54 protein-coding genes (2 of these 54 running past the window's edge) are annotated in these 55,711 nt (G+C 70.9%); 39 read left to right on the top strand and 15 right to left on the bottom strand.

Annotation, left to right across the window (positions count from 1 at the left end):
* The 12 genes from uvrC to ACZ4Z4_RS18180 form a co-directional block, all read left to right on the top strand.
* Positions 1-1,969, top strand: the 3' portion of a protein-coding gene (gene uvrC / locus ACZ4Z4_RS18235) for an excinuclease ABC subunit UvrC (RefSeq protein ID WP_468327987.1). Its footprint begins 56 nt before the window's first position; only the last 1,969 of its 2,025 coding nucleotides appear in the window; its start codon lies off the left edge, out of view; its stop codon occupies positions 1,967-1,969.
* Positions 1,966-2,901: an RNase adapter RapZ gene (gene rapZ / locus ACZ4Z4_RS18230; protein ID WP_468327985.1), complete on the top strand. Its 936-nt coding sequence runs from the start codon at positions 1,966-1,968 to the stop codon at positions 2,899-2,901. The genes uvrC and rapZ overlap by 4 nt, the downstream gene beginning before the upstream one ends.
* Positions 2,898-3,920, top strand: coding sequence for a gluconeogenesis factor YvcK family protein (locus tag ACZ4Z4_RS18225; protein WP_362995493.1), 1,023 nt, complete (start codon positions 2,898-2,900; stop codon positions 3,918-3,920). The genes rapZ and ACZ4Z4_RS18225 overlap by 4 nt, the downstream gene beginning before the upstream one ends.
* Positions 3,911-4,915 carry a DNA-binding protein WhiA gene (whiA, locus tag ACZ4Z4_RS18220; RefSeq protein WP_398307512.1) on the top strand — a complete coding sequence of 335 codons (1,005 nt, stop codon included), beginning with the start codon at positions 3,911-3,913 and terminating at the stop codon, positions 4,913-4,915. The genes ACZ4Z4_RS18225 and whiA overlap by 10 nt, the downstream gene beginning before the upstream one ends.
* Positions 4,916-5,085: 170 nt before the next feature.
* Complete coding sequence (locus ACZ4Z4_RS18215; RefSeq protein ID WP_468327983.1) at positions 5,086-8,046, top strand: M14 family metallopeptidase; 2,961 nt, start codon at positions 5,086-5,088, stop codon at positions 8,044-8,046.
* Positions 8,047-8,235: 189 nt separating this feature from the next.
* On the top strand, positions 8,236-9,246 hold the full coding sequence (gap, locus tag ACZ4Z4_RS18210; protein WP_468327981.1) for a type I glyceraldehyde-3-phosphate dehydrogenase: 1,011 nt from the start codon (positions 8,236-8,238) through the stop codon (positions 9,244-9,246).
* 100 nt (positions 9,247-9,346) lie between these two features.
* Positions 9,347-10,558 (top strand): phosphoglycerate kinase, encoded by a 1,212-nt coding sequence (locus ACZ4Z4_RS18205; protein ID WP_468327979.1) that lies wholly within the window; start codon positions 9,347-9,349, stop codon positions 10,556-10,558.
* 6 nt (positions 10,559-10,564) lie between these two features.
* Positions 10,565-11,341 (top strand): triose-phosphate isomerase, encoded by a 777-nt coding sequence (tpiA, locus tag ACZ4Z4_RS18200; RefSeq protein WP_468327977.1) that lies wholly within the window; start codon positions 10,565-10,567, stop codon positions 11,339-11,341.
* A gap of 101 nt (positions 11,342-11,442) precedes the next feature.
* Positions 11,443-11,673 (top strand): preprotein translocase subunit SecG, encoded by a 231-nt coding sequence (secG, locus tag ACZ4Z4_RS18195; protein ID WP_055702100.1) that lies wholly within the window; start codon positions 11,443-11,445, stop codon positions 11,671-11,673.
* 159 nt (positions 11,674-11,832) lie between these two features.
* Positions 11,833-12,168 (top strand): RNA polymerase-binding protein RbpA, encoded by a 336-nt coding sequence (locus ACZ4Z4_RS18190; RefSeq protein ID WP_329389108.1) that lies wholly within the window; start codon positions 11,833-11,835, stop codon positions 12,166-12,168.
* 169 nt (positions 12,169-12,337) lie between these two features.
* The gene (gene pgi / locus ACZ4Z4_RS18185) at positions 12,338-13,990 is read left to right on the top strand and encodes a glucose-6-phosphate isomerase (protein WP_468327975.1); all 1,653 of its coding nucleotides are present in this window, start codon (positions 12,338-12,340) and stop codon (positions 13,988-13,990) included.
* A gap of 88 nt (positions 13,991-14,078) precedes the next feature.
* The gene (locus ACZ4Z4_RS18180) at positions 14,079-14,567 is read left to right on the top strand and encodes a DUF2087 domain-containing protein (RefSeq protein WP_468327973.1); all 489 of its coding nucleotides are present in this window, start codon (positions 14,079-14,081) and stop codon (positions 14,565-14,567) included.
* A 52-nt stretch (positions 14,568-14,619) separates the two neighbouring features.
* Here the strand turns inward: ACZ4Z4_RS18180 and pgl are convergent, their stop codons facing one another.
* From pgl to tkt, 5 genes are read right to left on the bottom strand one after another with little or no spacing between them, the layout of a single operon-like run.
* Positions 14,620-15,354, bottom strand: a complete 735-nt coding sequence (gene pgl, locus ACZ4Z4_RS18175) for a 6-phosphogluconolactonase (protein WP_468328461.1) — start codon at positions 15,352-15,354, stop codon at positions 14,620-14,622.
* A 41-nt stretch (positions 15,355-15,395) separates the two neighbouring features.
* Positions 15,396-16,445 (bottom strand): glucose-6-phosphate dehydrogenase assembly protein OpcA, encoded by a 1,050-nt coding sequence (opcA, locus tag ACZ4Z4_RS18170; protein WP_468327971.1) that lies wholly within the window; start codon positions 16,443-16,445, stop codon positions 15,396-15,398.
* Positions 16,442-17,965: a glucose-6-phosphate dehydrogenase gene (zwf, locus tag ACZ4Z4_RS18165; protein ID WP_468327969.1), complete on the bottom strand. Its 1,524-nt coding sequence runs from the start codon at positions 17,963-17,965 to the stop codon at positions 16,442-16,444. The genes opcA and zwf overlap by 4 nt, the downstream gene beginning before the upstream one ends.
* 6 nt (positions 17,966-17,971) lie before the next feature.
* Positions 17,972-19,090, bottom strand: coding sequence for a transaldolase (gene tal, locus ACZ4Z4_RS18160; RefSeq protein ID WP_468327967.1), 1,119 nt, complete (start codon positions 19,088-19,090; stop codon positions 17,972-17,974).
* Between the two features lie 34 nt (positions 19,091-19,124).
* Positions 19,125-21,212 (bottom strand): transketolase, encoded by a 2,088-nt coding sequence (tkt, locus tag ACZ4Z4_RS18155; protein WP_468327965.1) that lies wholly within the window; start codon positions 21,210-21,212, stop codon positions 19,125-19,127.
* A 419-nt stretch (positions 21,213-21,631) separates the two neighbouring features.
* On the opposite strand from tkt, the gene ACZ4Z4_RS18150 reads away from it, so the two are divergent.
* From ACZ4Z4_RS18150 to ACZ4Z4_RS18140, 3 genes are all read left to right on the top strand, one after another.
* On the top strand, positions 21,632-22,585 hold the full coding sequence (locus ACZ4Z4_RS18150; RefSeq protein WP_468328459.1) for a heme o synthase: 954 nt from the start codon (positions 21,632-21,634) through the stop codon (positions 22,583-22,585).
* Positions 22,586-22,618: 33 nt separating this feature from the next.
* Positions 22,619-22,966 (top strand): hypothetical protein, encoded by a 348-nt coding sequence (locus ACZ4Z4_RS18145; RefSeq protein ID WP_468327963.1) that lies wholly within the window; start codon positions 22,619-22,621, stop codon positions 22,964-22,966.
* 104 nt (positions 22,967-23,070) lie between these two features.
* On the top strand, positions 23,071-24,168 hold the full coding sequence (locus tag ACZ4Z4_RS18140; RefSeq protein WP_468327961.1) for an amidohydrolase family protein: 1,098 nt from the start codon (positions 23,071-23,073) through the stop codon (positions 24,166-24,168).
* Here the strand turns inward: ACZ4Z4_RS18140 and ACZ4Z4_RS18135 are convergent.
* The 3 genes from ACZ4Z4_RS18135 to ACZ4Z4_RS18125 all read right to left on the bottom strand — a co-directional run bounded on the left by ACZ4Z4_RS18135 (position 24,148) and on the right by ACZ4Z4_RS18125 (position 26,932).
* Complete coding sequence (locus tag ACZ4Z4_RS18135) at positions 24,148-25,176, bottom strand: COX15/CtaA family protein (RefSeq protein ID WP_468327959.1); 1,029 nt, start codon at positions 25,174-25,176, stop codon at positions 24,148-24,150. The genes ACZ4Z4_RS18140 and ACZ4Z4_RS18135 overlap by 21 nt on opposite strands.
* 65 nt (positions 25,177-25,241) lie before the next feature.
* Positions 25,242-26,012 carry an ABC transporter permease gene (locus ACZ4Z4_RS18130; RefSeq protein ID WP_468327957.1) on the bottom strand — a complete coding sequence of 257 codons (771 nt, stop codon included), beginning with the start codon at positions 26,010-26,012 and terminating at the stop codon, positions 25,242-25,244.
* Positions 26,009-26,932, bottom strand: a complete 924-nt coding sequence (locus tag ACZ4Z4_RS18125) for an ABC transporter ATP-binding protein (protein ID WP_468327955.1) — start codon at positions 26,930-26,932, stop codon at positions 26,009-26,011. Before ACZ4Z4_RS18125 ends, ACZ4Z4_RS18130 begins: the two co-directional genes overlap by 4 nt.
* A 173-nt stretch (positions 26,933-27,105) precedes the next feature.
* Here ACZ4Z4_RS18125 and ACZ4Z4_RS18120 point away from each other — a divergent pair, with 173 nt between their 5' ends.
* From ACZ4Z4_RS18120 to ACZ4Z4_RS18075, 10 genes are all read left to right on the top strand, one after another.
* Positions 27,106-27,855: a helix-turn-helix transcriptional regulator gene (locus tag ACZ4Z4_RS18120; protein WP_468327953.1), complete on the top strand. Its 750-nt coding sequence runs from the start codon at positions 27,106-27,108 to the stop codon at positions 27,853-27,855.
* Entirely contained in the window at positions 27,852-29,273 is a 1,422-nt protein-coding gene (gene sufB, locus ACZ4Z4_RS18115; protein WP_468327951.1) for a Fe-S cluster assembly protein SufB, read from the top strand. Before ACZ4Z4_RS18120 ends, sufB begins: the two co-directional genes overlap by 4 nt.
* A 61-nt stretch (positions 29,274-29,334) precedes the next feature.
* Positions 29,335-30,516 carry a Fe-S cluster assembly protein SufD gene (gene sufD, locus ACZ4Z4_RS18110; RefSeq protein ID WP_468327949.1) on the top strand — a complete coding sequence of 394 codons (1,182 nt, stop codon included), beginning with the start codon at positions 29,335-29,337 and terminating at the stop codon, positions 30,514-30,516.
* The gene (locus tag ACZ4Z4_RS18105) at positions 30,513-30,830 is read left to right on the top strand and encodes a bifunctional 3-phenylpropionate/cinnamic acid dioxygenase ferredoxin subunit (RefSeq protein ID WP_362995455.1); all 318 of its coding nucleotides are present in this window, start codon (positions 30,513-30,515) and stop codon (positions 30,828-30,830) included. The genes sufD and ACZ4Z4_RS18105 overlap by 4 nt, the downstream gene beginning before the upstream one ends.
* Positions 30,831-30,837: 7 nt before the next feature.
* Positions 30,838-31,602 carry a Fe-S cluster assembly ATPase SufC gene (gene sufC, locus ACZ4Z4_RS18100; RefSeq protein WP_468327947.1) on the top strand — a complete coding sequence of 255 codons (765 nt, stop codon included), beginning with the start codon at positions 30,838-30,840 and terminating at the stop codon, positions 31,600-31,602.
* Positions 31,599-32,867 carry a cysteine desulfurase gene (locus ACZ4Z4_RS18095; RefSeq protein WP_468327945.1) on the top strand — a complete coding sequence of 423 codons (1,269 nt, stop codon included), beginning with the start codon at positions 31,599-31,601 and terminating at the stop codon, positions 32,865-32,867. The genes sufC and ACZ4Z4_RS18095 overlap by 4 nt, the downstream gene beginning before the upstream one ends.
* A 15-nt stretch (positions 32,868-32,882) precedes the next feature.
* A complete protein-coding gene (sufU, locus tag ACZ4Z4_RS18090; RefSeq protein WP_468327943.1) occupies positions 32,883-33,356 on the top strand; it encodes a Fe-S cluster assembly sulfur transfer protein SufU in 474 nt (157 codons plus the stop codon).
* Positions 33,353-33,691: a metal-sulfur cluster assembly factor gene (locus ACZ4Z4_RS18085; protein ID WP_030358830.1), complete on the top strand. Its 339-nt coding sequence runs from the start codon at positions 33,353-33,355 to the stop codon at positions 33,689-33,691. The genes sufU and ACZ4Z4_RS18085 overlap by 4 nt, the downstream gene beginning before the upstream one ends.
* 115 nt (positions 33,692-33,806) lie before the next feature.
* Complete coding sequence (locus ACZ4Z4_RS18080; protein ID WP_398307553.1) at positions 33,807-34,127, top strand: DMT family transporter; 321 nt, start codon at positions 33,807-33,809, stop codon at positions 34,125-34,127.
* The gene (locus ACZ4Z4_RS18075) at positions 34,127-34,672 is read left to right on the top strand and encodes a TetR/AcrR family transcriptional regulator (RefSeq protein ID WP_468327941.1); all 546 of its coding nucleotides are present in this window, start codon (positions 34,127-34,129) and stop codon (positions 34,670-34,672) included. The genes ACZ4Z4_RS18080 and ACZ4Z4_RS18075 overlap by 1 nt, the downstream gene beginning before the upstream one ends.
* Here ACZ4Z4_RS18075 and ACZ4Z4_RS18070 read toward each other — a convergent pair.
* The gene (locus tag ACZ4Z4_RS18070) at positions 34,644-35,534 is read right to left on the bottom strand and encodes a winged helix-turn-helix transcriptional regulator (protein WP_468327939.1); all 891 of its coding nucleotides are present in this window, start codon (positions 35,532-35,534) and stop codon (positions 34,644-34,646) included. The genes ACZ4Z4_RS18075 and ACZ4Z4_RS18070 overlap by 29 nt on opposite strands.
* Before the next feature lie 165 nt (positions 35,535-35,699).
* Between ACZ4Z4_RS18070 and ACZ4Z4_RS18065 the strand changes: the two genes are divergently transcribed.
* The 10 genes from ACZ4Z4_RS18065 to ACZ4Z4_RS18020 all read left to right on the top strand — a co-directional run bounded on the left by ACZ4Z4_RS18065 (position 35,700) and on the right by ACZ4Z4_RS18020 (position 44,028).
* Positions 35,700-36,884 carry an MFS transporter gene (locus ACZ4Z4_RS18065; RefSeq protein WP_468328457.1) on the top strand — a complete coding sequence of 395 codons (1,185 nt, stop codon included), beginning with the start codon at positions 35,700-35,702 and terminating at the stop codon, positions 36,882-36,884.
* A 9-nt stretch (positions 36,885-36,893) separates the two neighbouring features.
* Entirely contained in the window at positions 36,894-37,883 is a 990-nt protein-coding gene (gene dapD, locus ACZ4Z4_RS18060; RefSeq protein WP_468327937.1) for a 2,3,4,5-tetrahydropyridine-2,6-dicarboxylate N-succinyltransferase, read from the top strand.
* 184 nt (positions 37,884-38,067) lie between these two features.
* The gene (locus tag ACZ4Z4_RS18055; RefSeq protein ID WP_468328455.1) at positions 38,068-38,628 is read left to right on the top strand and encodes a SigE family RNA polymerase sigma factor; all 561 of its coding nucleotides are present in this window, start codon (positions 38,068-38,070) and stop codon (positions 38,626-38,628) included.
* Positions 38,625-39,851, top strand: a complete 1,227-nt coding sequence (locus ACZ4Z4_RS18050; RefSeq protein ID WP_468327935.1) for a WD40 repeat domain-containing protein — start codon at positions 38,625-38,627, stop codon at positions 39,849-39,851. The genes ACZ4Z4_RS18055 and ACZ4Z4_RS18050 overlap by 4 nt, the downstream gene beginning before the upstream one ends.
* A gap of 86 nt (positions 39,852-39,937) precedes the next feature.
* On the top strand, positions 39,938-40,363 hold the full coding sequence (locus ACZ4Z4_RS18045; RefSeq protein WP_468327933.1) for a phage holin family protein: 426 nt from the start codon (positions 39,938-39,940) through the stop codon (positions 40,361-40,363).
* Positions 40,360-40,929 (top strand): DUF3618 domain-containing protein, encoded by a 570-nt coding sequence (locus tag ACZ4Z4_RS18040; protein WP_468327931.1) that lies wholly within the window; start codon positions 40,360-40,362, stop codon positions 40,927-40,929. The genes ACZ4Z4_RS18045 and ACZ4Z4_RS18040 overlap by 4 nt, the downstream gene beginning before the upstream one ends.
* Positions 40,926-41,192: a DUF4235 domain-containing protein gene (locus ACZ4Z4_RS18035; RefSeq protein ID WP_468327929.1), complete on the top strand. Its 267-nt coding sequence runs from the start codon at positions 40,926-40,928 to the stop codon at positions 41,190-41,192. The genes ACZ4Z4_RS18040 and ACZ4Z4_RS18035 overlap by 4 nt, the downstream gene beginning before the upstream one ends.
* A 184-nt stretch (positions 41,193-41,376) precedes the next feature.
* Positions 41,377-42,177: an SGNH/GDSL hydrolase family protein gene (locus ACZ4Z4_RS18030; RefSeq protein WP_468327927.1), complete on the top strand. Its 801-nt coding sequence runs from the start codon at positions 41,377-41,379 to the stop codon at positions 42,175-42,177.
* Positions 42,178-42,287: 110 nt separating this feature from the next.
* Positions 42,288-43,031 carry an antibiotic biosynthesis monooxygenase gene (locus ACZ4Z4_RS18025; RefSeq protein ID WP_468327925.1) on the top strand — a complete coding sequence of 248 codons (744 nt, stop codon included), beginning with the start codon at positions 42,288-42,290 and terminating at the stop codon, positions 43,029-43,031.
* An 88-nt stretch (positions 43,032-43,119) separates the two neighbouring features.
* Complete coding sequence (locus ACZ4Z4_RS18020; RefSeq protein WP_468327923.1) at positions 43,120-44,028, top strand: SRPBCC family protein; 909 nt, start codon at positions 43,120-43,122, stop codon at positions 44,026-44,028.
* Positions 44,029-44,041: 13 nt separating this feature from the next.
* On the opposite strand, the gene ACZ4Z4_RS18015 is transcribed toward ACZ4Z4_RS18020, so the two are convergent.
* On the bottom strand, positions 44,042-45,886 hold the full coding sequence (locus tag ACZ4Z4_RS18015; protein WP_468327921.1) for an endonuclease/exonuclease/phosphatase family protein: 1,845 nt from the start codon (positions 45,884-45,886) through the stop codon (positions 44,042-44,044).
* Positions 45,887-46,136: 250 nt separating this feature from the next.
* Between ACZ4Z4_RS18015 and ACZ4Z4_RS18010 the strand changes: the two genes are divergently transcribed.
* The gene (locus tag ACZ4Z4_RS18010) at positions 46,137-47,594 is read left to right on the top strand and encodes a hypothetical protein (RefSeq protein WP_468327919.1); all 1,458 of its coding nucleotides are present in this window, start codon (positions 46,137-46,139) and stop codon (positions 47,592-47,594) included.
* Between the two features lie 116 nt (positions 47,595-47,710).
* On the opposite strand, the gene ACZ4Z4_RS18005 is transcribed toward ACZ4Z4_RS18010, so the two are convergent.
* The 3 genes from ACZ4Z4_RS18005 to ACZ4Z4_RS17995 all read right to left on the bottom strand — a co-directional run bounded on the left by ACZ4Z4_RS18005 (position 47,711) and on the right by ACZ4Z4_RS17995 (position 49,620).
* Positions 47,711-48,166, bottom strand: a complete 456-nt coding sequence (locus tag ACZ4Z4_RS18005) for a hypothetical protein (RefSeq protein ID WP_468327917.1) — start codon at positions 48,164-48,166, stop codon at positions 47,711-47,713.
* A gap of 26 nt (positions 48,167-48,192) precedes the next feature.
* Positions 48,193-49,356 (bottom strand): chymotrypsin family serine protease, encoded by a 1,164-nt coding sequence (locus ACZ4Z4_RS18000; protein WP_468327915.1) that lies wholly within the window; start codon positions 49,354-49,356, stop codon positions 48,193-48,195.
* Positions 49,357-49,422: 66 nt separating this feature from the next.
* Positions 49,423-49,620, bottom strand: a complete 198-nt coding sequence (locus ACZ4Z4_RS17995) for a hypothetical protein (RefSeq protein ID WP_468327913.1) — start codon at positions 49,618-49,620, stop codon at positions 49,423-49,425.
* 300 nt (positions 49,621-49,920) lie between these two features.
* Here ACZ4Z4_RS17995 and ACZ4Z4_RS17990 point away from each other — a divergent pair, with 300 nt between their 5' ends.
* Positions 49,921-51,375, top strand: coding sequence for an alkaline phosphatase PhoX (locus tag ACZ4Z4_RS17990; protein ID WP_468327911.1), 1,455 nt, complete (start codon positions 49,921-49,923; stop codon positions 51,373-51,375).
* A 29-nt stretch (positions 51,376-51,404) separates the two neighbouring features.
* Here the strand turns inward: ACZ4Z4_RS17990 and ACZ4Z4_RS17985 are convergent, their stop codons facing one another.
* Positions 51,405-52,268: a serine/threonine-protein kinase gene (locus tag ACZ4Z4_RS17985; protein ID WP_468327909.1), complete on the bottom strand. Its 864-nt coding sequence runs from the start codon at positions 52,266-52,268 to the stop codon at positions 51,405-51,407.
* A 577-nt stretch (positions 52,269-52,845) separates the two neighbouring features.
* Here ACZ4Z4_RS17985 and ACZ4Z4_RS17980 point away from each other — a divergent pair.
* Positions 52,846-54,429 (top strand): TROVE domain-containing protein, encoded by a 1,584-nt coding sequence (locus ACZ4Z4_RS17980; RefSeq protein ID WP_468327908.1) that lies wholly within the window; start codon positions 52,846-52,848, stop codon positions 54,427-54,429.
* Between the two features lie 158 nt (positions 54,430-54,587).
* Positions 54,588-54,815 carry a CarD family transcriptional regulator gene (locus ACZ4Z4_RS17975; RefSeq protein ID WP_030784272.1) on the top strand — a complete coding sequence of 76 codons (228 nt, stop codon included), beginning with the start codon at positions 54,588-54,590 and terminating at the stop codon, positions 54,813-54,815.
* Between the two features lie 85 nt (positions 54,816-54,900).
* Here ACZ4Z4_RS17975 and ACZ4Z4_RS17970 read toward each other — a convergent pair whose 3' ends face one another.
* Positions 54,901-55,711, bottom strand: partial view of a TerD family protein gene (locus ACZ4Z4_RS17970; protein ID WP_468328453.1) — the 3' portion only. 419 nt of this gene lie beyond the right edge of the window; the window shows 811 of its 1,230 coding nt (coding positions 420-1,230); its start codon lies off the right edge, out of view; it ends in the stop codon at positions 54,901-54,903.

Raw genomic sequence — 55,711 nt, 5'->3', positions numbered from 1 at the left:
GGTCTACAAATTCCGCGACGAGCACCGCCGGGTGATCTACGTCGGGAAGGCCAAGAGCCTGCGCCAGCGCCTGGCCAACTACTTCCAGGACCTGGCCGGGCTCCACCCGCGCACCCGCTCCATGGTGACGACGGCCGCCTCCGTCGAGTGGACCGTGGTGACGAACGAGGTCGAGGCGCTCCAGCTGGAGTACACCTGGATCAAGGAGTTCGACCCCCGGTTCAACGTCAAGTACCGCGACGACAAGAGCTATCCGTACCTCGCGGTGACGATGAACGAGCAGTTCCCGCGCGTGCAGGTGATGCGCGGCGCCAAGAAGAAGGGCGTGCGCTACTTCGGGCCCTACGGCCACGCGTGGGCGATCCGCGACACCGTAGACCTCCTCCTGCGCGCCTTCCCGGTCCGCACGTGCTCCGCGGGCGTGTTCAAGAACGCCGCCCGCACCGGCCGCCCCTGCCTCCTCGGCTACATCGGCAAGTGCTCGGCGCCCTGTGTGGAGCGCGTCACGGCCGACGCCCACCGTGAACTCGCCGAGGACTTCTGCGACTTCATGGCGGGCCGCACGGGCACGTATATCCGCCGCCTGGAGCGGCAGATGGCGGACGCCGCCGAGGAGATGGAGTACGAGCGGGCGGCCCGCCTGCGCGACGACATCGAAGCCCTGAGGAAGGCGATGGAGAAGAGCGCCGTCGTCCTCGCGGACGCCACGGACGCCGACCTCATCGCCCTCGCCGAGGACGAGCTGGAAGCCGCCGTGCAGATCTTCCACGTCCGCGGCGGCCGCGTGCGCGGACAGCGCGGCTGGGTCACCGACAAGGTCGAGGCGGTCACCAGCGGCGACCTCGTCGAGCACGCCCTCCAGCAGCTGTACGGCGAGGAGAGCGGCGACGCCGTGCCCAAGGAAGTGCTCGTCCCCGCGCTGCCCGACCCCATAGAACCGGTCCAGGAGTGGCTGACCGAGCGCCGCGGCGCGGGCGTCTCCCTGCGCATCCCGCAGCGCGGCGACAAGAAGGCCCTCATGGAGACCGTCGCGCGGAACGCGCAGCAGTCCCTCGTCCTGCACAAGACCAAGCGCGCCTCCGACCTCACCACGCGCTCGCGCGCCCTGGAGGAGATCGCCGCCGCCCTGGAGCTGGACAGCGTCCCCCTGCGCGTGGAGTGCTACGACATCTCGCACCTCCAGGGCGACGACGTCGTGGCGTCGATGGTCGTCTTCGAGGACGGCCTCGCCAGGAAGAGCGAGTACCGCCGCTTCCAGATCAAGGGCTTCGAGGGCCAGGACGACGTCCGCTCCATGCACGAGGTGATCACCCGCCGCTTCAAGCGGTACCTCGCCGAGAAGGAGAAGTCGGGGGAGTGGGTCGACGAGGAGACCGGCGAGATCGCCGACCTCGGACCCACCGAGGAGGACGGCCGCCCCAAGCGGTTCGCGTACCCGCCGCAGCTCGTCGTGGTCGACGGCGGCCAGCCGCAGGTCGCGGCCGCCAAGCGGGCCCTCGACGAGCTCGGCATCGACGACATCGCCGTCTGCGGCCTCGCCAAGCGCCTGGAGGAGGTCTGGGTCCCCGACGAGGACGACCCGGTGATCCTGCCGCGCACCAGCGAGGGTCTCTACCTCCTCCAGCGGGTGCGTGACGAAGCCCACCGCTTCGCCATCACCTACCAGCGCAACAAGCGGTCCAAGCGCTTCCGCGCCGGGCCGCTGGACGCCGTGCCGGGCCTGGGCGAGGCCCGCAAGCAGACGCTGATCAAGCACTTCGGTTCGGTGAAGAAGCTCCGATCCGCGACAATCGACCAGATCTGCGAGGTCCCGGGAGTGGGCCGCAAGACGGCCGAGGCCGTCCTCGCGACCCTCGCCGGGGCGGTTCCCGCCGGCCCCGCCGTGAACACGGCGACCGGAGAGATCATGGAAGAGGAGGAGCCCGTGACCGCGGGCACCTCGGAAGAACGACGGGGGCAGGACACATGAGCGAGCACGACGAAGGTGAAGAGCAAGTGAGTGCGAGCACGCCCATCGAGACGCCGGGACTCCCCGACGCCGCGATCCCCGAGCTGGTGATCATCTCCGGGATGTCCGGCGCCGGACGCAGCACGGCGGCCAAGTGCCTGGAGGACCTCGGCTGGTTCGTCGTCGACAACCTGCCGCCCGCGCTGATCCCCACCATGGTGGAGCTCGGCGCCCGCTCGCAGGGCAACGTCGCCCGCATCGCGGTCGTCGTCGACGTGCGTGGCAGGCGCTTCTTCGACAACCTCCGCGAGTCCCTCGCCGAGCTGGAGTCGAAGAACGTCACGCGGCGCATCGTCTTCCTGGAGTCCTCGGACGAGGCCCTGGTCCGCCGCTTCGAGTCGGTCCGCCGCCCGCACCCGCTTCAGGGCGACGGCCGCATCGTCGACGGCATCGCGGCCGAGCGCGACCTCCTGCGCGAGCTGCGCGGCGACGCCGACCTGGTCATCGACACCTCCAGCCTGAACGTGCACGAGCTGCGCGCCAAGATGGACGCCTCGTTCGCGGGCGAGGAGGAGCCCGAGCTGCGGGCCACCGTCATGTCCTTCGGCTTCAAGTACGGCCTGCCGGTCGACGCCGACCTCGTCGTGGACATGCGCTTTCTGCCCAACCCGCACTGGGTCCCCGAGCTGCGCCAGTTCACCGGCCAGAACGAGGAGGTCGCCGCGTACGTCTTCAACCAGCCCGGCGCCAAGGAGTTCCTCGACCGGTACGCCGAACTGCTCCAGCTCATCGCCGGGGGCTACCGCCGCGAGGGCAAGCGGTACGTGACGATCGCCGTCGGCTGCACGGGCGGCAAGCACCGCTCCGTCGCCATGTCCGAGAAGCTCGCGGCGCGCCTGGCGTCCGAGGGCGTGGAGACCGTCCTCGTCCACCGGGACATGGGGCGCGAGTGAAACCGACCCGCCGGACCGTCCGCCTGAGCCGACTGGGCCGCAAGCGGGGCACCCAGCCGAAGGTGGTCGCGCTCGGCGGGGGCATGGGCCTGTCCGCCTCGCTCGCCGCGCTGCGCCGCATCACCGGAGCCGGAGACCTCACCGCCGTCGTCACCGTCGCCGACGACGGCGGCTCCAGCGGCCGCCTGCGCGACGAGCTCGGCGTGCTGCCACCCGGTGACCTGCGCAAGGCCCTCGCCGCGCTCTGCGGCGACGACGACTGGGGCCAGACGTGGTCCCGGGTCATCCAGCACCGCTTCCAGTCCAAGGGCGACCTGCACGAGCACGCGGTCGGCAATCTGCTGATCGTCGCCCTGTGGGAGCAGCTCGGCGACCATGTGCAGGCCCTGGACCTGGTCGGCCGCCTGCTCGGCGCGCAGGGCCGCGTCCTGCCCATGTCGGCCGTGCCGCTGGAGCTCCAGGCCCTCGTCAGGGGCCACGACCCGGACCGGCCCGACGACGTGGACACGGTGCGCGGGCAGGCCACCGTCGCACTCACGCCCGGCGAGGTCCAGTCCGTGCACGTCGTCCCGCACGACCCGCCGGCCGTCCCCGAGGCGGTCGCCGCCGTCCTCGACGCGGACTGGGTGGTGCTCGGTCCTGGCTCCTGGTTCTCCTCGGTGATCCCGCACCTCCTCGTGCCGGAACTGCTCGACGCGCTGACCGCCACGAAGGCCCGTAAGGTCCTCTCGCTCAACCTCGCCCCGCAACCGGGAGAAACCGAAGGGTTCTCTCCGCAGCGTCATTTGGAGGTTTTGGCCCGACACGCCCCTAAACTCGCCCTGGACGTGGTGCTGGCCGACGAGGCCGCCGTGCCCGACCGTGAATCGCTCACCGATGCCGCCAAGCGGCTCGGCGCCACGGTCGAGCTGGCGCCGGTGGCCCGGCCCGACGGGACTCCGAGGCACGACCCGGAGCTCCTGGCAGCCGCGTACGACCGTATTTTTCGGATGCATGGAAGGATCGGCCCATGGCGATGACGGCAGCGGTGAAGGACGAGATCTCCCGGCTCCCCGTCACCCGGACCTGCTGCAGAAAAGCAGAGGTCTCGGCGATCCTGCGGTTCGCGGGCGGCCTTCACCTGGTGAGCGGCCGCATCGTGATCGAGGCGGAGCTGGACACCGCGATGGCCGCCCGGCGGCTCAAGCGGGACATTTTGGAGATCTTCGGGCACAGCTCGGAGCTGATCGTGATGGCGCCCGGCGGCCTGCGGCGCGGCTCGCGTTACGTCGTCCGGGTGGTCGCGGGCGGCGATCAGCTGGCCCGCCAGACGGGCCTCGTGGACGGCCGCGGCCGCCCCATCCGGGGCCTGCCGCCGCAGGTGGTCTCGGGGGCCACCTGCGACGCCGAGGCGGCCTGGCGCGGGGCGTTCCTCGCGCACGGCTCGCTCACCGAGCCCGGCCGCTCCTCCTCCCTGGAGGTGACCTGCCCGGGCCCGGAGGCCGCGCTCGCACTGGTCGGTGCCGCGCGCAGGCTACAGATCGCGAGCAAGGCCCGCGAGGTGCGGGGCGTGGACCGCGTGGTCGTCCGCGACGGGGACGCGATCGGCGCGCTCCTCACCCGCCTCGGGGCGCACGAGTCGGTCCTCGCCTGGGAGGAGCGGCGGATGCGGCGCGAGGTGCGCGCCACCGCCAACCGCCTGGCCAACTTCGACGACGCGAACCTGCGCCGCTCGGCCCGCGCGGCCGTCGCCGCCGGCGCCCGGGTGCAGCGCGCCCTGGAGATCCTCGCCGACGAGGTCCCGGAGCACCTCGCGGCCGCCGGGCGCCTGCGCATGGAGCACAAGCAGGCCTCCCTGGAGGAGCTGGGGGCGCTCGCCGACCCGCCGCTGACCAAGGACGCCGTCGCGGGCCGCATCCGTCGGCTGCTGGCCATGGCCGACAAGCGGGCCCAGGACCTGGGCATTCCGGGCACGGAGTCCAACCTCACCGAGGAGATCGCGGACAACATGCTCGCGGAGAACATGGCGGTCTGACGCCCGTCGCGTACGTCTCCCGCGTGTCCTGAGCCGCTGGTGCCCCACCGGGCACCAGCGGCTTTCGCATGCCCGCCCCGCGCTCCTTCACCCACCGTATTGACATGATCATGCACTGTCACGAGCCTGGCATCCCGCACATGTGTGCCGGACAACCGCAAGGGGGGCTCATGAGACGAAGAGCGAGCGCGAGATCGGTTCTCGCCGCGAGCGCACTGCTCGTCGGCGGACTTGTCACCGCCCCGCACGCCCGGGCCGAGGGGCCCGCGAAGGCCCCGGCCGCCGACGACCCGGCAGCCGTCAGTGTCTACCAGGCCGAAGTCACCAAGAAGCAGATCCCGATCCTCGTCGAGGCGGGCCAGGACGCCCACGAACTCGCGGGACAGGCGCCCGAGCGCGGCACCGGCCGCGTCGAGCTGTATCTGACGCAGCGCCAGGCGAAGGCCATCGAGCGCAAGGGCATCGAGCTCAGCGAACACAAGGTGTCGGCGGCGGCGCAGAAGCGGATCGAGGCCGCGGGCGACGGTGTCTACCGGCCGTACAGCGGAAAGGGCGGTCTCCAGGAGGAGATCGTCAGGACCGGGCAGGCCCACCCCGGCCTCACCAAGGTCGTCTCCATCGGCAAGAGCCTCCAGGGCAAGGACATCCTCGCCCTGAAGCTCTCCAAGAACGCCAAGAAATCCAAGGACGGCTCCAAGCCGTCCACGCTCTACCTGTCCAACCAGCACGCGCGCGAGTGGATCACCCCCGAGATGACCCGCCGCCTGATGCACCACTACCTGGACAACTACGGCAAGGACAAGCGCATCACCGAGCTCGTGAACTCCACCGAGCTGTGGTTCGTGCTCTCCGCCAACCCCGACGGCTACGACTACACGCACGCCGCCGACGGCAACCGCCTGTGGCGCAAGAACCTCCGCGACATCAACGGCGACGGCAAGATCGCCCCGGGCGACGGCGTCGACCTCAACCGCAACTTCGCCTACAAGTGGGGCTACGACAACGAGGGCTCGTCCCCGGAGCCGTCCTCCGAGACCTACCGCGGCACGGGCCCGATGTCCGAGCCGGAGACGAAGGCGCTCGACCGCTTCCAAAAGCGCATCGGCTTCACGTACGGCATCAACTACCACTCCGCGGCCGAACTCATCCTCTACGGAGTGGGCTGGCAGGTCGCCACGCCCACCCCGGACGACGTGCTCTACAGGTCCCTGGCCGGCACGCCCGAGAAGCCCGCGATCGCCGGCTACCACCCGCAGGTCGCCTCCGAGCTCTACACCACCAACGGCGAGGCCGACGGGCACGCGGGCAACATCAACGGCATCCCGATGTTCACCCCGGAGATGTCCACCTGCCAGACCGCGTCGAGCGTCGACCCGAACGACGCCTGGCGGCCCGAGGACTGCGCGTCCATCTTCACCTTCCCGGACGACGAGAAGCTGATCCAGCAGGAGTTCGCCAAGAACGTCCCCTTCGCGCTCGCCGTCGCCGAGACGGCGCTCCACCCCGACCAGCCGGTCTCCGTCACCGGCATCGAGGCCCCCGACTTCACCCCCGACGCCTTCACCACGTCGTACGCGCGGGGCGGGGACCAGGAAGTCGCCGTCACCGCCCGCAAGTCCGTGCGCGACAAGGAGCTCAAGTACCGCGTCAACGGCGGCCGTACGCACGAGGAGGACCTGCGCGCCTGGAAGGGCGGCGAGACCTACGGCGGCGAGGACAACCTCCACTTCGACGAGTACCGCGCCGAGATCGAGGACACACGCGCGGGCGACAAGGTCGAGGTGTGGTTCACCGGCCGCAACAAGAAGGGCCGCTCCGAGAGCAAGCACTTCACCTACACCGTCGCCGAACGCCCCAGGGCGAACACGCTCGTCGTGGCCGAGGAGGGCGCGAGCGCCACCCAGACCCAGAAGTACGTCGACGCGATCAAGGCCAACGGCCGCTCCGCCGCTGTCTGGGACGTCGCGAAACAAGGCGTCCCGCACCCGCTCGGCGTCCTGTCGCACTTCTCCGCGGTCGTGCACTACACCGGCGACCCGGTGCCCGGCGCCCCCACCCAGCTCGCCCTGCGCGACTACCTGAACGAGGGCGGCAAGCTCATCGAGTCCGGTGAGCGGGCCGGCGGCGACGTCGACCTCGGCGAAGCCCTCACCGACGACTTCGCGCAGTACTACCTCGGCGCCTACGAACGCCTCTCCGCACCCGGCGCCACCAGCTTCAGGGGCAGCGGCGCCCTCGACGGAGTGAGCACCCCGCTCGCCGCCGCCGAGGCCAACCCGCTCGACAAGGCGGGCCGCTTCACCGTCACCTCCGACAGCCTGCCGCCCGAGAAGTTCCCGCAGTTCAGAAGCGCGGCAGCGGGTTCCTACCCCGGCCTCAGCAACCCGTACGCGCCCTTCGCGGGCCAGGGCATGGCCGCGGCCACCCACGCCGACCAGGACTGGAAGCGGCTGACCCGCACCATCGACCTGACCGGCGTCACGGCCGCCGACCGGCCCGAGCTGCGGTTCGCGCTCAACTGGAACCTGGAGCCCGGCTACGACCACGGGCTGCTCGAAGCCCACACCGCGGGCGCCGACGACTGGACCACGCTGCCCGACAGGAACGGCAACACGTCCACCACCGTCCCCGCCGAGTGCGCGGCAGGCTTCTTCGTCAACGGGCACCCGTTCCTGCGCCACTACCTGACCGTGGGCGCCGACGCCTGCACGGCCTCCGGCACCACCGGCTCCTGGAACAGCTTCACCGGCTCCTCCGGCGGCTGGAAACCCGTCGCCTTCGACCTCGGCGCCTACGCGGGCAAGAAGGTCGAGGTGGCGCTCAGCTCGGTCACCGACCCCTCCACCGGAGGCCGCGGCCTCTTCGCCGACAACGCCCAGATCGTCGTCAACGGCAACGCCACGGAGACCGAGGGCTTCGAATCCTCGCTCGGCTCCTGGAGCGCCGCGCCACCCCCGGCCGGCAGCCCCAATATCACAGGTGACTGGGCGCGGACCGGCGAGCTCTACCGGTCCTTCGCGGCGGTCACAGCGCGTGACAGCGTGCTGCTCGGCTTCGGGTTCGAGCACGTGCCCGGAAAGGCCGAGAGGGCCGCTCTTATGGGCGCCTCCCTGGCACATCTGCGCAGCTGACAGTGCGTAATCGGGACCAAGGTCCCGGTGGCCCGTACCCCTACTGCGGGGTACGGGCCTTTGTGTCGCCAACGGCCCCTCTCGATGTCACCTCAGAGGCTTCAGAGAGGTAGGGTCGGAGGCGGTCGGGGACATCCCATACAACTCGCCGGCGTCTAAAACCGGCGTACCAACGAGGAGATCGGTTTCGTGACGATCCGCGTAGGCATCAACGGCTTTGGCCGCATCGGTCGCAACTACTTCCGCGCACTGCTCGAGCAGGGTGCGGACATCGAAGTCGTGGCTGTCAACGACCTGGGTGACACCGCGACCACGGCCCACCTGCTGAAGTACGACACCATCCTGGGCCGCCTCAAGGCCGAGGTGTCGCACACCGAGGACACCATCACGGTCGACGGCCACACCATCAAGGTGCTGTCCGAGCGCAACCCCGCCGACATCCCGTGGGGCGAGCTGAACGTCGACATCGTGATCGAGTCGACCGGCATCTTCACCAAGAAGGCCGACGCCGAGAAGCACATCGCCGGTGGCGCGAAGAAGGTCCTCATCTCGGCTCCGGCCAAGGACGAGGACATCACCATCGTGATGGGCGTCAACCAGGACAAGTACGACGCGGCCAACCACCACGTCATCTCCAACGCCTCCTGCACCACCAACTGCGTGGCGCCGATGGCCAAGGTTCTCGACGAGAACTTCGGCATCGTCAAGGGCCTGATGACGACCGTGCACGCGTACACCAACGACCAGCGCATCCTGGACTTCCCGCACAAGGACCTGCGCCGCGCCCGCGCCGCCGCCGAGAACATCATCCCGACCACCACCGGTGCCGCCAAGGCCACCGCGCTGGTCCTGCCGCAGCTCAAGGGCAAGCTCGACGGCATCGCGATGCGCGTCCCGGTCCCGACCGGCTCGGCCACCGACCTGGTCGTCGAGGTCTCCCGCGAGGTCACGAAGGACGAGGTCAACGCCGCGTTCAAGAAGGCTGCCGACGACGGCGACCTGAAGGGCTACCTCTTCTACACCGAGGACCCGATCGTGTCGTCCGACATCGTCAGCGACCCGGCCTCCTGCACCTTCGACTCGTCGATGACGATGGTGCAGGACGGCAAGTCGGTGAAGATCCTCGGCTGGTACGACAACGAGTGGGGTTACTCCAACCGTCTGGTCGACCTCACGGTCTTCGTCGGCGGTCAGCTCTGACCATCAGAGCAGGCAACCAGATGTGAGCACAGGGTCCGGACCGCGCAACGCCGCGCGCTCCGGGCCCTGTTGCGCGTCCGCCCTTCCAAGGAGTCCAGTAGTGAAGACGATCGACGAACTTCTCGCCGACGGGGTCGAAGGCAAGCGGGTCTTCGTCCGCGCCGACCTCAATGTGCCGCTCGCCGACGGCACCATCACCGACGACGGCCGCATCCGCGCCGTCCTGCCGACCGTCAAGGCCCTCGCCGACGCGGGCGCCAAGGTCGTCGTGGCCTCGCACCTGGGCCGCCCCAAGGGCGCCCCGGACCCGGCCTTCTCGCTGCTGTCGGCCGCCGAGCGGCTCGGTGAACTCCTGGGCGCGCCCGTCGCGTTCGCGCAGGACACCGTCGGCCCCGCCGCGCACGACGCGGTCAACGGGCTCCAGCCCGGCCAGGTCGCCGTCGTCGAGAACCTCCGCTTCAACGCCGGCGAGACGTCCAAGGACGACGCCGAGCGCGGCGAGTTCGCCGATCAGCTGGCCGCCCTCGCCGATGTCTACGTGGGTGACGGCTTCGGCGCCGTGCACCGCAAGCACGCGTCGGTCTACGACCTGCCGGCGAAGCTCCCGCACTACGCGGGGTACCTGATCGCCACCGAGGTCGGCGTCCTCAAGAAGCTCACCGAGGACGTGAAGCGCCCGTACACCGTCATCCTCGGCGGCGCCAAGGTCTCCGACAAGCTCGCCGTCATCGACGAGCTGCTCGGCAAGGCCGACCGGCTCCTCATCGGCGGCGGCATGGCGTACACCTTCCTCAAGGCCAAGGGGTACGAGGTCGGCATCTCCCTCCTCCAGGAGGACCAGATCCCGACCGTCACGGAGTACATGGAGCGCGCCGAGAAGAACGGCGTCGAGCTCGTCCTCCCCGTCGACGTGCTGGTCTCCACGGACTTCCCCGACCTGAAGACGAAGGCCCCCGCGGACTTCGAGACCGTCGACGCGGACAAGATCCCCTCGGACAAGGAGGGCCTGGACATCGGCCCCAAGAGCCGTGAGCTCTTCGCCGAGAAGATCGCCGACGCCGAGACCGTCTTCTGGAACGGCCCGGTCGGCGTCGCCGAGCACCCGGACTACGCGAACGGCACCGCCGCCATCGCCCGGGCCCTGCTCAACTGCGACGGCTTCACGGTGGTGGGCGGCGGCGACTCCGCCGCGGCTGTCCGTAACCTGGGCTTCGACGAAACCGCATTCGGCCACATCTCGACCGGCGGCGGCGCCTCCCTCGAATACCTTGAGGGCAAGACGCTCCCCGGCCTCGCCGCACTGGAGAACTGACACCTGATGACTACGCGTACCCCGCTGATGGCGGGCAACTGGAAGATGAACCTCAACCACCTCGAGGCCATCGCCCACGTCCAGAAGCTCGCCTTCGCCCTGGCGGACAAGGACTACGAGGCCTGCGAGGTCGCCGTCCTGCCGCCCTTCACCGACCTGCGCTCGGTGCAGACCCTCGTCGACGGCGACAAGCTCAAGATCAAGTACGGCGCCCAGGACATCTCGGCGCAGGACTCCGGTGCCTACACCGGCGAGATCTCGGGCCCGATGCTGGCCAAGCTGAAGTGCACCTACGTCGCCGTGGGCCACTCCGAGCGCCGCCAGTACCACAACGAGACCGACGAGATCTGCAACGCCAAGGTGAAGGCCGCCTTCAAGCACGGCCTGACCCCGATCCTCTGCGTCGGCGAGGGCCTGGACATCCGCAAGGCCGGCCAGCAGGTCCAGTACACGCTGAACCAGCTCGACGGCGGCCTGAAGGACATCCCGGCCGAGCAGGCCGAGACCATCGTCATCGCCTACGAGCCGGTCTGGGCCATCGGCACCGGCGAGGTCGCGACCCCCGAGGACGCGCAGGAGGTGTGCGGCGCGATCCGCGGCCGCCTCGCCGAGCTGTACTCCCAGGAGCTCGCCGACAAGGTCCGCATCCAGTACGGCGGCTCCGTCAAGGCGAAGAACGTCGCCGACATCATGGCGCAGCCCGACGTGGACGGCGCGCTGGTGGGCGGCGCCGCGCTGGACCCGGACGAGTTCGTCAAGATCGTTCGCTTCGGCGACCAGTGAGTATGCGCTAGCGGCGTTACGTCGTACCCTGACGGGGGCCGAAGCCTGCCTTCGGCCCCCGTCGTCGTTTCAGATCCGAGGAAGTTGGTCCAGCCGTGGTTATGGGGTTCTCGATCGCCCTGATCGTCTTCAGCCTGCTGATGATGCTGCTGGTGCTGATGCACAAGGGCAAGGGCGGCGGTCTCTCCGACATGTTCGGTGGCGGCATGCAGTCGTCCGTCGGCGGCTCCTCCGTCGCGGAGCGCAACCTCGACCGCATCACGGTCGTGGTCGGTCTGCTCTGGTTCGCCTGCATTGTCGCGCTCGGCCTGCTGATGAAGGCGAACAACTAGCGCCGCCCGCTGCCCGCTTGTCCGGTGCAGCCCAGCGTGCGCGGCTTATCATGGGGCTTGCGTCCGGGGGAGGGGTGTAACTCCCAACACTGGACGCGCGTTGGGCCTTACGTAAACTGAGGCGCCCGCAGCAGCACCATCACGCAGGGAGTTACGACCGTGGCAAGTGGCAACGCGATCCGAGGAAGTCGGGTCGGGGCGGGGCCGATGGGCGAGGCCGAGCGCGGTGAGTCCGCGCCGCGTGCGCGCATCTCCTTCTGGTGCTCCAACGGGCACGAGACTCAGCCGAGCTTCGCCAGCGACGCGCAGATCCCCGACACGTGGGACTGTCCCCGCTGCGGCTTCCCGGCAGGTCAGGACCGGGACAACCCGCCGGACCCGCCGCGCACCGAGCCGTACAAGACGCACCTGGCGTATGTGCGGGAGCGGCGCAGCGACGCCGACGGCGAGGCCATCCTCGCGGAAGCGCTCGCCAAACTGCGGGGCGAGATCTAGCACTTGAGAGCCGGCCGGGCACCGAGAGGTGTCCGGCCGGCTTCTTTCTCCCGGCACGTGTGCGGACAGACAGTTTCGGACATCTCATCCCGCTCTCTGATCGATTAGGTTGGAGGATGCAGCGGGGCACATGGACGTACGCGCGTACGAGAGAAGGCTGAAGTCCGAGATGAACGCAGAAAGCCGCGCCAGGCTCGATCAGACTCCCGAATGGACGGCGCTCGCCGAGCACCGTGAGCGGCTGGGGGAGGTGCAGCTGCGTGAACTGTTCGCCGCGGACCCGGCGCGCGGCACGGCGTACACCCTTCAGGTCGGCGACCTGCACATCGACTATTCCAAGCACCTCGTCACCGCCGAGACGCTGACGCTGCTGCGCGAGCTCGCCGCCGCGACCGACGTCTTCGGCCTGCGGGACGCCATGTTCCGCGGCGAGAAGATCAATACCACCGAGGACCGCGCCGTCCTGCACACGGCGCTGCGCGCCCCGCGGGACGCCGTCATCGAGGTCGACGGCGAGAACGTGGTGCCCGCCGTGCACGCCGTCCTCGACAAGATGAGCTCCTTCTCGGAGAAGGTCCGCTCCGGCGAGTGGACCGGGCACACCGGCAAGCGCATCAAGAACGTCGTCAACATCGGCATCGGCGGCTCCGACCTCGGCCCCGCGATGGCGTACGAGGCGCTGCGCTCCTTCACCGACCGCGACCTCACGGTCCGCTTCGTGTCGAACGTGGACGGCGCCGACCTGCACGAGGCCGTGCGGGACCTGGACGCCGCCGAGACGCTGTTCATCATCGCCTCGAAGACGTTCACGACCATCGAGACGATCACCAACGCCACCTCGGCGCGGGACTGGCTGCTCACCGAGCTGAAGGCCGGTCAGGAAGCCGTCGCCAAGCACTTCGTGGCCCTGTCGACCAACGCCGAGAAGGTGTCGGAGTTCGGCATCGACACGGCCAACATGTTCGAGTTCTGGGACTGGGTCGGCGGCCGCTACTCGTACGACTCCGCGATCGGCCTCTCCCTGATGATCGCCATCGGGCCCGACCGCTTCCGCGAGATGCTCGACGGCTTCCACCTCGTCGACGAGCACTTCCGCACCGCGCCCGCCGAGTCCAACGTGCCGCTCCTGATGGGCCTGTTGGGCATCTGGTACGGCAACTTCCACGACGCGCAGTCGCACGCCGTGCTGCCGTACTCGCACTACCTCTCCAAGTTCACCGCGTACCTCCAGCAGCTGGACATGGAGTCCAACGGCAAGTACGTCGGCCGGGACGGCAAGGAGGTCGACTGGCAGACGGGCCCGGTCGTCTGGGGCACCCCCGGCACCAACGGCCAGCACGCCTACTACCAACTCATCCACCAGGGCACCAAGTTGATCCCGGCGGACTTCATCGGCTTCGCCGAGCCGGTCGCCGACCTGCTGCCCGGCCTGGTCGCCCAGCACGACCTGCTGATGGCCAACTTCTTCGCGCAGACCCAGGCGCTGGCGTTCGGCAAGACGCCCGACGAGGTCCGCGCCGAGGGCGTCGCGGAGGAGCTGGTCCCGCACAAGACGTTCAAGGGCAACCACCCGACGACGACGATCCTCGCCAAGGAGCTGACCCCCTCGGTCCTCGGCCAGCTCATCGCGCTCTACGAGCACAAGGTCTTCGTCCAGGGCGCCGTCTGGAACATCGACTCCTTCGACCAGTGGGGCGTCGAGCTCGGCAAGGTCCTCGCCAAGCGCGTCGAGCCCGCGCTGACCGAGGGCGCGGAGGTGCCGGACCTGGACGGGTCGACGACGGCGCTGGTCGCCAAGTACCGCGATCTGCGCGGGCGTTGAGCCCTCCCGGGCGTTAATCGGATGCGGGTGCCTCTTCCGGCGGGTGACACTGCTTCGGCTCTGTCACCCGCCGGGAGGGAACCCCGTCATGGACCAGCTGCTCGCCGCGCTCGCCGACCCCGACAGACTCAGGCTGTACGCGCGGATCGTCCTCGACGACCTGCCGCCGGGCGAGGCCGACTCCGCCGTCGCCCGCAGGCGCCTGGCACGCCTGCTCGCCAGTGGACTCGTGGAGCGGCTGCCCGACGGGTCGCTGCGGGCCGACCCGGCCGTCTTCCGGCGCTCGCCGCTGCCCGTGGACACCCATCCCGCCGTCCCGCGCCGGCTCACCGGCTTCTTCGCGCACGGCCGCCTCACGGCCATTCCCGTGCGCCCCGTCGTGCGCCACGAACTCCTCGTCCATCTCACGGACACCCTGTTCGACGCCGACCGGGTCTACAGCGAACGCGAGATCAACGACGCGTTCCGCACCGTCCACGACGACACCGCGGCGCTGCGCAGGTACTGCGTCACCGACGGCCTCCTCGTCCGCGACCAGGACGGCAGCAGCTACCGCCGCGTCCTCGCCGACGCCTGAGGGCCCCGCACCGGGTGGTGCGGGGCCCTCATCGCGTACGACCGTCGGGTCGCTACGCCACGGCCGGCGGATACAGCTCCGGCGGGAGCTGCGCGGCCGCCGCGGCGTCGAGGAGCCACAGCGTGCGCGAGCGGCCGTGGGCGCCGGCCGCCGGGGCCTGCACCTCGCCGGCGCCGGACAGGGCGATCGCCGCGGCGTTCGCCTTGTCCTCGCCCGCCGCGAGCAGCCACACCTCGCGGGCCGCCCGGATCGCCGGGAGCGTGAGCGTGATCCGGGTCGGCGGGGGCTTCGGCGCGCCGTGCACGCCGACCACCGAGCGCTCCGTCTCCCGCACCGCGGGGAGCTCGGGGAAGAGCGACGCGACATGCGTGTCCGGGCCGACGCCGAGCATCAGGACGTCGAAGGACGGCACGGGGCCGTGGTCCTCCGGGCCCGCGGCGGCGGCCAGTTCGGCCGCGTAGTGCTCCGCCGCCGCGTCCACCTCGAACGGACCGTCCGAGGCGGGCATCGGGTGCACCCGGGCCGGGTTGACCGGCACCGAGTCGAGCAGCGCCTCCTTGGCCTGGGTGTAGTTGCGCTCCGGGTCGCCGTCCGGCAGGAACCGCTCGTCGCCCCACCACAGGTCGAGCCGCGACCAGTCGACCGCGTCCTTCGCCGGGGACGCGCCCAGCGCGGCCAGGAGGCCGTTGCCGTTGCGGCCGCCGGTGAGGACCACCGACGCGGATCCGCGGGCGGCCTGCGCGTCGACGATCTTCGTGATGAGGCGGGCCGCCGCGGCCTGCGCCATCAGCTCCTTGTCGCGGTGGACGACGAGCTGCGGGGCCGCGCTCACTTCGCGGCCGCCTTCTTGGCCGCGGCCTTCTTCGCCGGTGCCTTCTTCGGCTCGGCGGGCGCCGCGGCGCCACCGGACTCCCTGGCCTCCTCGGCCGTCTCCGTCACCGGCTCCGAGGACGTCGCCGCCAGCCGGTCCACGCCGTACTTCAGCGCGGAGGCGTAGGTGTCGTCCGGGTCGAGGCGCCGCAGCTCCTCGGCGATCAGCTCGGCCGTCTCGCGGCGCTTGAGCGCCACCGCGCGGTTGGGCTGGCCCTCGATGTGCAGGGTGGCGAGCGAGCCGTCAGCCCGGTCGAGCACGATGGGGCCGCAGTCGGTCTCCATGCGCACACCGGTCAGGCCGGGGCCGGGCGAGAGCGCCCGCTTCACCGGCACGTCGAGCCGGTCCGCGAGCCACATGGCGAGCAGCTCGCAGCTCGGGTTGAACTCCTCGCCGTCGACCTGCACCGACTTCACCTTGCAGGCGATCTGGTCCAGGGCGGCCGCGAGCATCGAGCGCCAGGGGGTGATGCGCGTCCAGGACAGGTCCGTGTCGCCGGGGTGGTAAGCCGCGGCGCGGGCGGTCAGCTCCTCGATGGGGTGCTCGGCCGCGTAGGTGTCCGTGACGCGCCGCTGGGCGAGGGCGCCGAGCGGGTCGTTGGCCGGGTCCAGCGGGGCGTTCACCGGCCACCAGACGACCACGGGGGCGTCGGGCAGCAGCAGCGGGAGCACCACCGACTGGGCGTGGTCGATGACCTCGCCGTACAGCCGCAGGACCACCGTCTCGCCGGTGCCCGCCTCCACGCCGACCCGCACCTCGGCGTCGAGGCGCGAGGTGGTGCGGTCGCGGGGCGAGCGCGCGGCCCGCTTGATGACCACGAGCGTGCGCGAGGGGTGCTCGCGCGACGCGTCGTTGGCGGCCTTCAGGGAGTCGTAGGCGTTCTCCTCGTCGGTGACGATGACGAGGGTCAGGACCATGCCGACGGCCGGGGTGCCGATCGCCCTGCGGCCCTGCACGAGCGCCTTGTTGATCTTGCTGGACGTGGTGTCCGTAAGGTCGATCTTCATGGCCGACGCCAGCTCCGTCCGTCTCGTGCGAGCATTTCGTCCGCCTCGGTCGGGCCCCAGGTGCCGGCCGGGTACTGCGCGGGCTTGCCGTGCTTGTCCCAGTACTCCTCGATCGGGTCGAGGATGTTCCAGGAGAGCTCGACCTCCTCCGTGCGCGGGAAGAGGTTGGCGTCGCCGAGCAGGACGTCGAGGATCAGGCGCTCGTACGCCTCGGGGCTGGACTCGGTGAAGGACTCGCCGTACGCGAAGTCCATCGACACGTCCCGGATCTCCATGGAGGTGCCGGGCACCTTCGAGCCGAACCGGACCGTGATGCCCTCGTCCGGCTGGACGCGGATGACGATCGCGTTCTGCCCGAGCTCCTCGGTGGCGGTGTGGTCGAAGGGGGAGTGGGGAGCGCGCTGGAAGACCACCGCGATCTCCGTCACCCGGCGGCCGAGCCGCTTGCCGGTGCGCAGGTAGAAGGGGACGCCCGCCCAGCGGCGGTTGTCCACCTCCAGCTTGATCGCGGCGTACGTGTCGGTCTTCGACTTGGGGTCGATGCCGTCTTCCTGGAGGTAGCCGACGGCCTTCTCGCCGCCCTGCCACCCCGCGGCGTACTGCCCGCGGACCGTGTTCCTGCCGAGGTCCTTCGGCAGCCGGACGGCGCCGAGGACCTTCGCCTTCTCGGCGACCAGCGCGTCCGCGTCGAAGGAGGCGGGCTCCTCCATCGCGGTGAGCGCCATCAGCTGGAGCAGGTGGTTCTGGATGACGTCGCGGGCGGCGCCGATGCCGTCGTAGTAGCCGGCGCGGCCGCCGATGCCGATGTCCTCGGCCATCGTGATCTGGACGTGGTCCACGTACGACCGGTTCCAGATCGGCTCGAACATCTGGTTGGCGAAGCGCAGCGCCAGGATGTTCTGGACGGTCTCCTTGCCGAGGTAGTGGTCGATCCGGAACACCTGGTCCGGGGCGAACACCTCGTGCACGATCGCGTTCAGCTCCTGGGCCGACGCGAGGTCGTGGCCGAACGGCTTCTCGATGACCGCGCGGCGCCAGCAGCCCTCGGGCGCGTCCGCGAGCTCGTGCTTCTTGAGCTGCTGGACGACCTGCGGGAAGAACTTCGGGGGCACGGAGAGGTAGAAGGCGAAGTTGCCGCCCGTCCCCTGCGCCTTGTCGAGCTCCTGGATGGTGGCCTTGAGCTGCTCGAAGGCGGCGTCGTCGTCGAAGTTGCCCTGGACGAAGCGCATGCCCTGGATGAGCTGCTGCCAGACCTCCTCGCGGAACGGCGTGCGGGAGTGCTCCTTGACCGCGTCGTGGACGACCTGGGCGAAGTCCTCGTCCTCCCAGTCGCGGCGGGCGAAACCAATGAGGGAAAAGCCCGGCGGCAACAGGCCTCGATTGGCGAGGTCGTAGACAGCAGGCATCAGCTTTTTACGGGACAAATCGCCCGTGACGCCGAAAATGACCAGGCCCGACGGCCCCGCGATACGCGGGAGCCGTCGGTCTGCGGCGTCACGCAGCGGATTGCTGCTTGACAAAGTGGGTCAGCCCTTCGCGGGAGCGAGGCGCTTGAGCTCGGCCTCAGTCGACTTGAGCAGGTCGGTCCAGGACGCCTCGAACTTCTCGACGCCCTCGTCCTCGAGCAGCTGCACGACCTCGTCGTACGAGATGCCGAGCTTCTCCACGGCGGCGATCTCGGCGCGAGCCTGGTCGTAGGTGCCCGCGATGGTGTTGCCGGTGATCTGCCCGTGGTCGCCGGTGGCTTCCAGGGTCGCCTCGGGCATGGTGTTCACCGTGTTGGGCGCGACGAGCTCGTCGACGTACAGGGTGTCCTTGTACGCCGGGTCCTTGACGCCGGTCGAGGCCCACAGCGGACGCTGCTTGTTGGCCTGCGCCTTGTCGAGGGCGGCCCAGCGGTCGGAGGAGAAGACCTCCTCGTACGCCTCGTAGGCCAGGCGGGCGTTGGCGAGCGCGGCCTTGCCCTTGAGGGACTTGGCCTCGTCCGTGCCGATGCCGTCCAGGCGCTTGTCGATCTCGGTGTCCACGCGGGACACGAAGAAGGACGCCACGGAGTGGATCTTGGACAGGTCCAGGCCGCGCTCCTTGGCCTTCTCCAGGCCGGCGAGGTAGGCGTCCATGACCATGCGGTAGCGCTCGAGCGAGAAGATCAGCGTGACGTTGACGCTGATGCCGAGGCCGATGACCTCGGTGATCGCCGGGATGCCCGCCTTGGTGGCCGGGATCTTGATGAGCGCGTTCGGGCGGTCCACCAGCCAGGCGAGCTGCTTGGCCTCGGCCGTCGTGGCCTTGGTGTTGTGCGCCAGGCGCGGGTCGACCTCGATGGACACGCGGCCGTCCTGGCCGCCCGTCGCGTCGAAGACCGGACGCAGGATGTCGGCGGCGTCGCGGACGTCCGCCGTCGTGATCATCCGGATGGCTTCCTCGACGGTGACCTCGCGGGCGGCGAGGTCCGAGAGCTGCTGGTCGTAACCGTCGCCCTGCGAGATGGCCTTCTGGAAGATCGAGGGGTTGGTGGTGACGCCCACGACGTGCTGCTGGTCGATCAGTTCGGCGAGGTTGCCGGACGTGATCCGCTTGCGCGACAGGTCGTCCAGCCAGATCGCGACGCCTTCTTCTGAAAGGCGCTTGAGTGCGTCTGTCATGGAATTACATCTCCTACTTGGTCGTATATGGGCGTCAGCGCTGAGCGGCGGCGATCGATTCCCGCGCCGCCTGCGCCACCGCGTCGGCGGTGAAACCGAACTCGCGGAACAGCACCTTGGCGTCCGCCGAGGCGCCGAAGTGCTCCAGCGAGACGATGCGGCCCGCGTCGCCCACGAAGCGGTGCCAGGTCAGGCCTACGCCCGCCTCGACCGCCACGCGCGCCTTCACCGACGGCGGCAGCACGCTGTCGCGGTACCCCTGGTCCTGCTCCTCGAACCACTCGACCGACGGCATCGAGACGACGCGCGTCGGGACACCCGCGGCCTGCAACTGCTCGCGCGCCTCGACGGCGAGCTGGACCTCGGAGCCGGTGCCGATGAGCACGACCTCGGGCGAGCCGCCCTCGGCCTCGAAGAGGACGTAGCCGCCCTTGGCGGCGTCCTCGTTGCGCTCGTACGTCGGCACGCCCTGGCGGGTCAGCGCGAGGCCGTGCGGGGCGCCCTTGCCGAACTCCTTGGTGTAGCGCTTGAGGATCTCGCGCCAGGCGACGGCGGTCTCGTTGGCGTCGGCCGGGCGCACGATGTTCAGGCCCGGGATGGCACGCAGCGAGGCCAGGTGCTCGACCGGCTGGTGGGTCGGGCCGTCCTCGCCGAGGCCGATGGAGTCGTGCGTCCACACGTACGTCACCGGCAGGTGCATCAGCGCGGACAGGCGCACGGCGTTGCGCATGTAGTCGGAGAACACCAGGAAGGTGCCGCCGTAGATGCGGGTGTTGCCGTGCAGCGCGATGCCGTTCATCTCCGCGGCCATGGAGTGCTCGCGGATGCCGTAGTGGATCGTGCGGCCGTACGGGTCGGCGCCCGGCAGCGGGTTGCCCGTGGGCAGGAACGACGACGTCTTGTCGATCGTCGTGTTGTTCGAGCCCGCGAGGTCGGCGGAGCCGCCCCACAGCTCGGGGATGACGGCGCCGAGCGCCTGGAGGACCTTGCCGGAGGCGGCGCGCGTGGCGACGGCCTTGCCGGTCTCGAACTCCGGGAGCTTCTCCTCCCAGCCCTCGGGCAGCTCGCCCTTGGCGACGCGGTCGAACTCGGCGGCGCGCTCGGAGTTGGCGGTGCGCCAGGCGGCGAAGCCCTTCTCCCACTCGGCCTTGGCGTCACGGCCGCGGTCGAGCGCCTTGCGGGTGTGCGCGAGGACCTCGTCGGAGACCTCGAAGGTCTGCTCGGGGTCGAAGCCGAGGACGCGCTTGGTGGCGGCCACTTCCTCGTCGCCGAGCGCCGAGCCGTGGGCGGCCTCGGTGTTCTGCGCGTTCGGGGCGGGCCAGGCGATGATCGAGCGCATCGCGATGAAGGAGGGGCGCTCGGTCTCGGCCTTGGCGGCCTGGATCGCGGCGTAGAGGGCGGCGGGGTCGAGGTCGCCGTTCTCCTTGGGCGCCACGCGCTGGACGTGCCAGCCGTACGCCTCGTACCGCTTGAGGGTGTCCTCGGAGACCGCGGTCTCGGTGTCGCCCTCGATCGAGATGTGGTTGTCGTCCCACAGCAGGATCAGGTTGCCGAGCTTCTGGTGCCCGGCCAGCGACGAGGCCTCGCCGGAGATGCCCTCCTGGAGGCAGCCGTCACCGGCGATGGCGTAGATGAAGTGGTCGAACGGGGACGAGCCGTCGGCCGCCTCCGGGTCGAAAAGGCCGCGCTCGTAGCGGGCGGCCATCGCCATGCCCACGGCGTTGGCGACGCCCTGGCCCAGCGGGCCCGTGGTCGTCTCCACGCCCACCGTGTGGCCGTACTCCGGGTGGCCGGGGGTCTTCGAGCCCCAGGTGCGGAAGGCCTTCAGGTCGTCCAGCTCCAGGCCGAAGCCGGCCAGGTAGAGCTGGATGTAGAGGGTCAGGGACGAGTGGCCCGCAGAGAGGACGAACCGGTCGCGGCCGGTCCAGTCGGCGTCCGCCGGGTCGTGGCGCATCACCTTCTGGAAGAGGGTGTACGCGGCGGGCGCGAGGCTCATGGCCGTACCGGGATGGCCGTTGCCGACCTTCTGTACGGAATCCATGGCCAGGACGCGGGCGGTGTCAACGGCCCGCTGGTCCAGTTCGGTCCACTCGAGGTCTGTGGTGGTCGGCTTGGTGCTCACCCTGAGTCAGGGCTCCTCTCCACATGTCGAATGCCGGCGGCGTAGATCCCACCGGCCGCTGTCGAGCCTACCGCTGCTAGAACGCTCATTTTTTCGAGTCATTCCAGATTGCAGTGACATGCGAGGGTCCGCCTGTCGAAAGGAAAGCGGGGCCATTCCCCAAGTGAATATGGGCTCGCTCATATGTCCGCTCAAAAGGCCACCGGTATCGCCCGTTTGTCCGCTCAATGAACGCCCCGTTCCGCTCATGTGACGCACCGGCGCGCCAGGGGTGCCGTCGGGCCCGTCGTCCAACACGACCCGACCCCCGCGAAGAGCGGGGTATGGGCAACGTCTACAGTGGCGTGGTACGCGCGGGCCTTTACCGGATCTTCATGTCTGAAGGTGCTGGTCGGCCTGCTGGGATGTCTCTGTCAGGGGTGTGCGTGACGGCCGTTGAATCCCGTCCAGCGGGGGTTTCCGGGACGGACCTTAGCCCGAGCCATCGGCCGTTCGGGGCTCGTGTCAAGGCGTTCGTGGCGCTGACCAAGCCGCGGATCATCGAGCTTCTGCTCATCACCACCGTTCCGGTGATGTTCCTCGCCGAGCAAGGAGTGCCCGACCTCTGGCTGGTCTTCGTGACCTGCCTCGGCGGCTACCTCTCCGCGGGGGGCGCCAACGCGCTCAACATGTACATCGACCGCGACATCGACGCGCTCATGGACCGCACGTCGCAGCGGCCCCTGGTCACCGGCATGGTCAGCCCGCGCGAGTGCCTCGTCTTCGGCATCACCCTCGCGGTCGTCTCCACCCTGCTGTTCGGCTTCGCCGTCAACTGGCTCTCCGCCTGGCTCTCGCTCGGTGCCCTGCTCTTCTACGTGGTCGTCTACACGATGATCCTGAAGCGCCGCACCTCGCAGAACATCGTCTGGGGCGGCATCGCGGGCTGCCTGCCGGTCCTCATCGGCTGGTCCTCGGTCACCAACTCCATGTCGTGGGCGCCGGTCGTCCTCTTCCTCGTCATGTTCTTCTGGACGCCGCCGCACTACTGGCCGCTCTCCATGAAGGTCAAGGACGACTACGCGCGCGTGGGCGTGCCGATGCTGCCGGTCATCGCCTCCAACAAGGTGGTCGCCCGCCAGATCGTGCTCTACTCCTGGGTGATGGTCGCCGTCTCCCTGCTGCTCCAGCCGCTCGGCTACACCGGCTGGTTCTACACCGCGGTCGCGCTGGTCACCGGCGGCTTCTGGCTGTGGGAGGCGCACGGGCTCCAGAGCCGCGCCAAGGCCGAGGTCACGGGCGGCAAGCTCAAGGAGATGCGGCTCTTCCACTGGTCGATCACGTACGTCTCGCTGCTCTTCGTGGCCGTGGCGGTGGACCCCTTCCTGCGCTAGTCAACCGGGCTACCCGTCGGTAGCATCCTGGTCATGGCAGACACGCAGCAGGTGGACGACAGCAAGCAGGCCGCTCGCGCCGAGCGCAGGGCCGCCAGGCTCGCCAAGGAGATCGGCACCTTCGCGCAGGCGCACGGCGGGGCCGAGGGGCAGCTCGCGTACATCGGCCACGAGGGCACCCGGATCGTCCTCGTCGGCGGGGACGGCAACTGGGGCGACCTGGTGGCGCCCACCTACGCCGTCGCGCAGAGCGCGGTGGAGAAGGCCGGAATCACCGTCCACGAGGAGTTCGACGGGGAATTCGCCGCGAAGGTGAAGACCGGCCCCTACGAATGGACACGAATGGCGGGCATCCAGCTCGGCGGCCCGAAGAACGACTGACCGGTCGTTGCGCCCGCCGAGCGCGAGACCGGCCGAAAGCAACACCTGACACCCGGGTCACCCGTTAGGACCGTAGGAGCACGGTCCACCCCTCGGGAGCCCGGATGATCGAAACGCCGTCCCTGGTGGACCAGTACTGCCATGGCGTCCTCCGCACGGAGCTGGGCCTCGGCACCTTCGAGGCCCACCTCGGCCGGGGCGGGGGACCGCCCGCCCCCGGCACCACCTTCTTCGACACCCAGACCGGCTTCGCGGTGCGCCGCTGGTGCCCGCCGCTCCTCGGCCTCGAACCGCACTGCCCGCCGGCCCGCTATCTCGCCCGCCGCCGCGAACTGGGCGTACTGGAAACGGGCCGGCGGCTGCTCCGGGGCAGCGGCATCACCACCTATCTCGTCGACACGGGGCTGCCGGGCGATCTGACCGGGCCCGGCGAGATGGCCTCCACCGGCGACGCCGACGCGCGCGAGATCGTCCGCCTGGAGTTACTGGCCGAGCAGGTCGCCGACACCTCGGGCACCGCCGACTCGTTCCTCGCCAATCTCGCCGAGTCCGTCCACGCCGCCGCCGCGGGAGCCGTCGCCTTCACCTCCGTCGCGGGCGTACGGCAGCCGCTCGCGCTCGCCGCGGCGCCGCCCGGGCCCGGCGAGGTGCGGGGCGCGGTGGAGCGCTGGCTCGCTGGGCGGCAGGTGGGCGGGGCGCTCACCGACCCCGTGCTGCTGCGGCACCTGCTGTGGATCGCGGTGGCCTCGGGCCGGCCGCTGCAACTCCACGCGGGCGCCGGGGACCCGCAGACGTACTTCGGGGACTTCGCGCGCGCCACCGCGGGCCTCGGCACCGACCTGGTGCTGCTGCACGGCTATCCGTACCACCGCAGTGCCGCGCATCTCGCGGCCGTCTACCCGCACGTGTACGCCGACCTCGGCCCCGCGCTCGTGCGCACCGGGGCGCGCGCGGCGGCCGTGCTCGCCGAGATCCTGGAGCTCGCGCCCTTCGGGAAGCTGCTGTTCTCCAGCGGCGCCCACGGACTCCCCGAACTGCACGTCGTCGGGGCGCACCTGTTCAGGGAGGCCCTTGGACGGGTGCTCGGCACCTGGGTCGCCGAGGGCGCCTGGTCGCTCGCCGACGCGCAGCGCGTGGCCGGGCTGATCGCCGCGGGCAACGCCCGGCGGGTGTACGGCCTCTCAGACGGCCGAGAGGCGTGAGTCCTCCACCTGGGAGGGCACGTCGGCCGTCGTGAGCGGCCGCTCCCGCAGCGAGAGCAGCACCCGCATCACGGCGATCCACACCAGGCAGGAGCCGAACATGTGCAGGCCGACCAGGAGCTCGGGCAGGTCCGTGAAGTACTGGACGTAACCGATCGCGCCCTGGGCGAGGAGGATCAGGAAGAGGTCGCGGGTGCGGGCCAGCGGGCCGCGCGGCGCGTCGACCGCCTTCAGGACGAACCAGAGGGCGAACGTCAGCGTCACCACGATCCAGGCGAGGACCGCGTGCAGCTTGCTCACGGCCTCCCAGTCGAAGCCCATCCGCGGCACCTCGCTGGAGTCGCCCGCGTGCGGCCCGGAGCCCGTCACGATCGTGCCCACGGCGATCAGCACCGCACAGGCCGCGACCAGGGACCACACGAGCTGCACCACGGCCTTGCCGACCAGCGGACGCGGCTCGTCGTCGCCCTCGCGGGTCCGCTGCCACATGATGATGGCGACGGCGATCAGCGCCGAGGAGAGCAGGAAGTGCGCCGCGACCGTCCACGGGTTCAGGCCGACGAGGACCACGATGCCGCCGAGGACGGCGTTGCCCATCACCAGCCAGAACTGCGCCCAGCCGAGCAGGGTGAGGCTGCGCCGCATCGGCTTCTGGGAGCGCGCCGTGATGATCGCCCAGCCGACGGCCGCGCACAGCACGTACGTCAGCAGGCGGTTGCCGAACTCGATGTAGCCGTGGAAGCCCATCTCGTGGGTCGCGGTCAGCGAGTCGTCCGTGCACTTGGGCCAGGTGGGGCAGCCGAGGCCCGAGCCGGTCAGCCGGACGGCGCCGCCCGTCACCACGATGACCACCGTCATGACGAGGGAGATCAGGGCCGCCCGCTGGACGGTCCGCTGGGTGGGGGTCCAGCGCTCGGCGATGAAGGCGAGCGGGTTCCGCACGGCTTGAGCGATGTCGGCTCGGGTCACGTTTGGCACGCGCACCATCGTAGGGGGCCGCTTGTGCATGTCTTCACGAGGGGGAGGCGCACACGGGATGTGCGTCGCAGGTCACTCCCCGGGTGCGTCGCAGGTCACTCCCAGCGGAAGAATTTCGCCGCCGCGCCGAGCCCGAGCACCGCCCACACCGCGAGGATCCCTAGGTCGCCCCACGGCAGGCCAGCGCCGTGCTGGAGCACGTCGCGCAGCCCGTCGGAGAGCGCCGAGATGGGCAGCAGGCCGAGCACCGTCTGGGCCGCGTCGGGGAACTTGTCGAGCGGGACGATCACGCCGCCGCCCATGAGGAGGAGCAGGAAGACGAGGTTCGCGGCGGCGAGCGTCGCCTCCGCCTTGAGCGTGCCCGCCATCAGCAGGCCGAGACCCGAGAAGGCGGTGGTGCCGAGCACCAGGAGGAGCAGCACGGAGACGGGGTTGCCGTGCGGCGACCAGCCGAGCGCGAACGCGACGCCCGTGAGCAGCACGATCTGAAGGACCTCCGTGACCAGTACGGAGAGGGTCTTGGCCGCCATCAGGCCCCAACGGGGGAGCGGCGAGGCGCCGAGCCGCTTGAGCACGCCGTAGCGCCGCTCGAAGCCGGTCGCGATGGCCTGCCCGGTGAACGCCGTCGACATCACGGCGAGCGCGAGGATGCCCGGCGCGAGGAAGTCCACGGCCTCGCCATCGCCGGTGTCGACGATGTCGACCGCGCTGAAGAGGACGAGCAGGAGGGTCGGGATGACGACGGTGAGGAGCAGCTGCTCGCCGTTGCGCAGCAGCATCTTCGTCTCCAGGGCCGCCTGCGCCGCGATCATGCGGGACAGCGGGGCGGCGCCCGGCTTCGGCGTGTACGTTCCGGCGGCGCTCATCCGCGCAGCTCCTTACCGGTCAGTTCCAGGAAGACGTCTTCGAGGGTGTGGCGTTCGACGGAGATCTTGTCCGGCATGACGCCGTGCTGGGCGCACCAGGAGGTGACGGTGGCGAGCAGCTGGGGGTCGACCGTGCCGCTGACGCGGTAGGAGCCGGGGGTGAGTTCGGCGGCGGCCGAGTCCGGTGGGAGTGCCTTCAGCAGCGAGGCGACGTCGAGGCCGGGGCGGCCGGTGAAGCGCAGGGTGTTCTCGGCGCCGCCGCGGCACAGCTCGTCGGGGCTGCCCTGGGCGATGACCCGGCCCGCGTCGATGATCGCGACGTCGTCGGAGAGCTCCTCGGCCTCGTCCATGTGGTGCGTGGTGAGGATGACGGAGACGCCGTCGCGGCGCAGGTCGCGGACGAGGTCCCAGGTGGCCCGGCGCGCCTGCGGGTCAAGGCCGGCGGTCGGCTCGTCGAGGAAGACGAGGTCCGGCCTGCCGACCACGGCCATGGCGAGCGCGAGGCGCTGCTGCTGGCCGCCGGAGAGGCGCCGGTAGGTGGTGCGGCCGCAGCTGCCGAGGCCGAGGCGTTCGATGAGGGCGTCCACGTCCAGCGGGTGCGCGTGCAATTTGGCCACGTGGCACAGCATTTCGTCGGCGCGGGCGCCGGAGTAGACGCCGCCGGACTGGAGCATCACGCCGATCCGGGGCCGCAGCGCGTCGGCCTGGCGGACGGGGTCGAGGCCGAGGACGCGGACGGAGCCGGAGTCCGGCTTCCGGTAGCCCTCGCAGGTCTCGATCGTGGTGGTCTTGCCCGCGCCGTTGGGGCCGAGGACGGCGGTGATGCCCGCCCCGGCCGTCAGGTCGAGACCGTCGACCGCGGTCTTGGTTCCGTACCGCTTGACCAGACGCTCGATCTGGAGGACGGGCTCGTTTCGCATGGTGAGCCAGTCTAGGGACGGGCCGGTGGGGCCGGGTGGCCGGGGCGCGGTCGGCCGAGGCCCCAGTGATCATTTCCGCAGGTCAGCTTAGGTATGCCTAAGTGATGCAGCGCACCGCGCGGTGATCACGACGTGGGTTGTCAGGCTCTGAGGAATTACGCAACAATGGCGTTGTGAAAAACGTTGGCGAGGCTCCGCAGGAGGAACTCGCGACCGGTGAGCGGTCCACCCGCAACCGGGTCGCGCGCTCCATCCTGGACCACGGCCCGTCCACCGTCGCCGACCTCGCGAAGCGCCTCGGCCTCACCCAGGCGGCCGTCCGCAGGCACCTGGACGCCCTCGTCCACGAGAACGTCGTGGAACCCCGTGAACAGCGGGTCTACGGCGCGCGGACCCGCGGCAGGCCCGCCAAGGTCTTCGCCCTCACCGACTGCGGCCGCGACGCCTTCGACCAGTCGTACGACAAGCTGGCCGCGGACGCGCTCCGGTGGATCACCGAGCGCCACGGCGAGGACGCGGTCGTCGACTTCGCCCGGGCGCGGATCGCCGCCCAGGCCGAGACGTACAAGAAGGCGATGGACGCCGCCCCGCCCGAACAGCGCACCGAGGCTCTTGCCAAGGCATTGACCGCCGACGGGTACGCTGCTACGGCGCGCAGCGCACCGGTCGGCGAGCAGCTCTGCCAGCACCACTGCCCGGTCGCCCATGTCGCCGAACAGTTTCCGCAGCTGTGCGAGGCGGAGACGGAAATCTTCTCCACGCTGCTCGGCACGCATGTGCAGCGCCTCGCCACCATCGCCCACGGAGACGGCGTCTGCACGACGTTCATCCCGCACAGGGGCGGCGGCAGCGGCAGCGGTAGCAGCACCACACGGACCACCCCATCAGCATCAGCAAGCACGGCCGGGAGGAACCCCGCATGACGCTCCCCACGGAGACTGCCCACCCCGAACTCGAGGGCCTGGGCAACTACGAATACGGCTGGGCCGACTCCGACGTCGCCGGTGCCTCTGCCAAGCGCGGCATCAACGAGGACGTCGTCCGCGACATCTCCGCGAAGAAGAACGAGCCGGAGTGGATGACCAAGCTCCGCCTCAAGGGCCTGCGCCTCTTCGACAAGAAGCCCATGCCGAACTGGGGCTCGGACCTCTCCGGCATCGACTTCGACAACATCAAGTACTTCGTGCGCTCCACGGAGCGCCAGGCGGAGTCCTGGGAGGACCTGCCCGAGGACATCAAGAACACGTACGACAAGCTCGGCATCCCCGAGGCGGAGAAGCAGCGCCTCGTCGCCGGTGTCGCCGCGCAGTACGAGTCCGAGGTCGTCTATCACCAGATCCGCGAGGACCTGGAGGAGCAGGGCGTCATCTTCCTGGACACCGACACGGCGCTGAAGGAGCACCCGGAGCTCTTCAAGGAGTACTTCGGAACCGTCATCCCCGTCGGTGACAACAAGTTCGCGTCGCTGAACACCGCCGTCTGGTCCGGCGGCTCGTTCATCTACGTCCCCAAGGGCGTGCACGTCGAGATCCCGCTCCAGGCCTACTTCCGCATCAACACGGAGAACATGGGCCAGTTCGAGCGGACCCTGATCATCGTGGACGAGGACGCCTACGTCCACTACGTCGAGGGCTGCACCGCGCCGATCTACAAGTCGGACTCGCTGCACTCCGCCGTCGTCGAGATCATCGTGAAGAAGGGCGGCCGCTGCCGCTACACGACGATCCAGAACTGGTCGAACAACGTCTACAACCTGGTCACCAAGCGCGCCGTGGCGTACGAGGGCGCGACCATGGAGTGGATCGACGGCAACATCGGCTCCAAGGTCACGATGAAGTACCCCGCCGTCTACCTCATGGGCGAGCACGCCAAGGGCGAGACGCTGTCCATCGCCTTCGCGGGCGAGGGCCAGCACCAGGACGCCGGCTCCAAGATGGTCCACATGGCGCCGAACACCTCGTCGAACATCGTCTCCAAGTCGGTGGCGCGCGGCGGCGGTCGTACGTCGTACCGCGGCCTCGTCGAGATCGGTGAGGGCGCCGCCGGATCGAAGTCGAACGTGCTCTGCGACGCGCTGCTCGTCGACACGATCTCCCGCTCGGACACCTACCCCTACGTCGACGTCCGCGAGGACGACGTCTCCATGGGACACGAGGCCACCGTCTCCAAGGTCTCCGACGACCAGCTCTTCTACCTGATGAGCCGCGGCATGACGGAGTTCGAGGCCATGGCGATGATCGTGCGCGGCTTCGTCGAGCCGATCGCCAAGGAGCTCCCCATGGAGTACGCCCTGGAGCTGAACCGGCTGATCGAGCTGCAAATGGAGGGTTCGGTCGGCTAGGACCGGACACCGTCCCGCAGCGAGCAGATTTCTTACGCAGAGAGAGAGCACGACGACAGCCATGGCTGAGGCTCAGAACATTCCCGTGGGGTCGACGACCGCCGGGTCCATCGCGGTGGCCGCCGAGTCCACCGTCGCCACCCGCATGAGCGCGCCCCCGTCCTACGACGTGGCGGACTTCCCGGTCCCCCACGGCCGCGAGGAGGAGTGGCGGTTCACGCCGCTGGAGCGGCTGCGCGGTCTGCACGACGGTACCGCGGTGGCAAGCGGCGGCATCCGCGTCGAGGTGAGCGCCCCCGAGGGCGTCACCCAGGAGACCGTCGGCCGGGACGACGCGCGCGTCGGCAGGGCGGGCAAGCCCGTCGACCGCGTCGCCGCCCAGGCGTACTCGTCCTTCGAGAAGGCCTCGGTCGTGACCGTCCCCAAGGAGACGGTCCTCACGGAGCCCATCCGCATCGCCGTGCACGGCGAGGGCGGTACGGCCTTCGCGCACCAGGTCATCGAGCTGGGCGCGTTCGCCGAGGCCCTCGTCGTCATCGACCACACCGGTGACGCCGTCCTCGCCGCCAACGTCGACTTCGTCGTCGGCGACGGCGCCAAGCTCACCGTCGTCTCCGTCCAGGACTGGGACGACAAGGCGGTGCACGTCGCCCAGCACAACGCGCTGGTCGGCCGCGACGCCTCCTTCAAGTCCGTCGTCGTCACCTTCGGCGGCGACCTGGTCCGCCTGCACCCCCGCGTCACCTACGCGGGCCCCGGCGGCGAGGCCGAGCTCTTCGGCCTGTACGTCACCGACGCGGGCCAGCACCAGGAGCACCGCCTCCTGGTCGACCACAACACCCCGCACTGCACGTCGAACGTCGTCTACAAGGGCGCGCTCCAGGGCGACGACGCGCACGCCGTGTGGATCGGCGACGTCCTCATCGAGGCCGCCGCCGAGGGCACCGACACGTACGAGATGAACCGCAACCTCGTGCTGACCGACGGCGCCCGGGTCGACTCCGTGCCGAACCTGGAGATCGAGACCGGCGAGATCGTCGGCGCGGGCCACGCCTCGGCGACCGGCCGCTTCGACGACGAGCAGCTCTTCTACCTCCAGTCGCGCGGCATCCCGGAGGAGGAGGCCCGCCGCCTCGTCGTCCGCGGCTTCTTCGCCGAGCTCGTCCAGCAGATCGGTCTGCCGGACGTCGAGGAGCGCCTCATCGCCAAGATCGAAGAGGAGCTGGAGGCGACGGTCGCATGACGTTCGTACGCGCCTGCGGACTGAGCGAGCTGGAGAAGGACACCCCGAAGCGGGTGGAGCTCGACGGCACGCCGGTCTCGGTCGTCCACACCGAGGGCGAGGTGTTCGCGATCCACGACATCTGCTCGCACGCGAACGTCTCCCTCTCCGAGGGAGAGGTGGAGGACTGCCAGATCGAGTGCTGGCTGCACGGCTCCAGCTTCGACCTCCGCACCGGCAAGCCGTCCGGCCTTCCCGCGACGCGCCCCGTCCCCGTATACCCCGTAAAGATCGAAGGGGACGACGTGCTCGTCTCCCTCTCCCAGGAGTCCTGAGGCACCCATGGCAACGCTTGAAATCAAGGACCTGCACGTCACCGTCGAGGCCGACAACTCCACCAAGGAGATCCTCAAGGGCGTCGATCTGACCGTGAAGCAGGGCGAGACCCACGCCATCATGGGCCCGAACGGCTCCGGCAAGTCGACGCTCGCCTACTCGGTGGCGGGTCACCCCAAGTACACGATCACCCAGGGCAGCGTGACCCTCGACGGCGAGGACGTCCTCGAGATGTCCGTCGACGAGCGCGCCCGCGCCGGCATGTTCCTCGCCATGCAGTACCCGGTCGAGGTCCCCGGCGTCTCGGTCTCCAACTTCCTGCGCACGTCGGCGACGGCGATCCGCGGCGAGGCCCCCAAGCTGCGCACCTGGGTGAAGGAGGTCAAGTCCGCGATGGAGCAGCTCCAGATGGACCCGGCCTTCGCCGAGCGCAACGTGAACGAGGGCTTCTCCGGCGGTGAGAAGAAGCGCCACGAGATCCTCCAGATGGAGCTCCTCAAGCCGAAGATCGCGATCCTCGACGAGACGGACTCCGGTCTGGACGTCGACGCGCTGCGCCAGGTCTCGGACGGCGTGAACCGCGTCCGCGAGACCGGCGAGGTCGGCACGCTCCTCATCACGCACTACACGCGCATCCTGCGCTACATCAAGCCCGACTTCGTGCACGTCTTCGCGAACGGCCGGATCGCCGAGTCCGGCGGCGCCGAGCTCGCCGACAAGCTGGAGACCGAGGGCTACGCGGCATACACGAAGGGCGGCGCATCCGAGTGACAGTGGCCCACCAGGGGCTTCCCGGCCTCCTCGACACCGAGGCGATCCGCAAGGACTTCCCGATCCTGGATCGCACGATCCACGACGGCAAGAAGCTCGTGTACCTGGACAACGCGGCGACGTCGCAGACGCCGCGCCAGGTCCTCGACGTACTGAACGAGTACTACGAGCAGCACAACGCCAACGTGCACCGCGGCGTGCACGTCCTCGCCGAGGAGGCCACGGCGCTCTACGAAGGCGCTCGTGACAAGGTCGCGGAGTTCATCAACGCGCCCAGCCGTGACGAGGTCATCTTCACCAAGAACGCCTCCGAGTCGCTCAACCTCGTGGCCAACATGCTCGGCTGGGCCGACGAGCCCTACCGCGTGGACCACGAGACCGAGATCGTCATCACGGAGATGGAGCACCACTCCAACATCGTGCCGTGGCAGCTGCTCTCGCAGCGCACCGGCGCGAAGCTGAAGTGGTTCGGTCTCACGGACGACGGCCGGCTCGACCTCTCGAACATTGACGAGATCATCACGGAGAAGACGAAGATCGTCTCCTTCGTGCTCGTGTCGAACATCCTGGGCACGCACAACCCGGTCGAGGCCATCGTGCGCCGCGCCCAGGAGGTCGGCGCGCTCGTCCTCATCGACGCCTCGCAGGCCGCCCCGCACATGCCGCTGGACGTGCAGGCGCTCCAGGCCGACTTCGTGGCCTTCACCGGTCACAAGATGTGCGGCCCGACGGGCATCGGCGTGCTCTGGGGACGTCAGGAGCTCCTGGAGGACCTGCCGCCGTTCCTCGGCGGCGGCGAGATGATCGAGACCGTGTCGATGAACTCGTCGACGTACGCTCCCGCGCCGCACAAGTTCGAGGCGGGCACGCCCCCGGTCTCCCAGGCCGTCGGCCTGGGCGCGGCCGTGGACTACCTCTCGGCCATCGGCATGGACAAGATCGCCGCGCACGAGCAGGCGATCACGGAGTACGCGGTCAAGCGCCTCCTGGAAGTCCCGGACCTGCGCATCATCGGTCCGACGACGGCCGAGGAGCGCGGCGCCGCGATCTCCTTCACGCTCGGTGACATCCACCCGCACGACGTGGGCCAGGTCCTCGACGAGCAGGGCATCGCGGTCCGTGTGGGCCACCACTGCGCGCGCCCCGTCTGCCTTCGCTACGGAATTCCTGCGACCACGCGAGCGTCGTTCTATCTGTACTCCACGCCCGGCGAGATCGACGCCCTCGTCGACGGCCTGGAGCACGTACGGAACTTCTTCGGCTGAGGGGCTGACCGGGACGTGAAGCTGGATTCGATGTACCAGGAAGTCATCCTGGACCACTACAAGCACCCGCACGGGCGTGGTCTGCGCGATGGCGACGCCGAGGTGCACCACGTCAACCCGACGTGCGGCGACGAGATCACGCTGCGCGTGAAGTACGACGGGTCGACGATCGCCGACGTGTCGTACGAGGGGCAGGGCTGCTCCATCAGCCAGGCCAGCGCGTCCGTCCTGAACGACCTGCTGGTCGGCAAGGAACTCGCCGAGGCGCAGAAGATCCAGGAGGTCTTCCTGGAGCTGATGCAGTCCAAGGGCAGGCTGGAGCCGGACGACGCGATGGAGGAGGTCCTGGAGGACGCGGTCGCGTTCGCCGGTGTCTCCAAGTACCCCGCGCGCGTCAAGTGTGCTCTGCTGAGCTGGATGGCGTGGAAGGACGCGACGGCCCAGGCACTGGGCGAGAACGACGGGGCCGCTGAAAGGAAGACGGCATGAGCGAGAACGAGACACTCACGACGAAGCCCGCTTCGGAGGAAGAGGTCCGCGAGGCGCTGTACGACGTCGTCGACCCCGAGCTGGGCATCGACGTCGTCAACCTCGGCCTGATCTACGGCGTGCACATCGACGACGCGAACATCGCGACGATCGACATGACGCTGACGTCGGCGGCCTGCCCGCTGACGGACGTCATCGAGGACCAGGCGAAGTCCGCCACGGAGGGCATCGTCAACGAGCTCCGGATCAACTGGGTCTGGATGCCGCCGTGGGGCCCGGACAAGATCACGGACGACGGGCGCGAGCAGCTGCGGGCGCTCGGGTTCAACGTCTGAGGCAGCCGACCGGACGGTCGACGCAAGGCCCCTCGCGCCGATGGCGCGGGGGGCCTCGCGCATGTCCCGGCTCAGTTGCGTACGCCCGTACGCATCGATATGTACACTCGTACGTATGGGATACGCACTGCTGGCCGCGGCCATCGCGGCGGAAGTGGCCGGGACGACGGCCATGAAGTACAGCGAGGGCTTCAGCCGGCTGGTGCCCTCGCTCATCACGGTCGCGGGGTATCTGCTCGCCTTCACGCTGCTCGCGCAGACCCTCAAGACGCTGTCCGTGGGTACGGCCTATGCCATCTGGGCCGGCATCGGCACCGCCGCCGTCGCCGCGATCGGCATGATCTTCCTGGGGGAGTCGGCCAACCTGGTCAAGATCGCGGGCATCGGCCTGGTGATCGCGGGCGTCGTCGTGCTCAACCTCGGCGGAGCGCACTGATGCCCCGGCGTTACGACCCCGAGCGCCGTCAGCGGATCATCGACGCCGCGATCCGTGTGGTGGGGGAGAAGGGCATCGGCGGGCTCAGCCACCGCTCGGTCGCCGCCGAGGCCGATGTGCCGCTGGGCTCGACGACGTACCACTTCAAGACGCTCGACGAGCTGCTGGTCGCCGCGCTGCGGCAGAGCAACGAGGGGTTCGCGAAGGTGATGGCCGCCGGTGGCGCCTTCGAGGACCCGGACGCGGACGTCGCGGCGGAGCTGGCCCGGCTGCTCGGCGACTGGTTCGCGGGGGAGCGGGCCGGGGTCGAGCTGGAGTACGAGCTGTATCTCGCCGCGCTGCGCAGGCCCGCGCTGCGTCCCGTGGCCGCCGAGTGGTGCCAGGGGCTCGCCGAGGTGCTGGAGCGGCGCACCGACCCGGTCACCGCGCGCGCCCTCGTCGCCCTGCTGGACGGGATCAGTTTGCAGGTGCTGCTCACGGGGGGCGAGTACGACGAGGCGTACGCGCGTCGGATGCTCAGCCGGCTGCTGTCGCCAGACGCCTGACGGTCGCCAGCGCCGCCGCCACGCTCGCCGTGACGTCCGTGACCGGGTACTGCACGTCCCGCACCACCCGGTCGCGGTCCACCACCAGTGTCAGCCGCTTCATTCGGCTCACGCCCGCCGCGCGGAACGTCGGCAGGCGCAGGGCCGCCGTGAGGGCCAGTTCGCCGTCCGACAGGAGCGGGAAGCGCAGGTTCTCCTTCTCGGCGAACGCCCGCTGTTCGTCGGGGCGCTGGGTCGATACGCCGTGCACCGTCGCCCCCGCCGCGGTGAACTCCGCGAGCCGGTCGCGGTAGGAGCAGGACTCCAGGGTGCAGCCGGGCGCGCCGGGGATACCGGCCCAGCCGGGCGGATAGGCGTCCTTGCGGGCGTACGCGCCGGGGAAGCAGTACAGGACCGTGCAGGGGGTGTCGGCGGAGACCGGGTCGCGCGGCTCCCCGTCGTGGCCGACGAGCCGGAGCTCCGGCACCCGGGTGCCGAGCAGCTCGTGGACCCGCCGGGCCTCCAGCGACGCCTCCATCGCGGTCGCCATGGTCTCTCCCTCTCCCATCACCCAGGTGTCGCCCCAGTCCTGGAGCGCGACCAGGACGGGCAGCAGCGCGCGGCCACGCGGCGTCAGCCGGTACTCATGGCGCACCGGGCGGTCCTGGTAGGGGACGCGCGTGAGCACGTCCGCCTCCACCAGGAGCCGCAGGCGCTCGGTCAGCACCTTGCGGGACACGCCCAGTTCGCGCTGGAGCTCGTCGAAACGGTGCACCCCGCGCGCGGCGTCCCGCACGATCAGCAGGGTCCACCAGTCGCCGACGACGTCCAGCGCCTGCGCGATGGCGCAGTGATCGTCGTCGAGCCGGGTTCGTTGCGCCATGGTCCTCATGCTGACATAGTCCGTTCCCAAAAGGAACTGACCGCTGGGGGCGCTGTGTCGGTGTCGGGGAATGCGTGGGGGAACGTGCCGGGGAAGGGCAGGTCGCGTGGTCTGCGGGACGTACCGAGGACCGTGTGGCTGCTCGCCGCCGGCCAGTTCTTCAACATGGTCGTCGCCTTCACCTTCATCTACTTCTTCGTCTACCTGACGGACGAGCGTGACCTCTCCGTCGTCCGGGCGGGACTGATCAGCGGCATCGGCGGCGCCGGCATGGTCGCGGGCAACTTCACCGGCGGCTGGTTCGGAGACAGGTACGGCCACCGGCGTGTCCTGCTCGCCGGCTCCCTGCTCAGCGGCGTGGGCGTGCTCGCGCTGCCCGCCCTGCCGGACGCGCTGCTGTACGTCGTACCGACGCTGAGCCAGTACGCCGGAGGCTGCGCACGCGCGGCCAACGGGGCCCTCGTCGCCGTCACCGTGCCCGAGGGCGCACGCCGCCAGGGCTTCGCCGTGACACGGTTCGCGGCCAACGCGGGTTTCACCGTCGGGCCGCCGCTGGGCGCGCTGCTCATCGCCCACGTCTCGTACACCTGGCTCTTCGTCGTCGACGGGCTCGGCACCCTCGTCTTCGCCGCCTACGCCTGGCGGGTCCTGCCCGCGCACGGCGCGGTGCGCGCCAGGACGGCGGAACCCGGCCCCGGAGTCCTCGCCGCGCTGCGGCAGCGCCCCACCGTCCTCGTCCTCCTCGGCGCGATCCTCCTCACCGACCTCGTCTACCGCCAGCAGTACTCGACGCTCCCCCTCGACCTCGACCGGCACGGCCTGGACACCGGCGTCTACGGCTGGCTCCTCGCGATCAACGGCGGCGTCATCCTGCTCCTGGAACTCCCCGTCACCCTCGCCCTGCGCCACCGCGCCCCGCTGCGGATCATCGGGGCCGGACTGCTGCTCGTCGGCGCGGGGTACGCCGTGCTCGCCCTCGGCACCGGCACCGCCACCGCCGTGGTCATGATGCTGCTGCTCACCGCGGGCGAGATCCTCTACAAGACACCGGCCACCGCGTACGTCGCCGACCACGCGCCCCCGCACGTGCAGGGCCGCTTCCAGAGCCTGTACGCGGGCGTCTCGGTCAGCGGAGTCGTGCTGTCGGCGCCGCTCGGCGGGGCGCTGTACACCGCCGAGCCGGGGCTGCTGTGGCCGGTCTGTGCGGTGCTCGCGGGGGCCGCGGGGTGCCTGGTCGTCGCGGCGGGCCGGGGCCGGGGCCGCGGGCGGTCCGCCGCGGTCACCGCGGGCGGTCCGGCCGTGAGCCCGGACCCTGAGACCGGTTCGCCCGCGCGAGGCACCTCCGGTTAGGTTTCACCCATGACCGACACGAACTCTTCCCGCACCACCGGCGCCGTCGCCGCAGGCCTCGCCACCGTCGCCGCCGACGGCACCGTTCTCGACACCTGGTTCCCCGCCCCCGAGCTCACCGCCGAGCCCGGACCCGCCGGCAGCGAGCGGCTCACCGCCGAGCGCGCCGTGGAACTGCTCGGGGAGGGCGCCGCGAAGGCCATCGGGCCCGACGCCCGCCGTGGCGTGGAGATCATCGCCGTGCGTACGGTCATCGCGTCCCTCGACGACAAGCCGCTGGACGCCCACGACGTCTACCTGCGCCTGCACCTGCTCTCGCACCGCCTGGTCAAGCCGCACGGCGTGAACCTCGACGGCCAGTTCGCCTTCCTCGCCAACGTCGCCTGGACCTCGCTCGGCCCGGTCGCCGTCGACGACGTCGAGAAGGTGCGGCTCAACGCCCGCGCCGAGGGTCTGCACCTCGCGGTGACCTCCGTCGACAAGTTCCCGCGCATGACGGACTACGTCACGCCGAAGGGCGTCCGCATCGCCGACGCCGACCGGGTCCGCCTCGGCGCGCACCTCGCCGAGGGCACCACGGTCATGCACGAGGGCTTCGTGAACTTCAACGCGGGCACGCTCGGCACCTCGATGGTCGAGGGGCGGATCTCCGCGGGCGTCGTCGTCGGCGACGGCTCCGACATCGGTGGCGGCGCCTCCACGATGGGCACGCTCTCCGGCGGCGGCAACGTCCGGATCGTCATCGGCGAGCGGTGCCTGATCGGCGCCGAGGCCGGGGTCGGCATCGCGCTGGGCGACGAGTGCGTCGTCGAGGCCGGCCTCTACGTCACCGCGGGCACCCGCGTCACCCTGCCCGACGGACAGATCGTCAAGGCCCGCGAGCTCTCCGGCGCCTCGAACATCCTCTTCCGCCGCAACTCGGTCACCGGCACCGTCGAGGCCCGCCCGAACAACGCGGTGTGGGGCGGCCTGAACGACGTGCTGCACAGCCACAACTGACGTACCCCTCCCCGCCCCGGCGGGACGGAAGCGGTCACCCCTGCCGAGGGGTGGCCGCTTTTTTACGGCAACCGCCTTTTTTCATGGCAGCCGCTTTTTTCACGGCGCAGGCATAGCGGGCGGTGCCCGGACCCGTCCTCATCCATGCGGAGGGCAACAGGCCCACCAGGGAGCGAAGGTGACGATGGATGCGCAGGAGCAGGCGAGTTTCCGGGAGTTCGTGGAGACCAGATCGCCGGCGCTGCTGAAGACCGCCGTACTGCTCAGCGGGGGCGACCGGCACGCGGGCGAGGACCTGTTGCAGAACGCCCTCGTCAAGGCGGCGGGGCGGTGGCAGCGGATCGACGAGCCGGAGGCGTACGTCCGGCGGATCCTGTACCGGCAGCAGGTCAGCCGCTGGCGGCTGAAGTGGCCGCGGCGCGAACAGGCCGTCGCCGAGCCGCCGGAGCGCGCGGCGTCCGGGGACGGCACGTCCGCCGCGGAGCTGCGGATCGTGATGCGCGGGGCGCTCGCCAAGCTCACCGCGCGCCAGCGCACCGTGCTCGTGCTGCGCTACTTCGAGGATCTGCCGGAGGCGGAGGTGGCCGCCATCCTGGGCTGCTCCGTCGGCACGGTGCGCAGCACGACGCACCGCTCCCTGGCCCGGCTGCGCGGTCTCGCGCCCGAGCTGGCGCGGCTCGAAGGACCGGACGACCGGCCCACGAGCGCGTCCCCCGACTTCTCGCCGATGGAGGTACGACCGTGAAGGTGGCAGATCTGGTCCGTGAGTCGCTGCGCGAGCAGGCGGACCGAGGGGCGCCCGTGCCGGGGGACTTCGCCGACCGGGTGCTGGCCGTGCGCAGGCGGCGCAGGAACCGGACGATGGTGGGCGCCTCCCTGGCGGTGGTGACGGCCACCGTCGTGGCGGTGGCCGTACCGGGCCTCGGCCCGGACTCCCGGAACGACGGTCCGCGCCCGGCCAGCGAGCTGCGCAGCGGCGACGTCCTCGCGCACCCCGGTCAGACACCGCCCCGCGACCTGATCGCCGCGGGCGACACCGCGCTCGCCGCGTACAGCACGAGCAAGCGCGTCAAGCAGTCCGACGACGAAGCCGTCATCACCCGCACCTACCGGCTCCTCGACCAGAGGACCGGCACCTACCGCGAGGACCCCCGCTGGTCGTGGCTCGCCGTCGCGCCCGGGATGCGGACGGCCGCCGTCCTGGAGCGAGGACTCCCCACCCGGCGGATCGGGCTGCTAAACCTGCTCACGGGCAAGGTGGAGCGCTGGATCCCGGTGGACCGCGGGGTCGGCGGCGTCGAGTTCTCGCCCGACGGCAGGAAGCTCGTCGCGACGACCTACGCGGAGGACCCGGACCTGCTCGACATGGACAATCCGATGAGCGACGGCAAGCACACGGAGCCGGGCCCCGCCGACCCGAGCAGGACCGGCTTCTACGTCCTGGACGTGGTGTCGGGGGACGGCAGTTGGAGCGAGGTGAAGACCAAGGTCGGCGGGTTCGGCATGGCGGACATCAACACCCGTCAGGACTTCGCCTTCAGCCACGACGGTTCGCTGGTCTACACGGGCCTCACCTCCGCGCCGCACCAGCAGTACTACGACTTCGAGGGCCGCAAAGCGAGCACGCCCGCGAGGGAGAAGCATCTGCGCTGGTTCGTCGGGGCCGGGCTCTCCCCGAGCGGAAAGCTCGCCGCCGGTGACTTCGCGGGCGGCTCCAGGACCACCGCCACCGAGGTCCTCGACCCCCTCACCGGCAAGCGGGTCGCCAAGATCCCCGGCCAGCAGCTCGTCGCCTGGGCCGACGACAAGCGGCTCATCGCCTGGGACATCGCGCCCGGCACGAGCGAATACCGCAACCGGCTCGTCCTCGTCACCATCGGGAGCGAGAAGACCGTCCCGCTCAGTGGCTACCGCTCGTCGAAGGCCGACGCCGTCGGACGCTGGACGCCGGTCTTCGCCCGGCGCTGAACACCCGGCGCTGTTCACGCCTCGGCAGGGGTAGCGTCGCCCGGTCCGGGTACTCGGGCCTCCCAGCCAGAAGGGAGGCGGACCCCGTGACCGGGACCATGGGCGAGCAGCAGTCGACGCGCGATCACGCGCAGCACTCGGTGGGAGAGCTCGTCGAGCGGGCCACCGCACAGCTTTCGGAACTCGTACGTCAGGAAATGCGGCTCGCGGGCCAGGAGATGGCCGAGAAGGGCAAACGCGCGGGCCGCGGTGGAGGACTCCTCGGAGCGGCCGGCGCGATCTCCTACATCGGACTCATGGCGCTGGCGGCCACAGCGGCCGCGGCGCTCTCACTGGCCATGCCCGTGTGGGCCGCCGCCCTCATCGTCACCGGCGTGCTGTTCGCCGTGGCCGGGGTGCTCGCCGCGCTGGGGCGCAAGCAGCTGGCCCGCGCGGTGCCCCCCGTGCCGCAGGAGGCGATGGACAGCGTCAGGGCGGATGTCGAAGAGATCAAGGAAAGGGCCCACCGATGACGGACACCCCGAAGGACGCCACGAGCACGGGTGCGAAGGGGCCGGACGAGCTGCGCCGGCAGATCGACGAGACCCGCAGCAACCTGGGCGAGACCGTCGAGGAGCTGGCGGCGAAGGCGGACGTGAAGACCCGCGCCCGCGAGCGGGCCGCGGTGGTCAAGGGACAGGTACAAGGAACGGCGGCACAGGTGAAGGACAAGGTGACGGAACAGGCGGCGCGCGCCAAGGGCAAGGCCGCCGACGAGGCGGGCCACGCCAAGACCGTGACGGCCGAGAGCGCGGCACGCGCCAAGGACAAGGCGGTCGAGGGCGCCGCCCGCGCCAAGGAGGCCGTGCTGGAGGGCAAGGCGCGCGCGGAACAGCACCCCGCCGTGGTGCAGGCCGAGGAGAAGGTGGCCGAGGCCGCGCGCCGGGTGCAGGAGGGCACGCCCGAGCCCGTGCGGGCCGTCGCGAACGGCCTCGTGACCAGCGGGCGCCGCCGCCCCGGGGCGTTCGCCGCGGCGGGCGCGGGCCTCGTGCTCGCGTACGTGATGCTGCGCCGTCGCAAGGGGGCGGGCCGGTCGTGAGCGGGGTCCAGATCCTCTACAAGCCGCTCGGCCTGGCCTTCGGCATGGCGGGCGGCGCCCTCGCGAGCGCGCTGTTCCAGCGCACCTGGAAGGCGGTGGCGGGCGAGGACGACGCTCCGGACGCGCACGACGAGGAGCGCGCCTGGGGCGAGATCCTGGCCGCGGCCGCGCTCCAGGGCGCGATCTTCGCCGTGGTCAAGGCCGCGGTGGACCGCGGCGGCGCGATGGGCGTGCGGCGCGTGACGGGCCGTTGGCCGGGCTGACACCGCCGGCACCTCCGAGAACAACACCACCGGCGCCGGTGACGGCGCGGGGCAGGGCGGGCGGCGCGTCGCCCCGGTGCCGGACTCCTCGTCCGGCACCGGTACCGGCGCCGCCACCGCCCGCCGCCCCGCCGTCACCGGCGTCCGCGTTGACGGGGCCCTGCGCCCGGAGGAAGCTCGGCGCATGGCCACGACGCAGCACCATCCGTACGCGCGCTACGTCGCGATCGGCGACAGCCAGACGGAGGGGCTCGGGGACGGCGACGAGGAGCACGGCTACCGCGGCTGGGCCGACCGGCTCGCCGAGCTCCTCGCCGCCCGCAACCCGGGCCTCATGTACGCCAACCTCGCCGTGCGCGGCCACCGGACGGCGCGGATCAAGGCGGAGCAGCTGGCTCCCGCCCTCGCCCTGAAGCCGGACCTCGTGACCGTCATGGCGGGCATGAACGACCTGGTGCGGCCGGGCTTCGACGCCGGGCGCGTCGCCGCCGACATCGAGGAGATGTTCACCGAACTCACCGCGGCGGGCGCGCGGGTGGCCACGGTGACCTTCCCGGACATCGGGCGGGTCTCGCCGCTCGCACGGCGCGCGCTGCCCCGCGTCCTGGAGCTGAACGCCCGAATCCGCGCGGCCGCCGACCGCCACGGCGTGCTCGTGTTCGACACGTTCCCGTACCGCATCACCACGGACCCGCGGCTGTGGAGCAGTGACCGCCTGCACGCCAGCCCACTCGGCCACGCCAGGATCGCCGCGGGGATGGCGGACGTGCTCGGTGTCACCGGGCACGAGAGCTGGCTGAGCCCGCTGCCGCCGCTGGCCCCGGTCTCCGTGCTCGGTGCGGTGACGGCGGAGGCGCGCTGGTTCGCCGGGTTCATGGGGCCCTGGCTGTGGCGGCGGGTGCGGGGGCGTTCGTCGGGCGACGGGCGGGCGGCGAAGCGTCCGGCGCTCGCGGAGGTGGCGGCGAGCGATCACCGCGGGACTTGACTTCAAGTGCGGTTGAGGGAGGAGCGTTGGCCTCCTCCCCGCCGAGCCCGGCGGGGAGAAGGAAAGCACCCTTCACCTCGAAAAACCTCGACCGGGACGGACGGCCTGCCATGCCCACGACCTCCACCCTCAGCATCGGAACCCACCCCGACCCCACCCGCCACGACGGGGGACTCGCCTTCATCAGTACGTGGCGCACCGGCTCGCCCGAGCGGCAGCGGGCCACCCTCGACGCCATCGCCAGGGCATGGGAGACCCGCCCATGGCCGCACGAAGGCCTCCTCTCGTACACGGTGTACGCGGGCGCCGACGGCTCAACGGTCCTGCACCACTCGCAATGGCGCGACGAGGAGGCCTACCAGGACTTCTTCGCGAGCGCCGGGAACGGCAGGGACGCCAGGAACACCGACATCGACGCGGCCGTCCCGGGCATCGAGCGCCTGGATCTCAACAAGACGCGGCTGTACCGGAGTTGGACCGACGGGCGCGGGCGTGAGGGGCGCGAGCCCGGCGCGATCGTGATCGTGCAGGTCGACTTCGAGGGGCCCGACGCCGACCGGCAGCGCGCCTGGGTGGACGGAGTGGTCGAGGCCCTGGACAGCGGCCCCGCCGAGGCCGACGGTTTCGGGCTGCACGCCGCCCACTTCCACGTCAGCACCGACGGCAGGCGGGTCGTCAACTACGCGGAGTGGGAGAGCGAGCAGGCCCACATCGACGCGCTCGCCTCGGCGGGCGACGGCATCGGCTCGCCCACGCCCGAGTGGCGGCGGGTGCGGGAGTTCCCCGGCGTACGGGACGACTCGGCGGTGGCCCGGTACCGGTTCGCGTACGGCTTCGTACCGAGCAAGGCGTAGTTTCCCGGCGCCGTCCCGCCCACGGCTCCGCCCGCCTGGACAGTGCGAGGTGCCGGCGGGACGGTGGGAGGATGCGGGGCGTCATCACATGAGCGGCGGCGACATGCCGGACCGGAACAGGCCGGACCGGAACAGGCCGGGCAGGCGCAGGCCCGGCAGGGGAAGGGCCGACCGCGGCCGGTCCGACAGCGGCGGGCCCGCCGACGCCACCGAGGCGGCCGGTGCCACCGACGCCACCGAAGCCGGTGAGGCCACGGAGGCGGGCCGCACCGGCATGGCGTTCGAGATCGTCCGGGAGCTGGAGGTCGAGGGTTCACCGGCCCGGCTCTGGGCCGCCCTCACCACCGGCACCGGCGGCTGGCTGTGGCCCGTGGAGTACGAGCCGCGCGAGGGCGGCGCCGCCCCCTCCGGCGGCACCGTCACCCGCTGGGACCCGCCCCGCCGCCTCACCGCCCGCGTCGAGGACCCGGACCGGGTGCCGGGCCAGAGCCTCGACGAGCTCGACCACCTCATCGAGCCGCGCGACGGCGGGCGCCGCTCCTTGCTGCGCCACGTCCACAGCGGCGTCTTCACCGGCGACCCGGACGCCCGGTACGCCGGCCTGGTCCAGCGGACCGACTTCCACCTGCACACCCTCGGCCAGTACATGGCGTACTTCGAGGGGCGCCCCGTCACCTTCTCCGCCGTCAGTGGCCCGCCCGCCTCCGGCGCCCCGGACGCCTTCGGCAGGCTCGCCCGCGCCCTCGGCCTGCCCGACGACGCGATGGACGGGGCCCGCGTCCGCGTCCAGACCCCCGGCGGGGACCTGGACGCGGTGATCGACTTCCGCAGCCCGCACTTCATCGGGCTGCGCGCGGACGAGACGCTGCACCGCTTCTTCGGCCGCGGCCGCTTCGGCGCCCGGGTCGGCGTCAGCGTCCACGACTTCGGCGCGCACGCGGACGCCAAGCGCACCGAACTCGCGTGGCAGGACTGGCTGGACCACCTCTACGGCTGACCGCCGGGCACCGTCAGGGGCGGAACCGCAGCACCTGCGGGTCGTGGTCGCTGTTCTGCTCGGCGAACTCCGCGTTGATGTGCACGCTGTCGTAGCTGAAGTCGTCCGCGTCCCCCACTCCCGGGCTGGTGAGGATCTGGTCGAGGACCTGGGAGTTGCCCTGGTAGACGTAGGAGTAGCGCTCGCTCCTGGGCAGCGACCTGATGGCGGCACGCAGCGCGCCGCCGTCCTCGAGCGCCTTGGTGGTCGCCGAGAACTCGAAGTCGTTGATGTCCCCGAGCACGACCACGTCGGCGTCGCGCCGGACCTTGCGGATGTCCTTCACGAAGTTGTTCACGGTCTGCGCCTGCTTGAGCCGCTTGGCCTCGGAGGAGCGGACCGGCGGCTGGTGGTGCGAGGTCAGCCCCTCGTCGCCGCCCTTGGAGCCGAAGTGGTTGGCGATCACGAAGACCGTGCGGCCGCGGAAGACGAACTCACCGGCCAGCGGCTTGCGGCTGTCCGTCCACGCGTCGTTCAGCGGGTCGACGCGCCCGGGGGAGTGGCTGAGCGCGGGCCGGCCCTTCTCCCGTACGACCTGCGTGGGCGTCGTCGCGTCGCCCGGGGCGCGCTCGGTGAAGGAGACGCGCTCGGGGTTGTGGAGGAAGACCTGCCGGATGTTGCCGCCGGGCTCGCCGCCGTCCTTGTTGTTCTGCGGGTCGACGGAGTGCCACGCGTAGCGCGGGCCGCCCGCGGCGACGATGGCGTCGGTGAACTTCTTCAGGGTGGCGTCCGCGGAGACCGTTCCGTCGTTCTTCGCGCCGTTGTCGTCCTGGATCTCCTCCAGGGCGAGGATGTCGGGCGAGGCGAGGTTCGTGACGACCGCGCCCGCCAGCGCGTCGAACTTCTGCTGCGGGTCGGTGGGGTCGAGGTTCTCGACGTTGTACGTGGCCACGGCGAGCTCGCCCTTGGCCTGCCGCCGCGTCTTCTCGCGCGCGAGGCCCTTGTCGGCGATGGTTCCGAGCTCGCGGGCCACCAGGGTGTAGCCGCCGAACTGGTTGAAGTCCAGGGGGCCTTCGGCGCCGCCGCGCAGCACGTCGCCGACGTCCGCCTTCGGGAAGGGCCGCTCGGAGACGGGCGCGAGCTGCTGGATCTGTAGCCGCCCGCCGTTCTGCGCGTCGTACGAGCCGTAGACGGTGCCGCCGCGCCGGTTGCGGTTCTCGTGCTTCTTCACCGTCACCCACAGCTCGTTGTACGCGTCGGTCGCGCCGACGACACGCGAGCTGCCGATCCGTACGTTCATGCCCTCCAGGGACTCGTACAGGTCCAGGGCGTACGAGCGGGGCTTCAGCGGCAGCGCGTTGATGCTGCCGCCCCGCGCGGGGTCGCCGGCCGGGGCGTACGCGGCGGGCACGGACTTCGCGTCGATCGTGACGGGCGCGGGCAGCGGGTTGCCGGACGACTCCACGGTCACCGTCGGCTTCGTGATCTGGGTGAGGGACTGGTTGCCGGATCCGGCGCCCCCGGGCACGTACTCCGAGACCGTGCCGGAGACGCGGACCGCGTCGCCCGCCCGCACGGTGAGCGCCGCCGAGCCGGTGAAGACGAAGACCGCCTCGCTGGTGGCCGGGTCGGCGTCGGCCGTGCCGTCGGCGGACTGGATCCAGAAGCCCTTCGAGCCGTACCCGCGGACGCCGGTCACGATGCCCGCGACGTCCGTGACCTGCTGTCCCGCGAGGGGCGAGAGGCGGGTGGTGCCCTGGATGTCGTGGACGCGGACCTCGTCGGCGGAGGCGGCGGAGGACGAGACCGCGAGCAGCCCCGCCGCGAGGGCGATGGCGGTGACGGTGCTGACGGCGGCGGATCTCGGTATCTGGGGCATCGGGGAACTCCGGATGAGGGAAGACGGTGAGGGAGGAGGAGAACAGCGGGCGACGGACGCCCGCACGGACGCTCTACGCGCGTCAATCTCTTGCCTGACCAGGGGAGTTGTCAAGGTTCTCCGGGTGCCCGTTCGCTGTACGTCTTCTGACAGGGACATGAACCGGGCGGCATGGTGCCAAATCCGTCTAGGCTTGCCCCTTGCCGATCCGTACTCCCGGCGCCCCGCACCCCCGGAGGAGAACCAGCCGATGTCCGTAAGCCCCGCCACCCTGCCGCCGGTGCTGCTGCACTCCGAAGCGGAACTCGCGCGGGCCGCGCTCGCCACACCGCTGCTGTCCCGCGCCGTCCGGCTCGCCCGCTGGGCGGGGCCCGGCACCCGGGTCGGCGCGGGCGGCGAGCTCGTCGACGCACAGCTCCCGGCGGCCGCGGCCGAGCTGGGCCTCGCGGCGGAGGGCATCGACGAGGCGGACGCCGCCGCGTACACGAGCGAGGCGTGGCGGGTCGCCGTGGACACCGGCCTCGTCGAGGTCACCGACGCCGAGGAGGAGGACGGGGAGGGCACCGTCACCCAGGGCGAGGACCTCGCGCTGCTCTCCGCGGGCGGCCCGCAGGACGTCCTCGGCATCTGGCTCGGCGCCCTCGACACCGTGTACGCGGACGCCACCGTGCCCGACATGGAGAACCTCCTCGACGTCCTGGAGGAGAAGGGCGAGGTCGACTTCGCCGAGCTCGGCTGGGACCCGCAGGCCGAGGCCGACTTCCTGGACGGCGTCCTCGGCAACCTCTACCTGTTGACGGTCGGCGACGCCGCGGCCGGCGAGGCCCCGGTGCCGCTGCCCGCGCTCGCCGCGTCGATGATCGTCCCCGACGACATGGGCGAGCCCACCGACGACGTCCTGGAACAGGTGTCGGACGCGATGATGAAGCTCGACGACCAGTTCCGGCTCTTCGAGCCGCTCGGACTCGTCGAGTACCAGCCGGTCGACGAGGCGCTCATGGCCGACGTCGACGAGGACACCACCGAGGCTCCCGCCCCCGTCGAGGAGGAGGACGTCAGCCGCTACGGCATGGTCCGGCTCACCCCCCTCGGCCTGTACGGCGTCCGCGCCCGCATGCTGGAGGCCGGGGTCGACGCGCCCGCCGTCGGCGACCTCGCGGACAAGGGCGCCGACGCACTGCTCGACGGCACCTCCGGCTTCCCGCAGCACGCCGCGCAGGCCGAGATCGAGCAGTGGCTCGCCCGGCACGAACCCCTCACCGCGGCACGGGAGTTGCTGGCCGCGGCGCGCGGTGGCGACGAGGGCGCGCCGCTGCGCAGGCTCCGCTGCCAGCAGGCGCTCTCCCTGGTCGGGAACGAGGCGGAGCCGGCGCTCCGCGACGTCCTCGACGACCCGGAGCTCGGCGGTCTGGCCCGGGTGTGGCTCGCCGAGCACGGCGCCACGGACGTGCCCGCGCCGTCGGAGGCGCTCATCTTCTGGCTGACCATCGACACGATCGCCGCGCAGCTCGCCGCCGAGGGCAACTCCGACGAGTTGCAGGGCCTGGTCGAGGGCCTCGCGGAGCAGCACAGCGGCTTCTTCGCCACGGCGTGGCGCGTCGAGCACCCCGCCACAGCTGACGTCCTGGACGCGATGGGCCGCCTGCACCCCGACAAGAAGGTGGCGAAGGAGGCCCGCAAGGCGGCGTTCAAGGCGCGGAATATCTAGCCGGTCCAGGGACCGGAATGTCAAGCCTGTCCGGCGATTGAGGACGAGCCCGCAGGGCGATAGACCCCCGGGTGGGCCGAGCCAAACGGCCAAGGCCCACCCGGAAACCGCTCACATCAACACTCGTACCGCGTCGTGTGCTTGAACGACGACGTCGCCCCGTCGAACCCGTACGTCCCCCGGTACGCCGGAGGATTCTGGTACTCGCCGACGATCGTGATCGTCGTCGCGCACGAGCCCTGCCCGGCGCGCTTCGCGTCGAGCCGCATCGTCTCGCCGATCGTGCCGCCCGTGATGTCCCACGGCGCGCCGCAGATGCCGGACTTGATCTGTCCGCCCGTCACCACGTGCGGATAGGTCGTCGGGTTGTACGTCACCTCGATGCCGAAGGTGACGGCGCCGCTGTGCAGCGTCAGCTTGCACGCCGTCGACAGGGCCTCGGCCGACACGTCGGCCGCGGGCGCGGCGAACGCCTCGTCGCGCGTCTTGACCTCGGCGCCCTGCGGATTGTGGAAGCGGTGCTCCGACGTCCGCGCCTGGCCGCCCTTCTGCTTACGTGCCTGAGAGGTCATGGAAAACCCTCCTTCCGTCCTGACCGTCAGGCCAGCAGCTCGGCGATCTCCACGCGCAGCAGCGCGCGGACGTTCTCGATGTGGTTGATGATGGTCGCGACCGACGAACCGGCGAAGAGCAGCCCCACCGCGACGTCGTCCTGCGAGGTCACCAGCGAACCGGAGTCGCCGCCCGCCGAGATGTTCGTCGTGACGATCTGGTCCTTGAACCGGGCCGTGCCCGCCGTGCCGTAGTTCACGTCGACCGTCGCGTCGACCGCGATGATCCGGCCGAAGCTGATGTTCGTCGTCCTGCCGGACTTCTTCACCAGGTCGCCGACGGCCACGTTGGCCTTGCGCCGCCAGGCGCGCGGGGCGCCGCTGAAGTACTGCTCGCGCGTCGCGTCCTGGAAGTCGACGGCGCCGAGCGCCGCGTCCACCACGTTGTTGTGCCGCTCCAGCGGGATCTGCGGGGCGAACTGGATCGTGATGAACCGCTCCAGCGTCGCGATGCGGTCGGCCGGGTCCTGGCCGCCGTCGAAGACGCCGGGCTGCACGATCGCGCTGCCCAGCTGCGCCCGGTTGGAGTCGGCGAGCACGTGGTTGTTGGAGAGGATGTAGAACTTCGACGGGATGCCGAGACCGGCGCCGGGCGGGTCGACGGAGGCGCCGGGCAGGAAGTCGTAGACCACGCTGCCGAGCGTGCCCGCGGTCACCCGGACGTTGCCGACCGAGAAGCCCGAGGGGCACGGGCGCATCCGGCGCTTCAGGAGCTGCGGCTCGAACGCGCCGCGTCCCGCGAGCTCTTCGAGCTGTGGCTGCCCGAGCCCCGCGAGCTGCTCGCTGATACTGCCGTCCGGTCCGTACGTCACCGACGCACGGTCGTCGGCGCGCCGGCCGCCCGCGCGGCTCTGCTGGCGCTGCGCCGCGATGTGGCCCACCGCGACGACGTCGGTCGGGGTGCCGTCGTCCATCTGGCGCGGGACGACGTCCCGCTCGGGGAGCATGGACTCCGGGACCTTCTGGGTGACGAAGACGATGACGGCGGGCTCGCCGGTGGGCTCCCCGCCGCTCCACTTCACGCCGTGGCCGAAGCCGACGACGTTGGACAGCGGCTGCTGGGGCCGCAGGAAGTCGGACATCGCCTGCTGACGGGAGCTGTCGCTCAGCTGACCGCCGGTGGGACCTCGCATCAGTTCGGGCTGGCTCACCACGCCAGACCACCTCTTCCCCTTTGAAGGGTGGGGGTTCCGGGCCGTGCCGGGGCATCGCTCCCGCTACGTCCCGCCGTCCTGCGCGTCGACCTCGCCGATGGCGAGTACGCGTACGGGGACACCGTCGAGCGTGTCCGGAACCACGTCTGCGTCACGGAGGCGGTCGCGGGGCACCCGGTGGGTGACAAAGACGACGATCACGTCCTGACCCGAGTGCTCGTCCTTGCCGATGCCGACTCCGGTGACATTGGCCAGCCTCATCAGCCGGCCCTCATGGAGGCTGCGTGCCTGATGTGCGTCCACTCGGCTCGCCTCCCCGTGCGGGTGGTGCAGCTCTGCACGTGGTGATGTCTATTGCGGTGTGCATCGCGGGTCAAGGTGTTCTGCGGTGATTCTTCGCTTTACGGGTGATCCGCCCCTGTTGACCTTGTCATGAAAGGAGACAGGAAAGGAGGCCCCTCCCTGTCGGACGGTGTTCAACCGGCGTTTATGCGGGAGCGGGACGGTGGCGCCGACAGCAGCCCGGTCCCACGTACCGCCTTCGCGTCCTCAGGAGAAACGATGTCGCTCACCCGCAGGGATTTCGCCAGACGCTCCGCGTTCACCGGTGCGGGAGTCGCCCTGGCCGGCAGTGTCGGCGCGCTCGCCACCGCGCCCGGCGCCCTCGCCGCGACGGAGGTCGAGGAGGCCGCGGACACCGCGGGCCACGGCCACGGAGGCCACCACGGCCCCGGCTACGGCCCCCTCCTGCCCGACCCCGACGGCCTCCTCGCGCTGCCCGCCGGATTCTCCTACCGCGTCCTCACGCACAGCGGGAGGACCAAGCTGGAGAGCGGCGAGTTCACGCCGTCGAACCACGACGGAACCGCCACCTTCCGTGGCCCCCGCGGCACCACGCTCCTCGTCAACAACCACGAGCTGGGCGGCCCCCGCAGCAAGTGGAAGCACCCCGTACCGCTCACCGAGGGCCTCGTCTACGACCCCGCCGCGGCCGGCGGCTGCACCGTCGTCGAGGTCCGCCCCGACGGGCGGGTCGCCGAGTGGGTCGGCATAGCCGGCACCGCCACCAACTGCGCGGGCGGCAGCACCCCGTGGGGCACCTGGCTCACCTGCGAGGAGACCGAGGACCGGGCCGGCCAGAACGGCATGACCAAGGACCACGGCTACGTCTTCGAGGTCGATCCCCTGGACCGGCGGGCCAACCGCGCCCCGAAGCCCATCAAGGCGCTCGGCCGCTACGCCCACGAGGCCGTCGTCGTCGACCCCAAGCGCGGCCACCTCTACCTCACCGAGGACGCCGCCAAGCCGAACGGCCTCCTCTACCGCTGGACCCCGCCCCGCGGCTTCGCGCACGGCCGCGGCAAGCTGCGCACCCTCGCCGACGACGCGGGCGTCCTGAAGGCCCCCAAGTGCTTCGACTCCGGCGGCCGCTTCGTCGACGACCTGTCCCGCGCCACCAAGATCGGCACCGTCTACGGCGTCGACTGGGTCGAGGTCCCCGACCGCGACGCGCGGACCGTGCCCGTGCGCGAGCAGTTCGACGACGGCGACATCACGCGCGCCCGCAAGCTCGAAGGCATGTGGTGGGGCGACGGCGGCGTCTACATCGTCGCCTCCTTCGCCCGCGGCGAGAGCCCCGTCCCGCACGACGGGCAGGTGTGGTTCTACCACCCGGGCCGCCGCACCCTGACCCTGAAGGTGCTGCTCGGCGTCAACAAGGACCCCGGCGAGGACGGCGCCTTCGACGGCCCCGACAACATCACCGTCTCGCCCTACGGCGGCCTCGTCATCGCGGAGGACGGCGACGGCGTCCAGCACCTGTTCGGGGCGACGGAGAGCGGCCGCACGTACCCGATCGCCCGCAACGAACTCAACGCGGGTACGGAGGACGAGCCGGAGTACAGCGAGTTCACCGGCGTCACGTTCTCACCCGACGGCAGGACCCTGTACGCGAGCATCCAGACGCCCGGCATCCTGCTCGCCATCACCGGCCCCTGGCGGCGGCAGCGGCGCTGACCGGCGCCGGCGGAGGACGGCGGACCGTCTCACACCAGCTCCGCCACCTTGTCCTCCTGGCGGCGGATCAGTCCGGCGACCGGCTCCTGTTCCCACCAGGGCTCGGCCGGGGCCCGCTCGGCGCACCGGGCGAGCACCTCGGCGACCGTGGGGCGGTCCGCCGGGTTCCGGGTCAGGCAGCGGCCGAGGAAGGACTCCCACTCCGGGCCCGGCACGCCCAGCAGGTCGGGCTCCTCGTGCAGCGTGCGGTGGAGGACCTCGGGCGCGCCGCCCGAACCGAAGGGGCCGCGACCGGTCGCCGCCACCGCGAGGACCGCGCCGAGCGCGAACACGTCGGCGGCGGGGCCCGGCGGCCGGGCGTCCGCCGCCAGCTGCTCGGGGGCGATGAAGCCGGGCGAGCCGATGGCCTCGCCGTGGGCGGTGAGGCTCTCGTCGGCCGCGCTCTTGGCGATCCCGTAGTCGATGACCTTGGGGCCGTCGCGCGTGACGACGACGTTCGACGGCTTCATGTCACGGTGCACGAGCCCCGCCGCGTGCACCGCCGTCAGCGCCCCGGCCAGCGCGGCACCCAGCGCGGCGAGCTCGGCGGGCCCGAGCGGGCCGTGCGCGGCCACCGCCTTCGGCAGGCCGGGGCCCGCGCAGAACTCGACGGCCAGCCAGGGCTGTTCGGCGTCCGCGTCGGCGTCGAGCAGGGCTGCGGTGTACGGACCGGTGACCGCGCGCACGGCGGCCGTCCCGCGGCGGAACCGCTCGCGGAACTCCGGTCGCGCGGCGAGGTGCGCGTGGACCGTCCTGACCGCGACCGGCCGCCCGGACGCGGACCGCGCGAGGTGGACGCGGCCCACGCCGCCCTCGCCGAGCAGCGCGACGATCCTGTACCCGCCGACCTCCACGAACGCTCCTTCCTGTGCGACGCCTGTGAGGCATCGTACGGTTGCGGCCGCCGGGAGATCGGAGGGCGGGGGAAAAACCTTTGGCGCCCCGCCGGTTCACCCTCTTAAAGTGATGCACGTCCAGGTGCGAAGGCAGGACCTACTTCCACTCCTCATGGGGAGGCCGCGGGTTCGATTCCCGCCACCGGCACCGACAGGCCGGTGTAGCTCAGTGGCAGAGCACCATCGTCGGTTCCGCCGAATTGAACTCTGGACACCACAACTTCATGCGTTCTCCTGCACCTTCCGGTGCGCGGGCAGCGGCTCCTTCCTTTCCAGAAATGATGCCGCAGCCACTTCGATCTCGGGAGGCAGCAGCTGGTGTGTGCCCGGTGCGCAGGCAACGGTTACTTCCTGGATCAGAGGGTTGCGGGTTCGAGTCCCGTCATCGACTTCGGGTCGGTGTAGCTCAATCGGGTAGAGCATCCGACACAAGTCCGTCGCCGATTCTGAACTCGGGCACACTCCTGCCGCCTGTCTCCCCCTCTTCTCCGTGCGCACTGCACACGATGTACGCAATGAATTCGGGGGAATTCTCATGGCGCGTTTCAACACCAAGTCCGTCAAGGCGGCGGTGACTTCTCCGGTGAAGTCGACCGGCCGCATCACCCGTACGCACCAGGGCGGCCCCGGGCACCTCCGCGACGCCCGCTCCGAGCTCTTCCTGCTCGCGGTCGCGAACTTCGTCTCCCAGCAGACCTTCTACGAGACCGGCGACCGCCGCGACGACCGCTTCGCCTCGCTCGTCCGCCGCCTCGCCGTCGAGGACCCGCAGTGGACCGCGGGCCTGCTCGGCTGGCTGCGCGGCGACGGCAACCTGCGGACGGCTTCGATCGTCGGCGCCGCCGAATACGTGAAGGCGCGCCTGGAGGCACAGGTCACCGACGGCCCCACGGGCCGCCAGGTCGTCGCGTCCGTGCTGCGCCGGCCCGACGAGCCCGGCGAGCTCCTCGGCTACTGGACGTCGACGTACGGCCGCGCGGTCCCCAAGCCCGTGAAGCGCGGCATCGCCGACGCCGTGCGCCGCCTCTACAACGAGAAGGCCCTGCTGAAGTACGACACGGCGGCCAAGGGCTACCGCTTCGGCGACATCCTCAACCTCGTGCACGCGGCGCCCGACCCGGCCAAGCCCTGGCAGGGCCCCCTGTTCCGGTACGCGCTCGACCGCCGCCACCACCCGGAGGCAGCGGTGCCGCCCGAGGGCGCGCGCGTCCTCGCCGCGCACCGCGAGCTGATGGCGCTGCCCGTCGCCGAGCGGCGCGCGGTGGTCACCGGCGCGGGCGGCGCCGAGCGGCTCGCCGCCGCGGGCATCACCTGGGAGGCGCTCGCCGGGTGGCTCCAGGGGCCCATGGACAAGGCGGCCTGGGAGGCCGTGATCCCGTCGATGGGCACCATGGCCCTCGTCCGCAACCTGCGGAACTTCGACGAGGCGGGCGTCTCGGACGAGGTCGCGGCGACCGTCGCGGCGCGGCTCGCCGACCCGGAAGCCGTCGCGAAGTCGCGGCAGTTCCCCTTCCGCTACCTCGCGGCGTACCAGCACGCGCCGTCGCTGCGCTGGTCGTACCCGCTGGAGCAGGCCCTCGGCCACTCCCTCGGGAACGTGCCGTCGCTGCCGGGCCGGACGCTGATCCTGGTCGACCGGTCGGGCTCGATGTGGTCGCCGCTCTCCGACCGCTCGCAGCTCAACCGCGCCGACGCGGCCGCGGTCTTCGGCACGGCGCTCGCGCTGCGGGCCGCCGACGCGGACCTGGTCCAGTTCGGCAGCAGCAGCGCCCGGGTGAAGTACCGCGCGGGCGAGTCCGTCCTGAAGATCCTCGGCCGCTTCGGCGACCTCGGCGGCACCAACACCACCGAGGCGGTGCGCCGCTTCTACAAGAAGCACGACCGGGTGCTGATCGTCACCGACGAGCAGGCGGCGTACAGCTACCACGGCGACCCGACCGAGCAGGTTCCGGCGGACGTCCCCGTCTACACCTGGAACCTGGCGGGCTACCGCGCGGGCCACGGCGCCTCCGGACAGGGCAACCGGCACGTCTTCGGCGGCCTCTCGGACGCCGCGTTCCGCATGGTGGCTCTGCTGGAGGCGGGCGCGGACGCCGACTGGCCGTGGCTGGCCGCCTGACGCGTCACCGTACGTCGCCGTAGGGGTGCGGTCCGTTGCGACCGTACCCCGTTCGGGTCGTCCGCGGCCCGGGTTTGTGTGTCTGTTCCATACCGATGTGAAAGCGGTGTGAGCTCAGAGCATGGTGCGGCGGGTGTCCGGGGGCGCATACTTCAGACATGACGAGGCCCGCCGGCTCGCGCCGCCACCTGCCGAACAGTCCCTTCAATGTGCCCGCTCCGCCCGCCCCACCCGTAGAGCAGTTCGCCGTGGGCGACCGGGTCTCCCACGACCAGTACGGACTCGGGAGGATCGTCGGCGTCGAGGGGGAGGACGCGGTCGTCATCGACTTCGCGGGCCGTCAGGGACGGTTCCTGAGTCCTTACCCGAAGCTGGCCAAGCTCTGACGCCCGGCATCCCGACCTGACGTACCCGAGGGGCGGCGGACCGCACATGCGGTCCGCCGCCCCTCGCTCATCCCCGCTCCCGTGCCTACAGCGCCTGCGCCGCGGGCTTCACCATGCCGCGCACCGTCCGGGACTTGACGAACTGCCCCATTCCGGTCATCTCCCACTCGCCGGTGAACTGCTTGATCATCTTCGCCATCATCACGCCGGTCTGCGCCTCGGCGTTGGTCAGGTCGAAGCGGACCAGCTCCTCGCCCGTCGCCGCGTCGATCAGGCGGCAGTAGGCCTTCGCGACCTCCGTGAACTTCTGGCCGGAGAACGAGTTCACCGTGAAGACCAGGCCCGTGACGTCCTGCGGGAGACGGCCGAGGTCCACGACGATCACCTCGTCGTCACCGCCGCCCTCGCCCGTGAGGTTGTCGCCGGAGTGCTTGATCGCGCCGTTCACGATCGACAGCTTGCCGAAGTAGCAGCTGTCGATGTGGTTGCGCTGCGGGCCGTACGCGATGACGGAGGCGTCGAGGTCGATGTCCTTGCCGCGGAACGCCGGCTCCCAGCCGAGACCCATCTTGACCTGGGAAAGCAGCGGCTTGCCGCCCTTGACCAGGGACACCGTCTGGTTCTTCTGGAGGCTGACGCGGCCCTTGTCCAGGTTGATCTTCCCGGCGCCGGGCGCTGGGGCCGCGGGCGCGGCGGGGGCGGCGGCCGGCGGGGGCGGGCCCTGCACCGGCTGCCCCACCGGGGGTGCCATCGGAGCGGCCGGAGCGGCCGGAGCGGCCGGAGCCGCGGGGGCGGCGGCGGGCGCGGCCGGGGCCGGGGCGGGCTCCTCCACCGAGACGCCGAAGTCCGTCGCGATGCCCGCGAGGCCGTTCGCATACCCCTGGCCGACCGCGCGG

The sequence above is a fragment of the Streptomyces sp. NPDC030245 genome (assembly GCF_055572995.1).
This window is presented reverse-complemented; position numbering and strand designations above follow the sequence as displayed.

Excerpts from the sequence above, each read along its gene's own strand:
- ACZ4Z4_RS17975 (WP_030784272.1), top strand. The coding sequence starts at position 54,588 with ATGACGAGGCCCGCCGGCTCGCGCCGCCACCTGCCGAACAGTCCCTTC.
- ACZ4Z4_RS18105 (WP_362995455.1), top strand. The coding sequence starts at position 30,513 with ATGACGTTCGTACGCGCCTGCGGACTGAGCGAGCTGGAGAAGGACACC.
- ACZ4Z4_RS17990 (WP_468327911.1), top strand. The coding sequence starts at position 49,921 with ATGTCGCTCACCCGCAGGGATTTCGCCAGACGCTCCGCGTTCACCGGT.
- sufB (WP_468327951.1), top strand. The coding sequence starts at position 27,852 with ATGACGCTCCCCACGGAGACTGCCCACCCCGAACTCGAGGGCCTGGGC.
- ACZ4Z4_RS18015 (WP_468327921.1), bottom strand. The coding sequence starts at position 45,886 with ATGCCCCAGATACCGAGATCCGCCGCCGTCAGCACCGTCACCGCCATC.
- ACZ4Z4_RS18085 (WP_030358830.1), top strand. The coding sequence starts at position 33,353 with ATGAGCGAGAACGAGACACTCACGACGAAGCCCGCTTCGGAGGAAGAG.
- ACZ4Z4_RS18145 (WP_468327963.1), top strand. The coding sequence starts at position 22,619 with ATGGCAGACACGCAGCAGGTGGACGACAGCAAGCAGGCCGCTCGCGCC.
- ACZ4Z4_RS18130 (WP_468327957.1), bottom strand. The coding sequence starts at position 26,012 with ATGAGCGCCGCCGGAACGTACACGCCGAAGCCGGGCGCCGCCCCGCTG.
- pgi (WP_468327975.1), top strand. The coding sequence starts at position 12,338 with ATGAACGCAGAAAGCCGCGCCAGGCTCGATCAGACTCCCGAATGGACG.
- ACZ4Z4_RS17995 (WP_468327913.1), bottom strand. The coding sequence starts at position 49,620 with ATGAGGCTGGCCAATGTCACCGGAGTCGGCATCGGCAAGGACGAGCAC.
- tpiA (WP_468327977.1), top strand. The coding sequence starts at position 10,565 with ATGACTACGCGTACCCCGCTGATGGCGGGCAACTGGAAGATGAACCTC.
- ACZ4Z4_RS18030 (WP_468327927.1), top strand. The coding sequence starts at position 41,377 with ATGGCCACGACGCAGCACCATCCGTACGCGCGCTACGTCGCGATCGGC.
- ACZ4Z4_RS17980 (WP_468327908.1), top strand. The coding sequence starts at position 52,846 with ATGGCGCGTTTCAACACCAAGTCCGTCAAGGCGGCGGTGACTTCTCCG.
- ACZ4Z4_RS18055 (WP_468328455.1), top strand. The coding sequence starts at position 38,068 with ATGGATGCGCAGGAGCAGGCGAGTTTCCGGGAGTTCGTGGAGACCAGA.
- ACZ4Z4_RS18140 (WP_468327961.1), top strand. The coding sequence starts at position 23,071 with ATGATCGAAACGCCGTCCCTGGTGGACCAGTACTGCCATGGCGTCCTC.
- ACZ4Z4_RS18215 (WP_468327983.1), top strand. The coding sequence starts at position 5,086 with ATGAGACGAAGAGCGAGCGCGAGATCGGTTCTCGCCGCGAGCGCACTG.
- pgl (WP_468328461.1), bottom strand. The coding sequence starts at position 15,354 with ATGGCGCAGGCCGCGGCGGCCCGCCTCATCACGAAGATCGTCGACGCG.
- ACZ4Z4_RS18025 (WP_468327925.1), top strand. The coding sequence starts at position 42,288 with ATGCCCACGACCTCCACCCTCAGCATCGGAACCCACCCCGACCCCACC.
- ACZ4Z4_RS18080 (WP_398307553.1), top strand. The coding sequence starts at position 33,807 with ATGGGATACGCACTGCTGGCCGCGGCCATCGCGGCGGAAGTGGCCGGG.
- opcA (WP_468327971.1), bottom strand. The coding sequence starts at position 16,445 with ATGAAGATCGACCTTACGGACACCACGTCCAGCAAGATCAACAAGGCG.
- secG (WP_055702100.1), top strand. The coding sequence starts at position 11,443 with ATGGGGTTCTCGATCGCCCTGATCGTCTTCAGCCTGCTGATGATGCTG.
- ACZ4Z4_RS18075 (WP_468327941.1), top strand. The coding sequence starts at position 34,127 with ATGCCCCGGCGTTACGACCCCGAGCGCCGTCAGCGGATCATCGACGCC.
- ACZ4Z4_RS18020 (WP_468327923.1), top strand. The coding sequence starts at position 43,120 with ATGAGCGGCGGCGACATGCCGGACCGGAACAGGCCGGACCGGAACAGG.
- ACZ4Z4_RS18180 (WP_468327973.1), top strand. The coding sequence starts at position 14,079 with ATGGACCAGCTGCTCGCCGCGCTCGCCGACCCCGACAGACTCAGGCTG.
- ACZ4Z4_RS18070 (WP_468327939.1), bottom strand. The coding sequence starts at position 35,534 with ATGGCGCAACGAACCCGGCTCGACGACGATCACTGCGCCATCGCGCAG.
- ACZ4Z4_RS18065 (WP_468328457.1), top strand. The coding sequence starts at position 35,700 with ATGGTCGTCGCCTTCACCTTCATCTACTTCTTCGTCTACCTGACGGAC.
- sufD (WP_468327949.1), top strand. The coding sequence starts at position 29,335 with ATGGCTGAGGCTCAGAACATTCCCGTGGGGTCGACGACCGCCGGGTCC.
- dapD (WP_468327937.1), top strand. The coding sequence starts at position 36,894 with ATGACCGACACGAACTCTTCCCGCACCACCGGCGCCGTCGCCGCAGGC.
- ACZ4Z4_RS18010 (WP_468327919.1), top strand. The coding sequence starts at position 46,137 with ATGTCCGTAAGCCCCGCCACCCTGCCGCCGGTGCTGCTGCACTCCGAA.
- rapZ (WP_468327985.1), top strand. The coding sequence starts at position 1,966 with ATGAGCGAGCACGACGAAGGTGAAGAGCAAGTGAGTGCGAGCACGCCC.
- ACZ4Z4_RS18040 (WP_468327931.1), top strand. The coding sequence starts at position 40,360 with ATGACGGACACCCCGAAGGACGCCACGAGCACGGGTGCGAAGGGGCCG.
- tal (WP_468327967.1), bottom strand. The coding sequence starts at position 19,090 with ATGACAGACGCACTCAAGCGCCTTTCAGAAGAAGGCGTCGCGATCTGG.
- ACZ4Z4_RS18135 (WP_468327959.1), bottom strand. The coding sequence starts at position 25,176 with ATGCACAAGCGGCCCCCTACGATGGTGCGCGTGCCAAACGTGACCCGA.
- ACZ4Z4_RS18125 (WP_468327955.1), bottom strand. The coding sequence starts at position 26,932 with ATGCGAAACGAGCCCGTCCTCCAGATCGAGCGTCTGGTCAAGCGGTAC.
- ACZ4Z4_RS18005 (WP_468327917.1), bottom strand. The coding sequence starts at position 48,166 with ATGACCTCTCAGGCACGTAAGCAGAAGGGCGGCCAGGCGCGGACGTCG.
- sufC (WP_468327947.1), top strand. The coding sequence starts at position 30,838 with ATGGCAACGCTTGAAATCAAGGACCTGCACGTCACCGTCGAGGCCGAC.
- whiA (WP_398307512.1), top strand. The coding sequence starts at position 3,911 with ATGGCGATGACGGCAGCGGTGAAGGACGAGATCTCCCGGCTCCCCGTC.